The organism is Affinirhizobium capsici (assembly GCF_977018625.1).
On record NZ_CDRNXD010000005.1, the window covers coordinates 173014 to 229673 of the forward strand.

52 protein-coding genes and 2 pseudogenes (2 of these 54 only partly in view) are annotated in these 56660 nt (G+C 55.3%); 26 read left to right on the top strand and 28 right to left on the bottom strand.

What is annotated here, in order from left to right; all coding sequences use genetic code 11:
- The 7 genes in view from AC0JZ1_RS16930 to AC0JZ1_RS16960 are tightly spaced (at most 16 nt apart) and all read left to right on the top strand, a layout consistent with a single transcriptional unit that may run on beyond the window.
- Window positions 1-490, top strand: the final stretch of a protein-coding gene (locus AC0JZ1_RS16930; protein ID WP_471883622.1) for a CgeB family protein. Its footprint begins 641 nt before the window's first position; only the last 490 of its 1131 coding nucleotides appear in the window; its start codon lies off the left edge, out of view; the stop codon is at window positions 488-490.
- The gene (locus AC0JZ1_RS16935) at window positions 487-1575 is read left to right on the top strand and encodes a CgeB family protein (RefSeq protein ID WP_471883623.1); all 1089 of its coding nucleotides are present in this window, start codon (window positions 487-489) and stop codon (window positions 1573-1575) included. The genes AC0JZ1_RS16930 and AC0JZ1_RS16935 overlap by 4 nt, the downstream gene beginning before the upstream one ends.
- On the top strand, window positions 1575-2693 hold the full coding sequence (locus tag AC0JZ1_RS16940) for a CgeB family protein (protein ID WP_471883717.1): 1119 nt from the start codon (window positions 1575-1577) through the stop codon (window positions 2691-2693). Before AC0JZ1_RS16935 ends, AC0JZ1_RS16940 begins: the two co-directional genes overlap by 1 nt.
- A 16-nt stretch (window positions 2694-2709) precedes the next feature.
- A complete protein-coding gene (locus AC0JZ1_RS16945; protein WP_471883624.1) occupies window positions 2710-3756 on the top strand; it encodes a UDP-glucuronic acid decarboxylase family protein in 1047 nt (348 codons plus the stop codon).
- Complete coding sequence (locus AC0JZ1_RS16950; protein WP_471883625.1) at window positions 3756-4523, top strand: TIGR04290 family methyltransferase; 768 nt, start codon at window positions 3756-3758, stop codon at window positions 4521-4523. Before AC0JZ1_RS16945 ends, AC0JZ1_RS16950 begins: the two co-directional genes overlap by 1 nt.
- Window positions 4480-5370 carry a TIGR02587 family membrane protein gene (locus tag AC0JZ1_RS16955; protein WP_471883626.1) on the top strand — a complete coding sequence of 297 codons (891 nt, stop codon included), beginning with the start codon at window positions 4480-4482 and terminating at the stop codon, window positions 5368-5370. Before AC0JZ1_RS16950 ends, AC0JZ1_RS16955 begins: the two co-directional genes overlap by 44 nt.
- Window positions 5371-5379: 9 nt before the next feature.
- Window positions 5380-5796 (top strand): TIGR02588 family protein, encoded by a 417-nt coding sequence (locus AC0JZ1_RS16960; protein WP_471883627.1) that lies wholly within the window; start codon window positions 5380-5382, stop codon window positions 5794-5796.
- Here the strand turns inward: AC0JZ1_RS16960 and AC0JZ1_RS16965 are convergent.
- Window positions 5793-6569 (bottom strand): DUF1194 domain-containing protein, encoded by a 777-nt coding sequence (locus AC0JZ1_RS16965; RefSeq protein ID WP_471883628.1) that lies wholly within the window; start codon window positions 6567-6569, stop codon window positions 5793-5795. The two genes, AC0JZ1_RS16960 and AC0JZ1_RS16965, sit on opposite strands and share 4 nt — an antisense overlap.
- Before the next feature lie 98 nt (window positions 6570-6667).
- Window positions 6668-7147, bottom strand: coding sequence for an Lrp/AsnC family transcriptional regulator (locus AC0JZ1_RS16970; RefSeq protein WP_471883718.1), 480 nt, complete (start codon window positions 7145-7147; stop codon window positions 6668-6670).
- A gap of 100 nt (window positions 7148-7247) precedes the next feature.
- Here AC0JZ1_RS16970 and AC0JZ1_RS16975 point away from each other — a divergent pair, with 100 nt between their 5' ends.
- Window positions 7248-8699: an aminotransferase class V-fold PLP-dependent enzyme gene (locus AC0JZ1_RS16975; protein WP_471883629.1), complete on the top strand. Its 1452-nt coding sequence runs from the start codon at window positions 7248-7250 to the stop codon at window positions 8697-8699.
- 13 nt (window positions 8700-8712) lie between these two features.
- On the opposite strand, the gene AC0JZ1_RS16980 is transcribed toward AC0JZ1_RS16975, so the two are convergent.
- The 5 genes from AC0JZ1_RS16980 to AC0JZ1_RS17000 form a co-directional block, all read right to left on the bottom strand.
- The gene (locus AC0JZ1_RS16980) at window positions 8713-9249 is read right to left on the bottom strand and encodes a gluconokinase (RefSeq protein ID WP_471883630.1); all 537 of its coding nucleotides are present in this window, start codon (window positions 9247-9249) and stop codon (window positions 8713-8715) included.
- A complete protein-coding gene (locus AC0JZ1_RS16985) occupies window positions 9218-9973 on the bottom strand; it encodes an SDR family oxidoreductase (RefSeq protein ID WP_471883631.1) in 756 nt (251 codons plus the stop codon). The genes AC0JZ1_RS16980 and AC0JZ1_RS16985 overlap by 32 nt, the downstream gene beginning before the upstream one ends.
- Window positions 9974-10070: 97 nt before the next feature.
- On the bottom strand, window positions 10071-11129 hold the full coding sequence (locus AC0JZ1_RS16990) for an LLM class flavin-dependent oxidoreductase (RefSeq protein ID WP_471883632.1): 1059 nt from the start codon (window positions 11127-11129) through the stop codon (window positions 10071-10073).
- A 143-nt stretch (window positions 11130-11272) separates the two neighbouring features.
- Window positions 11273-11692 (bottom strand): RbsD/FucU family protein, encoded by a 420-nt coding sequence (locus AC0JZ1_RS16995; protein WP_471883633.1) that lies wholly within the window; start codon window positions 11690-11692, stop codon window positions 11273-11275.
- Window positions 11693-11770: 78 nt separating this feature from the next.
- Window positions 11771-12223, bottom strand: a complete 453-nt coding sequence (locus AC0JZ1_RS17000) for an Lrp/AsnC family transcriptional regulator (protein WP_471883634.1) — start codon at window positions 12221-12223, stop codon at window positions 11771-11773.
- Window positions 12224-12330: 107 nt separating this feature from the next.
- Between AC0JZ1_RS17000 and AC0JZ1_RS17005 the strand changes: the two genes are divergently transcribed.
- Window positions 12331-13401 (top strand): ornithine cyclodeaminase, encoded by a 1071-nt coding sequence (locus tag AC0JZ1_RS17005; RefSeq protein WP_471883635.1) that lies wholly within the window; start codon window positions 12331-12333, stop codon window positions 13399-13401.
- Between the two features lie 9 nt (window positions 13402-13410).
- Here AC0JZ1_RS17005 and AC0JZ1_RS17010 read toward each other — a convergent pair whose 3' ends face one another.
- From AC0JZ1_RS17010 to pcaD, 6 genes are all read right to left on the bottom strand, one after another.
- Window positions 13411-14481 carry a glycoside hydrolase family 25 protein gene (locus AC0JZ1_RS17010; protein WP_471883636.1) on the bottom strand — a complete coding sequence of 357 codons (1071 nt, stop codon included), beginning with the start codon at window positions 14479-14481 and terminating at the stop codon, window positions 13411-13413.
- A gap of 185 nt (window positions 14482-14666) precedes the next feature.
- On the bottom strand, window positions 14667-15731 hold the full coding sequence (locus AC0JZ1_RS17015; protein ID WP_471883637.1) for a 3-carboxy-cis,cis-muconate cycloisomerase: 1065 nt from the start codon (window positions 15729-15731) through the stop codon (window positions 14667-14669).
- Between the two features lie 6 nt (window positions 15732-15737).
- Complete coding sequence (gene pcaG, locus AC0JZ1_RS17020; protein ID WP_471883638.1) at window positions 15738-16355, bottom strand: protocatechuate 3,4-dioxygenase subunit alpha; 618 nt, start codon at window positions 16353-16355, stop codon at window positions 15738-15740.
- A 2-nt stretch (window positions 16356-16357) separates the two neighbouring features.
- The gene (gene pcaH, locus AC0JZ1_RS17025; RefSeq protein WP_471883639.1) at window positions 16358-17098 is read right to left on the bottom strand and encodes a protocatechuate 3,4-dioxygenase subunit beta; all 741 of its coding nucleotides are present in this window, start codon (window positions 17096-17098) and stop codon (window positions 16358-16360) included.
- Window positions 17095-17514, bottom strand: a complete 420-nt coding sequence (gene pcaC / locus AC0JZ1_RS17030; RefSeq protein ID WP_471883640.1) for a 4-carboxymuconolactone decarboxylase — start codon at window positions 17512-17514, stop codon at window positions 17095-17097. The genes pcaH and pcaC overlap by 4 nt, the downstream gene beginning before the upstream one ends.
- Window positions 17507-18313, bottom strand: a complete 807-nt coding sequence (pcaD, locus tag AC0JZ1_RS17035) for a 3-oxoadipate enol-lactonase (protein ID WP_471883641.1) — start codon at window positions 18311-18313, stop codon at window positions 17507-17509. Before pcaD ends, pcaC begins: the two co-directional genes overlap by 8 nt.
- A gap of 91 nt (window positions 18314-18404) precedes the next feature.
- Here pcaD and pcaQ point away from each other — a divergent pair, with 91 nt between their 5' ends.
- Window positions 18405-19328 carry a pca operon transcription factor PcaQ gene (pcaQ, locus tag AC0JZ1_RS17040; protein WP_471883642.1) on the top strand — a complete coding sequence of 308 codons (924 nt, stop codon included), beginning with the start codon at window positions 18405-18407 and terminating at the stop codon, window positions 19326-19328.
- A gap of 2 nt (window positions 19329-19330) precedes the next feature.
- Here the strand turns inward: pcaQ and AC0JZ1_RS17045 are convergent, their stop codons facing one another.
- From AC0JZ1_RS17045 to pobA, 3 genes are all read right to left on the bottom strand, one after another.
- Window positions 19331-20533 carry an MFS transporter gene (locus AC0JZ1_RS17045; RefSeq protein ID WP_471883643.1) on the bottom strand — a complete coding sequence of 401 codons (1203 nt, stop codon included), beginning with the start codon at window positions 20531-20533 and terminating at the stop codon, window positions 19331-19333.
- Between the two features lie 7 nt (window positions 20534-20540).
- On the bottom strand, window positions 20541-21590 hold the full coding sequence (locus AC0JZ1_RS17050; RefSeq protein ID WP_471883644.1) for an NAD(P)-dependent alcohol dehydrogenase: 1050 nt from the start codon (window positions 21588-21590) through the stop codon (window positions 20541-20543).
- 142 nt (window positions 21591-21732) lie between these two features.
- Window positions 21733-22902, bottom strand: coding sequence for a 4-hydroxybenzoate 3-monooxygenase (gene pobA / locus AC0JZ1_RS17055; protein ID WP_471883645.1), 1170 nt, complete (start codon window positions 22900-22902; stop codon window positions 21733-21735).
- A 116-nt stretch (window positions 22903-23018) separates the two neighbouring features.
- Between pobA and AC0JZ1_RS17060 the strand changes: the two genes are divergently transcribed.
- The gene (locus AC0JZ1_RS17060) at window positions 23019-23903 is read left to right on the top strand and encodes a helix-turn-helix domain-containing protein (protein ID WP_471883646.1); all 885 of its coding nucleotides are present in this window, start codon (window positions 23019-23021) and stop codon (window positions 23901-23903) included.
- Window positions 23904-23948: 45 nt separating this feature from the next.
- Window positions 23949-24287, top strand: a complete 339-nt coding sequence (locus tag AC0JZ1_RS17065) for a hypothetical protein (RefSeq protein ID WP_471883647.1) — start codon at window positions 23949-23951, stop codon at window positions 24285-24287.
- Window positions 24288-24301: 14 nt separating this feature from the next.
- On the opposite strand, the gene AC0JZ1_RS17070 is transcribed toward AC0JZ1_RS17065, so the two are convergent.
- Window positions 24302-25084, bottom strand: a complete 783-nt coding sequence (locus AC0JZ1_RS17070) for an SDR family oxidoreductase (protein WP_471883648.1) — start codon at window positions 25082-25084, stop codon at window positions 24302-24304.
- A gap of 252 nt (window positions 25085-25336) precedes the next feature.
- Window positions 25337-26266, bottom strand: a complete 930-nt coding sequence (locus tag AC0JZ1_RS17075) for a glutaminase (protein WP_471883649.1) — start codon at window positions 26264-26266, stop codon at window positions 25337-25339.
- A 184-nt stretch (window positions 26267-26450) separates the two neighbouring features.
- Here AC0JZ1_RS17075 and AC0JZ1_RS17080 point away from each other — a divergent pair, with 184 nt between their 5' ends.
- A complete protein-coding gene (locus AC0JZ1_RS17080; protein ID WP_471883650.1) occupies window positions 26451-27110 on the top strand; it encodes a peroxiredoxin in 660 nt (219 codons plus the stop codon).
- A 738-nt stretch (window positions 27111-27848) separates the two neighbouring features.
- Here the strand turns inward: AC0JZ1_RS17080 and rhaI are convergent.
- Both rhaI and AC0JZ1_RS17090 read right to left on the bottom strand, forming a co-directional pair.
- Window positions 27849-29141 carry an L-rhamnose catabolism isomerase gene (gene rhaI / locus AC0JZ1_RS17085; protein WP_471883651.1) on the bottom strand — a complete coding sequence of 431 codons (1293 nt, stop codon included), beginning with the start codon at window positions 29139-29141 and terminating at the stop codon, window positions 27849-27851.
- Between the two features lie 53 nt (window positions 29142-29194).
- On the bottom strand, window positions 29195-31291 hold the full coding sequence (locus AC0JZ1_RS17090; protein ID WP_471883652.1) for a bifunctional rhamnulose-1-phosphate aldolase/short-chain dehydrogenase: 2097 nt from the start codon (window positions 31289-31291) through the stop codon (window positions 29195-29197).
- A 202-nt stretch (window positions 31292-31493) separates the two neighbouring features.
- On the opposite strand from AC0JZ1_RS17090, the gene AC0JZ1_RS17095 reads away from it, so the two are divergent.
- The 8 genes from AC0JZ1_RS17095 to AC0JZ1_RS17130 all read left to right on the top strand — a co-directional run bounded on the left by AC0JZ1_RS17095 (window position 31494) and on the right by AC0JZ1_RS17130 (window position 39623).
- Window positions 31494-32306, top strand: a complete 813-nt coding sequence (locus AC0JZ1_RS17095; protein WP_471883653.1) for a DeoR/GlpR family DNA-binding transcription regulator — start codon at window positions 31494-31496, stop codon at window positions 32304-32306.
- 57 nt (window positions 32307-32363) lie between these two features.
- Complete coding sequence (rhaS, locus tag AC0JZ1_RS17100) at window positions 32364-33368, top strand: rhamnose ABC transporter substrate-binding protein (RefSeq protein ID WP_471883654.1); 1005 nt, start codon at window positions 32364-32366, stop codon at window positions 33366-33368.
- 164 nt (window positions 33369-33532) lie between these two features.
- Entirely contained in the window at window positions 33533-35065 is a 1533-nt protein-coding gene (locus AC0JZ1_RS17105; protein ID WP_471883655.1) for a sugar ABC transporter ATP-binding protein, read from the top strand.
- A gap of 9 nt (window positions 35066-35074) precedes the next feature.
- Complete coding sequence (locus tag AC0JZ1_RS17110; protein WP_471883656.1) at window positions 35075-36064, top strand: ABC transporter permease; 990 nt, start codon at window positions 35075-35077, stop codon at window positions 36062-36064.
- 5 nt (window positions 36065-36069) lie between these two features.
- A complete protein-coding gene (locus AC0JZ1_RS17115; RefSeq protein WP_471883719.1) occupies window positions 36070-37071 on the top strand; it encodes an ABC transporter permease in 1002 nt (333 codons plus the stop codon).
- On the top strand, window positions 37068-37388 hold the full coding sequence (gene rhaM, locus AC0JZ1_RS17120; protein WP_471883657.1) for an L-rhamnose mutarotase: 321 nt from the start codon (window positions 37068-37070) through the stop codon (window positions 37386-37388). The genes AC0JZ1_RS17115 and rhaM overlap by 4 nt, the downstream gene beginning before the upstream one ends.
- Window positions 37385-38776, top strand: a complete 1392-nt coding sequence (locus AC0JZ1_RS17125) for an FGGY-family carbohydrate kinase (protein ID WP_471883658.1) — start codon at window positions 37385-37387, stop codon at window positions 38774-38776. The genes rhaM and AC0JZ1_RS17125 overlap by 4 nt, the downstream gene beginning before the upstream one ends.
- A 643-nt stretch (window positions 38777-39419) precedes the next feature.
- Window positions 39420-39623, top strand: a complete 204-nt coding sequence (locus AC0JZ1_RS17130; RefSeq protein WP_471883659.1) for a DUF4172 domain-containing protein — start codon at window positions 39420-39422, stop codon at window positions 39621-39623.
- Between the two features lie 100 nt (window positions 39624-39723).
- Here AC0JZ1_RS17130 and AC0JZ1_RS17135 read toward each other — a convergent pair whose 3' ends face one another.
- Window positions 39724-40512, bottom strand: coding sequence for a DUF4394 domain-containing protein (locus tag AC0JZ1_RS17135; RefSeq protein WP_471883660.1), 789 nt, complete (start codon window positions 40510-40512; stop codon window positions 39724-39726).
- A 203-nt stretch (window positions 40513-40715) separates the two neighbouring features.
- On the opposite strand from AC0JZ1_RS17135, the gene AC0JZ1_RS17140 reads away from it, so the two are divergent.
- Window positions 40716-41261 carry a sigma-70 family RNA polymerase sigma factor gene (locus AC0JZ1_RS17140; protein WP_471883661.1) on the top strand — a complete coding sequence of 182 codons (546 nt, stop codon included), beginning with the start codon at window positions 40716-40718 and terminating at the stop codon, window positions 41259-41261.
- Entirely contained in the window at window positions 41258-41962 is a 705-nt protein-coding gene (locus tag AC0JZ1_RS17145) for an anti-sigma factor (protein ID WP_471883662.1), read from the top strand. Before AC0JZ1_RS17140 ends, AC0JZ1_RS17145 begins: the two co-directional genes overlap by 4 nt.
- A gap of 67 nt (window positions 41963-42029) precedes the next feature.
- Here the strand turns inward: AC0JZ1_RS17145 and AC0JZ1_RS17150 are convergent, their stop codons facing one another.
- Together AC0JZ1_RS17150 and AC0JZ1_RS17155 are read right to left on the bottom strand one after the other, a co-directional pair.
- A complete protein-coding gene (locus tag AC0JZ1_RS17150; RefSeq protein ID WP_471883663.1) occupies window positions 42030-42848 on the bottom strand; it encodes an alpha/beta fold hydrolase in 819 nt (272 codons plus the stop codon).
- 291 nt (window positions 42849-43139) lie between these two features.
- Window positions 43140-44246 carry a Fic family protein gene (locus AC0JZ1_RS17155; protein WP_471883664.1) on the bottom strand — a complete coding sequence of 369 codons (1107 nt, stop codon included), beginning with the start codon at window positions 44244-44246 and terminating at the stop codon, window positions 43140-43142.
- A gap of 208 nt (window positions 44247-44454) precedes the next feature.
- On the opposite strand from AC0JZ1_RS17155, the pseudogene AC0JZ1_RS17160 reads away from it, so the two are divergent.
- Together AC0JZ1_RS17160 and AC0JZ1_RS17165 are read left to right on the top strand one after the other, a co-directional pair.
- Window positions 44455-46810, top strand: a pseudogene (locus AC0JZ1_RS17160) (hypothetical protein).
- A gap of 232 nt (window positions 46811-47042) precedes the next feature.
- Window positions 47043-47156, top strand: a pseudogene (locus tag AC0JZ1_RS17165) (bile acid:sodium symporter family protein); the annotation flags it as partial.
- A 60-nt stretch (window positions 47157-47216) separates the two neighbouring features.
- On the opposite strand, the gene AC0JZ1_RS17170 reads toward AC0JZ1_RS17165, so the two are convergent.
- Both AC0JZ1_RS17170 and AC0JZ1_RS17175 read right to left on the bottom strand, forming a co-directional pair.
- Window positions 47217-48476: a DUF2254 domain-containing protein gene (locus AC0JZ1_RS17170; protein ID WP_471883665.1), complete on the bottom strand. Its 1260-nt coding sequence runs from the start codon at window positions 48474-48476 to the stop codon at window positions 47217-47219.
- A 78-nt stretch (window positions 48477-48554) separates the two neighbouring features.
- On the bottom strand, window positions 48555-50537 hold the full coding sequence (locus AC0JZ1_RS17175) for a BCCT family transporter (RefSeq protein ID WP_471883666.1): 1983 nt from the start codon (window positions 50535-50537) through the stop codon (window positions 48555-48557).
- A gap of 707 nt (window positions 50538-51244) precedes the next feature.
- On the opposite strand from AC0JZ1_RS17175, the gene AC0JZ1_RS17180 reads away from it, so the two are divergent.
- Window positions 51245-51586: a DDE-type integrase/transposase/recombinase gene (locus tag AC0JZ1_RS17180; protein ID WP_471883720.1), complete on the top strand. Its 342-nt coding sequence runs from the start codon at window positions 51245-51247 to the stop codon at window positions 51584-51586.
- A gap of 275 nt (window positions 51587-51861) precedes the next feature.
- Here the strand turns inward: AC0JZ1_RS17180 and AC0JZ1_RS17185 are convergent, their stop codons facing one another.
- The 3 genes in view from AC0JZ1_RS17185 to AC0JZ1_RS17195 are tightly spaced (at most 36 nt apart) and all read right to left on the bottom strand, a layout consistent with a single transcriptional unit that may run on beyond the window.
- Window positions 51862-54996: a multidrug efflux RND transporter permease subunit gene (locus AC0JZ1_RS17185; RefSeq protein WP_471883667.1), complete on the bottom strand. Its 3135-nt coding sequence runs from the start codon at window positions 54994-54996 to the stop codon at window positions 51862-51864.
- Between the two features lie 5 nt (window positions 54997-55001).
- Window positions 55002-56207 (bottom strand): efflux RND transporter periplasmic adaptor subunit, encoded by a 1206-nt coding sequence (locus AC0JZ1_RS17190; protein ID WP_471883668.1) that lies wholly within the window; start codon window positions 56205-56207, stop codon window positions 55002-55004.
- A gap of 36 nt (window positions 56208-56243) precedes the next feature.
- Window positions 56244-56660, bottom strand: partial view of a TetR/AcrR family transcriptional regulator gene (locus AC0JZ1_RS17195; RefSeq protein WP_471883669.1) — the 3' portion only. Its footprint extends 141 nt past the window's final position; the window shows 417 of its 558 coding nt (coding positions 142-558); its start codon lies off the right edge, out of view; it ends in the stop codon at window positions 56244-56246.

Here is a 56660-nt window from a genome sequence, read left to right on the forward strand (position 1 = left end):
ACTAGAAGCCACTGTGCGCGGGGTTCGTTACCCGGAGACCGCCCTTCAAAGATTGCAGGACGCCGGAATCAATTATGGAGGTTGGATCGCTAATGCCGAGGCGCCAAAAGCCTTCGCGCAGCACAAGATGACCGTACACATTCCCCGCCGTCCTTACATCGAGCATCTACCCGGTATTCCGACCATACGCGTGTTTGAAGCCCTTGCCTGCGGAATTACATTGATTTCGGCTCCATGGAGAGATGTGGAACAACTTTTCCGGCCGGGGCGAGATTTCCTCATGGTGAATACTGGCGATGCCATGAAGACAGCAATGACGAAGCTGCTGTCCGAGCCCGAGCACGCAAAGGAACTGGCTGCATCCGGTCTGGAGACGATCAGGGCACGCCATACCTGCCGTCACCGCGTCGACGAGCTTTTGTCGATCCTATCAACACATGCCTCGCTTCCTGTTCGTAACGCCCTCAAGCCTGCGGAGGCCGCGGAATGAAAATTGCATTTTACGGTTCAAGCCTCGTATCAGCCTATTGGAACGGTGCCGCCACCTATTATCGGGGCCTTCTTCGGGCGCTGAGCGCCAAAGGCTACGACATCACCTTCTACGAGCCGGATGTGTATGACCGGCAGAAGAACCGCGACATCGATCCGCCGGACTGGTGCAAGGTCGTGGTCTATGACGGTACGGTAGAAGCGCTGGAAAGCGTGACACGGCAGGCAGCCGAGGCTGACATTGTTGTCAAAGCAAGCGGTGTCGGCTTTGAAGACAACCTGCTGTTGTCCAGGCTTCTGCACTATGCCCGGTCGGACGCACTGAAGATCTTCTGGGATGTCGATGCTCCCGCAACACTTGCGGAAATCCGCTCCGCGCCTGAACATCATCTCCGCCAGGCATTGCCTGCGCTCAACCTCGTGTTGACTTATGGCGGTGGCGATCCTGTGATCAATGCCTATCGCTCGCTCGGCGCACGCGATTGCATCCCGGTTTACAATGCTCTCGATCCGCAAACGCATCATCCCGTGCCCGCCAATCCGGCATTTCAAGCCGATCTCGGCTTTCTGGGTAATCGCCTGCCAGACCGCGAGTCTCGTGTCGAACATTTCTTCCTCCAGCCTGCGGCGCAAGCGGGAAGCCAGCAGTTCATGCTGGGGGGATCTGGCTGGGAAGATAAGGCCATGGCCGCCAACATCCGGCGGATCGGGCATGTGTCGACCCGCGACCACAATGCCTTCAACTGCACGCCAAAGGCCGTCTTGAACATCTCTCGTGAAAGCATGGCTTCCAACGGCTTTTCGCCGGCCACACGCGTCTTCGAAGCCGCAGGCGCGGGCGCATGCCTGATCACCGATTTCTGGGAAGGGATCGACCTCTTCCTAAAGCCGGATGAGGAAGTGCTCGTCGCGCGGGACGGACAAGATGTTGCGGACATTATGAATACTCTGACGCGAGCGCGTGCACGCGAGATCGGCCAGCGAGCGCTAGCCCGCGTGCTGGCAGAACATACCTATGATCACCGCGCGGCAGAGGCCGACCTCATTTTTCGCAACCATGCCGAAAAGCGGGAGGCGGCAGAATGATGCAGCGACCACTCAATATCGTCATCCTGGGCCTTACGCTCTCCTCATCCTGGGGTAATGGCCATGCAACGACATTCCGTGCCTTGCTTCGCGGGCTCAAAGCCGAGGGGCATCATGTACTCTTTCTGGAACGGGATGTGCCTTGGTACGCAAACAGCCGCGATCTTCAAAACCCCGATTTTTGCGAACTCGCCTACTACAATAGCATTGACGATGTGCTGACCCAGTACCAAGACCGGCTCACCCAGGCGGATGCCGTCATTGTCGGCTCCTATGTACCGGAGGGCGTCAAACTCATAGACGCTTTGAATAAAGTCGCATTGAAGAGGCTCTGCTTCTACGACATCGACACCCCAGTCACGCTTGCCAAGCTGAAACGGGGGGATGAGGAATATCTCGCTGCTCGGCAGATCCGCAGTTTCGATGCCTACTTCTCCTTCACCGGGGGACCCACGCTTGAACATCTGAGGCAGGAATATGGGGTCCCTCTGAGTTTTCCGCTTTTTTGCTCCGTCGATGCCAATCGGTATCAGCCGACAGGAGAAGCGAAACAGTGGGATCTTGGCTATCTCGGCACCTATAGCGACGACAGGCAACCGACACTGGAACGCCTGCTACTCGAACCGGCGAGAAGGCTGCCGCATTTGCGGTTCGTGGTTGCTGGACCGCAATATCCCGACACGATTGACTGGCCCGCGAATGTCGAGCGGCTTGAACATGTCGGACCGGCAGAACATCCAAGCTTTTACAGCCGGCAACGCTTCACACTCAATGTAACGCGCGCCGATATGATCGCCGCCGGCTGGTCTCCGAGCGTACGGCTGTTTGAGGCGGCAGCGTGTGGAACTCCCATCATCAGCGATGCCTGGGATGGCTTGAGCGATCTGCTGCCGGACGGTGAAGCTATAACGATTGCCCGCACGACCGAAGATGTCGTCTCGGCACTGACCGATCTCACAGATATGCAGCGGGCAGCTATGGCCACAGTAGCAAGGTCCATTGTGCTTCAGCATCACACGGGCGACGCCCGCGCCAGGGAACTGGTTACCGACAATGCCAAAATCGATCAACGCCAGGCCGAAGGGGCACGGGCAGATCGCCACAGAATTTCAGCATGAGGAAGAGGAGCCAACAATGCTGCAGCAGATAGAACGCGGAACGAAGAAGACTGTTCTGGTGGCGGGAGGAGCTGGCTTTGTCGGCTCGCATCTTTGCGATGCCCTGCTCGGCAGGGGTCATCGCGTCATCTGCGTCGACAACTACCTGACGGGCTCTGAGCACAATATCCGCCCTCTGATGAACCATCCGCTTTTCCGAATGGTGGAGCGCGATATCTGCTCGGTTGAGGATCTCGGCGAGAAGATCGACGAAATCTACAATCTGGCATGTGCCGCCTCCCCTCCCCAATACCAAGCCGATCCGGTTCACACCATGATGACCTGTGTAGTCGGCACCGGCAATCTTCTCGCGATGGCGGAGCGAAACGATGCATCCTTCCTCCAGGCTTCGACAAGCGAAGTCTATGGTGATCCGGAGGTTCATCCCCAGCAGGAAGATTATCGCGGCAGCGTCAATTGCACCGGACCTCGTGCCTGCTACGACGAAGGCAAGCGTGCGGCGGAGGCTCTGTGCTTCGATATGCTGCGAGCGGAACGTGTCGATGCGCGCGTCGTGCGCATCTTCAACACCTATGGCCCTCGGATGCAGCCAGATGATGGCCGCATCGTTTCGAATCTGATCGTTCAGGCCCTCAGCGGTGCACCTCTTACAATCTACGGCACGGGCGAGCAAACGCGCTCGTTCTGCTTTGTCAGCGATCTGGTCTCAGGCCTCATCAAGCTGATGGAGGTCACTCCCAATCCTGGCGTACCGGTCAATATCGGCAATCCGGGCGAGTTCACCATCAACGAGCTCGCTGAAATGGTTCTGGCCATGGTGCCGACGCGGTCGGAACTCGTTTACAAGCCACTGCCGAAGGATGACCCACAACGTCGCAGACCAGACATCTCTCGTGCACAGGCGGTTCTGGGCTGGGAGCCAAAGGTTCCACTGGCGGAGGGATTGCGTCAGACCATCGATTTTTTTGCCAGCACGATTGCGCCACATAAACCTCAGCGCACCAAGCCAACCCCACAGACGGCTAAAAGAGGCATGAATGGCGTGGCAGCCGGAGCATCCTGATGGACCAAGGGCATCGTGATTCAGCAGGAATTAGAGGCCGCATAGCGGAACTTGGCCCGTGGTTTCAAAACATGGTCATCGGTGGCGTCGAAACGGCACCGGACCACTTTCTGGGTGATTATCCCGCCTTCAAGTGGAAGGGATTTGCCCATGTGATTCCAGAGGATTTGCAAGGAAAGAGCGTTCTGGACGTGGGGTGCAATGCGGGTTTCTATTCCTTCGAAATGAAAAGGCGCAATGCTGGGCGGGTACTTGGTATCGATACCGATGATCGGTATCTGTCCCAAGCCCGGTTCGCGGCAGAGCAGAACGGCCTGGATGTCGAGTTCAGGAAAATGTCGGTTTACGAGATGCCCGCATTGAAAGAGCGGTTCGACCTCGTGATCTTCATGGGCGTGCTCTATCATCTACGCCATCCTCTTCTGGCTCTCGATCTCCTTTGGGAACATGTCGTAGGCGAACGAATGCTGTTCCAATGTCTTCAACGAGGAGACGAACGGACGCCTCAGCTTGCGGAGAACTACGATTTTTCCGAGTGGGCTCTTTTCGATCGACCAGACTACCCTAAACTTTTCTTCGTAGAGGAAAGATATGCCTCTGACCCCACCAATTGGTTCATACCCAATACCGCTGCCATGGAGGCAATGTTGCGAACATCCGGCTTCAAAATAGTCGAACATCCCGAACGGGAAGTCTACCTCTTGGAGCGGTGCAGCAGACATTATGCAGTGGAACCCGCCCCGCTGGGATATCATGGTCACGATTGAAGCCAGCGCTGATCAACAGCAGAAGCAAAATCGAGAATTTGTGGTTGGGCTTCTGCGCGGTTCTGCTGGAGCGCTTATTTTCGGCATACCGATGCTGATGACCATGGAGCTTTGGTTCCTGGGGTTCTACATGGAGCGGGGACGGCTCTTGCTTCTCATGCTTCTTAATCTGCCTATGCTGATAGTTGTGGCCCATCGAATTGGGTTTGAACACACTTCGACATGGAAGGAGGCTGTGCGGGATGCCTTCATTGCCTATGCGCTGGGGATTTTAACGAGCGCTATCATTCTTCTTGTCCTTGGCGTACTGGCGGTTGACCAGTCTCCACGTGAATTGCTGGGAAAAATTGCGATTCAAGCTGTGCCTGCAAGCCTGGGGGCCATGTTGGGTCGCAGCCAGTTAGGCGGCCAGCAGGAAGACGATGATGACGACGACGCGTCCGAAGAACTTTCGACGGGTTATGGAGGGGAGCTTTTCCTCATGGCTGTCGGCGCTCTCTTTCTCAACCTGAACATCGCGCCGACGGAAGAGATTATCGCAATCTCCTTCAAGATGAGCTTTTGGCACAGCCTTACCGTGGTCGTGCTTTCCATCATGCTCATGCATGCCTTCGTTTATGCGGTGGCCTTTCGCGGCACACATCAGCTCACACCCAACATGCCAATGTGGCACGCGCTGGTTCGCTTCACTCTGCCAGGTTACGTGGTCACCTCCATCATCAGCCTCTATGTATTGTGGACCTTTGGGCGGCTGGATGATGTCTCCTTTACTCAGGCTATGATGTTCATGATCGTGCTAAATTTTCCCGGCGCCATCGGTGCCGCCGCGGCGCGTTTGATATTGTAAGGTGGTGGAATGACGATCACGAACCGCCGAGACAAGACGCATACCGAAAGCCGAGATCCAGCATGGATCGAGTGGACCACAGGGCTTGTCTCTGCCATTCTCGTTATTGCGCTGATCGGCTGGCTTGCAACCGAGGCTGTCACTGAGGATGATGCTCCACCAAAGCTGTCCGTCACCGTCAATCACATCGAAAGGACTGGTGAACTTTATAGAGCCGATTTCTCGCTGGTAAATGAGGGGCCAACGACGGCCGCTGCAGTTCGCGTTGTTGGCACGGTGTCACAGCCGGGAACGGAGCCTGAAGAGGCAGAGGTAACGTTCGATTACGCTCCAGGCCAATCGAAAAGTGACGGTACGCTTTATTTCCGCAACGATCCCGCCGCCGGGACGCTCACTATTGCGCCATCTGGCTATACAGAGCCCTAACGATCGAAGAATTCACGCCATTGGTTTTCACCAATCAAGCAATCCGACTTAGGCTCTGACGCTACTTTCTCGATCGTCGGAGACGGCTTCACCCCGCTGACTTCCATGATAAGCTTGCGGCGAACCGCAACCTCGAAATCCTCTATTTGGCGGACGGGCAAAACGAATGAGCCCGGGCCTCCGCTCACGCAGTCCTTATAGTATTTATCCAACCCGCCACTCGTGCCAGACGGACGGATGGTCAAAGCCAAGCCATTAATGATGATGCCGGATGCAACCGCCATGTCTCGCGCTGGCTCCACAGGCGTACCAAGATTGTTCGGTCCATCGCCTGACACATCGATGACTTTACGAAGACCCTCGAAGCTATTGTGCAAAATACTGTCGGTGCCAAACAGGATCGCAGCGGAGATCGAGGTTCGGCGTTGGGTTATGATAGGGCGTGCCGCAAGCTTGGCAGCAAATGCCTTGGCATCCGCCTCGTTTTCAACAATCTGCCAATCGAGAAAAGAGGCAGGGTCGACCTCGCCTGCCCATTCGTAATAGCTGATGGCAATGCGGCCTATCAGGCCAGAGCGCACTGCATTGAGAAAATCGGGATGTTGGAGAGCGGCAACATAACCCTGCCGCTGTATGAGCATCTCCTCGTAATCCATGGAGCGCGAGGTATCCACGGCAAGCGCAAGCTCAACGTCCACCTCGTTGCCCGCCTTGGTTGAGGCAAGCGCTTGAAGAGTGGAAAGACCTATTAGAACTGCAAGTGTGGCAAGCATGGCGATCCTCACAAGCATTCAGTCTTCGAACTGTAACACAGGGCAATTGCCGCGCGACCTGCCTCTTGCGCTCCGATTTCACATTTCGGTGAACTCTGTCAGAGCTTCGTTAAATCTGTTGGCCGGTTCTGCAAAATGGCTTCCATCGAGAAAAAGCCCGTCACGGTCGAGAAGTCAAAGTCGGTGATCAGCTTTTGGTAAAAAGCATCGTAGCCCCGCATACCTCGGGTGACGACCTTGAGGAGATAATCCCAATCACCGCCAATCCGGTAAAAATCCACCACCTCAGGCAATTTCTCGACATGCTTGCGAAAGTCCTCGGACCATTCCTTTGAATGATGCCGCGTCCTGATCATCACGAATACGGTGAGATCCAACCCGACGGCTGGTAGATCCACCGCCGCTTGTGAGCCAGTGATAATACCGCTTTCCTGCAATCGCTGCAGCCGTCGCCAACAAGCATTTTGTGAAAGCCCTACCTGCTCTGCAAGCTCTCTTTGCGAAAGACTACCGTTGATTTGCAGGCAAGTGAGAATGCGTCGATCAATTGTGTCGATTTTTACAGAATCTTGGGTCATTTGACACACACTTTGAGAAATTTCCCACCATTTAGGTAAGGAAACCTCACCATGGCAACATCTATCATCTGCTCAAGCAAAAAAATCATAAGGGAACAACATGAACGAGCAGCAGAGTTCGAAACCCACCGGCCTTTTAGCCGCTTTCGAGCAGACACTGGCAACTGCCAACATTAGGGCAGAACTTGCAGAAGGCTTGGTAGGCCGACATGCCGAGATCGACGGGCCTTTCGGGAAGAAGCCGCTGGTCTATGCCGATTATGTGGCTTCAGGCCGCGCGCTGATGCAGATTGAACAATTCATTCTGGAAGAGGTGCTGCCCTTTTATGCAAACAGCCACACGGAAGCCTCTTACTGCGGTGGCATGATGACCCGCCTTCGTCGTGAAGCGCGCGCAAGGATTGGCAAGATATGCGGAGCCGATTCGCGCCATGCGGTGATCTTCGCTGGTTCGGGCGCAACGGCTGGCATCAATCGTCTGGTTCGCCTCTTCGGCGCTGAGAAAAAGCGGACGCTCGTGATCCTTGGCCCTTATGAACATCACTCCAACATTCTGCCTTGGCGCGAATGCGGTGCAGACATTATCGAATTGCCAGAAGGGCCAAATGGTGGACCCGATCCTCAGCACCTGAATGATCATTTGGAGCAGGCAAACGGATATGAGAAAATTATCTGCAGCTTCTCTGCTGCATCCAATGTCACAGGCATTGTTGCGGATATAGCAGGGCTCACACGGATTGTGAAAGACGCAGGCGCGCTGATGATCTGGGATTATGCTGGCGCGGGGCCCTATCTGCCCATCTCAATGGTGCCGCAGCAGGATGCAGAAATCGACGCGATCATCGTCTCGCCGCACAAGTTTATTGGAGGACCGGGAGCTTCGGGCATTCTCGTCGTCCGGCGCGATGCCGCTGAGAGTAACCTGCCCACTTGGCCAGGCGGCGGCACCGTTCGTTTCGTTTCCTCGCAAGGACATGACTACGCAGAAAGCCTGGAGGCAAGAGAGGAAGCCGGAACGCCGAACGTGGTGGGGGATATCCGTGCCGCACTTGCCTTTATCGTCAAGGAAGCGATCGGTTCAGAGCAAATGGCGGCTCGCAATGCGGAGTTGGTTCAACGCGCATATGCTGCGTGGAAGAACGATCCGATGATCGAGCTTCTTGGCAATCTGGATATGCCGCGCCTACCGATCTTCTCTTTCCGTGTGCGGGACGGCCACGGAGGCTATGTGCATCAGCAGCTTGCAACACGCATGTTGAGCGATCGCTTCGGCATTCAGGCGCGGGGCGGATGTGCTTGTGCTGGCCCCTACGTTCATCGCCTGCTGAACATAAGCGAGGAGCAATCCGCCCGGCTTCGCGCGGCTATTTTGGCCGGCGAAGAGATGGAAAAACCCGGCTTCGTGCGGCTCAATCTTTCCGTGCTGCTGAGCGACGAAAAGGTCGATTTCATTCTGCGCAGCGTTTCGCAGCTGGCAAGGGACGCCGATGAATATTCGCCGTTCTATGGCTTCGATCCAAGCCGTGCCATTTTTTTCCCGAAAGCCGCGTGAGCTCTCGTCACGATCAAACGTGGTAGACCTTGAGCTTTTCGACGATGTCAGTCACGACATCGTCGAGCGGCTGGTCGATATCAACAGTCACAGCGTGTTCATCGGCGCTCGGCACCTCCAAGGTGGCGAACTGGCTGTCGAGCAGCGATGTCGGCATGAAGTGACCAGTGCGAGCACCCATGCGGCCTTCAATCACCGCGCGGCTTCCAGCAAGATGAATGAAGATAACGGTTGCTCCAGCCTTCTCACGAATATGATCCCGGTAGACGCGCTTTAGCGCAGAGCAGCCGATGATCAGCGTACCATCAGCTTCACCGAGACGCTCCCCTACCTTGGTCAGCCATGGCCAGCGATCCTCATCCGTCAGAGGCTCGCCGCGGCTCATCTTTTCGATATTGGCCTGCGGGTGCAGATCGTCGCCGTCATAATATGTGGCATCCAGACGCTCCGCCAGCGCTTCGCCCACCGTGGACTTCCCAGAGCCTGCCACGCCCATGAGAACCATGCGCCGAGGCGCTTTAGAGAGAGACTGTGATTCCGCCATCGACATAAAGTACGTGTCCATTCACAAATGAGGATGCGTTGGAAGCCAGGAAAATGCAGGCTCCCACGAGTTCGTCCACCTTGCCCCAGCGACCGGCAGGCGTGCGCTTTTCGAGCCAGGCTGAAAATTGCGGATCAGCCATCAAGGCGGCATTCAGTGGGGTCTCGAAGTAGCCAGGCGCGATGGCATTGCATTGCAGTCCATATTTGGCCCAGTCGGTCGCCATGCCCTTGGTAAGGTTTGCAACTGCGCCCTTTGTCGCTGTGTAGGGCGCGATGCCGGGTCTGGCGAGCGAGGTTTGAACGCTGGCAATGTTGACGATCTTACCTCGCCCACGCTTGATCATGTGCCGCGCCACAGCCTGTCCAACATTGAAAACGGATGAGATATTGGTCCTCATCAACCGCTCGAAAGCATCTGCAGGAAACTCTTCCAACGGCCCACGGTGCTGCATTCCGGCGTTATTGACCAGAATATCCAGCGCACCTGTCTGCGCTTCGAATGCGTCAATGGCATCGCGAGCAGCCTGATGATCTGTCACATCGAATGGAAGGATTGCGACGCCGCCCAATTCAGCAGCGGCTGCCTTTAATTTCGCTTCATCTCGTCCGTTAAGAACGATGTCCGCACCGGCATCCTTCAAACCTTTGGCAAGGGCAAAACCAATACCTTGGGATGAGCCGGTGATGAGGGCGCGTTTCCCACTCAATTCGAAAAGCTGGATGCTCACACTATGTCCCATCGATTGTTTAAGTTCAAACTAGTGAGCATCCGCAATTATTCCAGCCTATCCATTGTTGAAAATGCAGAGGCTTGATTGAACCGCCCTAGAGAGGTCCGTGATCGATGTGGGGCAGCACATACCGCGAGAATAGGTCTGCCTCGCTTGCATGCGGATAGCCAGAGAGGATAAAAGCCTCAATACCCTCGGCCTGATAGGCCTTCAGCTTGGCCAGAACCTGATCAGGATTGCCAACGATGGCGGCACCGCAGCCTGAGCGGGCGCGACCAATGCCTGTCCAGAGATTTTCCTCAGCATAGCCATCATGGGCGGCCTGTTCCCGCAGTTCTGCCTGACGCCGAACGCCTGCCGATTGACTATCGAGCGACTTTGCGCGGATTGCCGCGCCTGTCGCATCGTCCAGCTTCGAGAGCAGCCGGTCCGCCGCTGCACGTGCCTCTTCTTCCGTTTCGCGCACAACCACATGCACGCGATAGCCGAAGCGGAGTTTGCGGCCAAGCTTGTCTGCGCGGCTGCTCAGATCCGAGATAATTTCGCGGACTGCTTCCATACGGTCGGGCCACATCAGGTAAACATCGGCACCGTGGGCGGCTGCATTTCGCGCATCTTCCGACAAGCCGCCGAAGTAGAATTGAGGGCACTGGCCGCTCAAAGTGGTGATGCGGGGCGCATCGACCTTGAGTTTCCAGAAATCACCGTCATGATCCACAGGCTGGCCATTGAGGAGCGTGCGCAGGATGGACATGGCTTCAATGGTCCGTTGATAACGCGGGCCGCTTGCCAGCACTTCGCCTGGAAGGTCGCTTGAGATGATGTTGACCGCAAGCCTCCCACCTGCCATCCGATCAATGGTGGCGATCTGCCTTGCCAGTTGTGCGGGCCACGCCTCGCCCATCCGGAGTGCCATCAATAGCTTGATGCGCCGGGTCAACACGGCCATGGCCGATGCAAAGGCTGTTGTATCAATGCCAAGCGCGTAGCCGGAGGGCAGCAGGATATTGTCAAAGCCACCGCTTTCAGCCTGCAGCACGATATCGCGACAGTGTTCGAAGCTTGATTGCAGTCGAGTATCGGGTACGCCCAGGAACTCATAGTCGTCGTCGCAAAGCGCGGAAAACCACGCGATTTCACAGCCGGATGTCATGCTAGCCTGGCCCTCCTTGGCATCAGCCTGGCTTGAATAACAGCCGCGGTGACGCCCCGTAAGAAATGCACATCTTCAAAGCAGGAGCTTTGGAGATTTTTCTTCGAAAAGAAGATGCGGAAACGAGACGCGCCAATCACGCCTTAAAGGCGGACAACGCCCTTCTTGAGAATGACGTTGCCATACAGGCGAGTTTCTCCCGTTTGCACGATGGCGAAACATTCCTTTGCACGGGCATAGAACGCAAATCGTTCGACCGTGCCGCATTTTGCGCGCTCGCCCACGATTGCACGAAGCTCTGCCACGGCTGGCGGCACTTCGGTGGGATTGCCCACCACTTCCATTGTATGCACCGGAATATCGACAAATTCATCGAGCGGCAGAACCGAGAGAATGGCTTTCGTTGCATCCGTTACGCTGATGCCATCGAGCCGAATGAGGCGTTGCGCATTCGTGGTGCCGGGAAAATTGGCATCGACCACAGCAATCTCGTCCCCATGACCCATAGCCCGAAGCGTATGAAGAAGATCGGGGGAAAGAAGTGGGTCAATATTGATCAGCATCAGCGAAGATCCTCCAGTGCATAACACATGCGGTTCGGGACGTTATGGTGAGGCCTCGGCGAGGTCAAGCGGAGCGATTTACAGGCTGCTGAGAAGCAGGCTCGTCTCGCTGTTGGTCACGCCATCGATCATACGCACCTCACGCAAAACACGGTCGAATTCCGCCAGATTTGCGGCGCGGATCTGGGCAATCAGATCCCAGTTGCCGTTGGTGCTATGCAGGCTGTGGATCTCGGTGATCCCGCGCAGTTTGCGAATAACTTGATTGGTTGTTTTGCCGGTAACTTCAATCATCATGATTGCGTGGATGGATTGTGCATCGAACTCCTCTCGCACCCTAACAGTGAAGCCGAGAAGAATGCCGGTCTCCTGTAATCGCTCAAGTCTGTTTTGTACCGTGCCACGCGCTACGCCCAGCACATCTGAAAGTTTGGATAAGGATGCACGGCCATCAATACGCAACTGGGCAATCAATTGTCGGTCGAGATCATCAGGCACATAGTGGTGGCGGGGGCCGCTGGTTATGGACATATTGCTTGGTTCCACTTCTCACTTTGCTCAGAGAGCTAACATATTTCACACAGCTTTGCCCTGTTTTGTGACCCGTGCCTGACTTTATCCTGTTTCGGGAAGAGGTCATGAAGGAGGAACTCATGCAGATTGCGCCGTCAAAGCTCGCCATGGTGCCGTTCGTCAGCGTCGAGAATATGATGCGCCTTGTCCACCATATCGGTATCGAAACTGTGTTGCGCGAATTGGCGGATGAGATTGAAGCAGACTTCCTGCGCTGGGGCTCGTTCGACAAAACACCGCGCGTGGGCTCGCATTCTGAAGATGGCGTTATCGAACTAATGCCCACCTCCGACGGCCAAATCTACAGCTTCAAATATGTGAATGGCCACCCACAGAACATGAAGCGCGGATTGCAGACCGTAACGGCTTTCGGTCTGCTGGCCGATGTGCCGACTGGCTATCCTCTCCTTCTGACCGAAATGACGATGCTGACGGCGCTTAGAACTGCGGCAACATCTGCCATGGCCGCCCGACACCTTGCGCCAGCAGGCTCCAAGACGATGGCAATCATCGGCAACGGTGCGCAATGCGAATTCCAGGCTTTGGCCATGCGTGCGGTTCTTGGCATAGAGCATGTAAAGCTTTTCGACATAGACCCGAAGGCGACCAAAAAGGCCGAAGCGAATTTGCGCGCGTCCAGCCTGAAGGTCACGGCCTGCACCTCCTCGCAGGAGGCAATTGAGGGTGCCGAGATCATAACCACATGCACTGCCGACAAAGCTTACGCGACCATTCTAACCGACAATATGATTGGCGCTGGCATTCACATCAACGCCATTGGCGGCGACTGCCCGGGCAAGACGGAGCTGCATCCCGACATCCTTAAGAGGGCAGACACGTTCGTTGAATATCCGCCCCAGACCTGGGTGGAGGGTGAAATTCAGCAAATGCCGAAAGATTATCCCATCACCGAACTTTGGCGCGTCATCGCAGGGGAAGCGATAGGCCGCAAAGAGGCAGGACAGATCACGCTGTTCGATAGCGTCGGCTTTGCCATCGAGGATTTCTCAGCGATCAGATATGTTCGCGAAAAAATTCGTGGGACCGATTTTTATCAGGACCTTGACATGATCGCCGACCCCGACGATCCGCGCGATCTTTTCGGCATGCTGCTTCGGGCGGGAGAGGAAGCATAAATTTCTGACTCAACCGCGACCGGAGGACCAGCGATGCCAGTCGGCCTCGCTACCGTAAAAGACGTTCAGATCGATCTTTCCGCTCACACCTTGGGAAAGCCCTGAGCCGGAATATTGCCAGAACATCCAGCGGCGGCCAGGATAAACCTGCGAAGGATGCTGGGCCACAGCACGCAGCCAGAAGGGATGGTTGGGGAAGGCACCGCGCAGGTTATCCGCATAGAAGTCTGGCGCCGTGTATATGATGGGGCGCTTGCCGTAATGCCGCTCCAGCATATCCATGAAGACCTGCATTTTCTCACGGATCTTTTCAGCGGACAAACGGCGCTTGCAATCCGAAAGATGGTTGTACTCCACATCGATGACGGGCGGCAACGCATCCGGGTCTTTCGGCACGTTGCGGATAAACCACTCAGCCTGCTCGCCAGCCGTTCGGCACCAATAGAAGAAGTGGTAGGCGCCCCGCTTGATGCCAGCATCTTTTGCGCCGCGCCAGTTGGTGCGGAACATGGGGTCGAGATGGTCGCCGCCATCGGTGGCCTTGATGAAAGCGAAATTGGCACCCTGCGTGCGCAGTGTTGCCCAATCTATATCGCCCTGCCAGCGCGATACATCAACACCATGAACAGCGTGATGACGAGGCGAAACCTTGCCGAAATTGATCGGCTTTGCATCCCGGAAGCGCTGGTTGTAGATGCGTGACCGCTTGGTAGACGGCGAGAGTGTCGGCTCCTGCGGCATCATCATCGCCACGGGACGAGCGCTTGGCACCGGCATTCCCACCTGGATGGGTTGCGCCTGTAAAGCTTGCGGCTGCGGCACATTGCCAGCCCATGCAAGTTCATGCGGCGCAGGCGTTTGCGCGGGTTCGCGCAGTGGCTGGGTCTGCGCCAGCTGTGCTTCGGGAACACGGGTTGCGGGCAGCGACTGACCCACAGCAGCGGGTGGGGTGATGCTTGATACCGCGCCAGTCGTCTCGCGTGATGGCGTCAGCGTCAACACCTCTTCGGTTCCGCTGGAACGGCAACCGGTCATGAGCACACAACCGAGAAGTATGGCAGTCAGAACCTTAGAACGCATCAACTCAACACTCTGTACGCGCAGGCTCCGTGACAAATGGATCACAGAGACCGTTACCAACGGGGAATGGCTAACAGAGCATTACCAGCAAATTCTAAATGCAAACTTTACCGATGGAACTGGCGGCGCGGCTCAAGAGCAGGTGGAACCCTCAAAACGCGAATATCAAGATAACTTCTACTTGATCAGGCTGGCTTATCAGTTCCAAGCGAGAGGATTTGTCCCAGCAGCCTATGGCTTAGCAGAAGCGACGAGCCGGTTGCCATCAGCATATCTGGCAGCAGCAACCATTCCAGCGTCCAGGCGGCTCCCGACCGTTCCTGTTCATGCACCAGAGCTTGATGAATACCAGAAAGTTGTACAGCGTTAAAGCGGGCAAGAGAAACCAGCGCTTCGGCAGCGACCGGGTTCTGCTTGTGGGCCATGGCGGAAGAGCCACCGCCGCCTGACATTTGAATCTCATCGCCCATTTGCGCCATGAGCGCAACATCCTGACCCAGTTTGCCGAGGCCGCCGGTAACCAGCGACAAAAGATTGGCAAGGTCGGCAATAATATCGCGCTGGCTCTGCCATTGAGGCTGATCTTTCAGGCCAAGTTCCGCTGCCAGCAATTGCCGAACTTCTCCTGCTTTTTCACCAAGCTGATCGAGGTTGCCTGCTGCACCGCCGAATTGAAGTGGCAGGCCACGCTCGATCATGTGGCCCAACCGCTCAAGATCACGCTGCAGAGGCGCTCGCCAAGAGGCAATGCGATCTTTGACCGTGATTGGAATGGCGGCTTGCATACGGGTAAAACCCATGACCTTGCGCGGACCAAATCGGTCACCCAGAGCATCCAAGTGCTCCAGAATGCCGGTTAATCTTGTCTTGAAGAGTGGCAGGATGACACTTAGACGCAGCATCAGGCTGCTATCGGTGACATCCTGACTGGTTGCACCAAAATGGACAAAGGCAGCAGCCTCGCCGCCCACGGCGGACTTAAGTTGCTTGACCAGCGTTGGGACGACGACGCCATCTTTTGCCACGCCATCCATTAGCGCCTGCATGGCAGGTTGGAATGTCCTGCAAGTGTTGACGATCTGGTGGCCCATATCGTCCGGCACAAGTCCAGCCTTCATTTCAGCAGTGGTCAATGTCTTTTCGAAGTGAAGCATGGCAGCAATATCCGCCTCCGCAGCAAGATGCCGTGCCGTTTCCTCATCTCCCAGAAGGCCAGAGAGGAAAGGATGTGTGAAGGCGGAAATGCTCATGGCGCCTCAGATGTCAAAGAAAATGGTTTCGTGTTCACCTTGCAGGTGAATATCGAAGGTCACCGTGTCGCCATCGCGCTTCCCAATCAAGGTGGGTACACGAACTCTATGTTCGATGCGCGCCAGCACCGGATCTTCCACGTTCGCGGCGTCTTCATCCGAAAAATACATGCGTGTGTGCAGGCCAATATTGATGCCGCGTGCCACGATCCACAACGTCACATGCGGAGCCATGAGCCTGCCATCGCGGAAAGGAACACGTCCGGGCTTGATTGTCTCAAATATAAACTCACCCGTGGTCATGTCGGCCGGACAACGCCCCCAGCCGAAGAAGTTTGGATCTGCTGTTCCTCGGGTTTCGCTCGGGCTGTTGTAGAAGCCGTCAGCGTCGGCCTGCCAAATCTCCACTAAGGCATCCTTCAACGGCGTGCCGGAGCCATCAATTACTCGACCGCGAATGATGATACGTTCGCCGCGCGTCTTTTCGTTGACCATTGGCCCAGAGCCGAGATCCGTTTCATAGACACCATGAATGCCTGTGAAGTTGGGCGTGCAGCCAATATGGACATAGGGTCCGGCTGTCTGGGAAGGAGACTCTTTCAAGTAGTTGAGGGGCTGCACCATGATCAGTTCCCTTCCTTCCGATTTTCGAAGAAGGTTGAGCGACGCCCGCGCAAAACGATATCGAACTTGTAGGCTCGCATGTCCATAGGAATCGTATTGTTCATGTCGAGCGGCGCAATAAGCCGTTTGATGGCCTCTTCATCCGGAATCGTCTTAACGATGGGACAAATCCAGATCAGCGGATCGCCTTCAAAATACATCTGAGTAATCAGCCGCTGGGCAAAGCCATGGCCAAATACGGAGAAGTGGATGTGCGCCGGCCGCCAGTCATTGACACCATTGGGCCAGGGATAGGGGCCAGGCTTGATCGTGCGGAACGAGTAATTGCCGTTTTCATCGGTTATGCAACGACCAAAGCCGCCGAAATTTGGGTCTAGCGGCGCAAGATAGGTTTCTTTCTTGTGGCGATATCGGCCACCGGCATTAGCCTGCCAGAATTCCACCAGTGCTCCGGCAACGCCGAGGCCTCGCTCATCGAGCACGCGACCATGCACCAGAATGCGCTGGCCGATCGCCATTTCGCCGGGCTTTGCATAGTTGACGATCAGATCATTATCGAACTCATTGATGATGCCGTGACCGAAGACAGGTCCGGTGATTTCACTTTTCGTGCCTTCAAGAGAAATCAAAGCGCGCTGGGGCGAGCGCAGCACTGATGTTTTGTAAGTCGGAGTATAGGCTGGCGGATGCATCTCGCGGTCCCTTGCGAAAAAGGGACTTGTTTCGGGCCTTGCGTTTTTCATGTGGTGATCTCCTCGGCATCCATGGATGCCCCCATTTCGGCGTAAACGGATTTTGCAATCTTGAACGCATGGTTCGCCGCCGGAACCCCGGCATAGATTGCTACATGAAGAAGCGCTTCACAAATATCCTCTTGTGTCGCTCCTGTATTCGCCGTGGCACGAATATGCATCGCCAGTTCCTCGTCCTGTCCGAGGGCGGCAAGAAGCGCGATGGTCACAACAGACCTTTCGCGTTTGGAAAAATGAGGGCGGGACCAGACAGTTCCCCATGCACCTTCCGTGATCATCTCCTGAAAGGCGCGGTCAAAATGGGTTTCATTTTGCACGGCCCGATCAACATGTGCGTTACCCAGAACCTGACGACGGGTCGCCATGCCCTGGCGGTATCGATCTGACTTCGCGGATTGGTCAACCATTGGAAACTCCTGGAACGGTCGAAAGGAAACGGCGCAGCAGACGCAAGAATTCTGCAGGCGCTTCTATGCAAGGCAGATGAGCCGCTTTCGGAATGATCTCGAACTGCGAATTGGGTATAAGTTCCGCTAATGAGCGCACAAGGTCTGGCGGGGTAGAGCCATCCTCCGCACCCACGACACACAAGGTAGGCACATTGATCCGACGCGCCGTTTCCGTGAAATTCGCATCGCGAATGGCAGCACAAGTTCCGGCGTAGCCCTCGGCGCTCTGCCTTACCAGCATTGTGCAGTAACCTTGGTAATCGGCATTTTCTGGCTGCCTATAGGGGGCTGTAAACCAGCGTGACATAATGGGTTCAAGGATGGAGCCAATGCCATTGTCCAGAACTGCGCGAATCCTGGTTTCCCAAAATTCGGGCGTCCCAATCTTGTGCGCCGTATCTGCGAAAAATATGCCCCGTACTAGATCGGGGCGTTTGTAAAAGATGCTGAGTGAAATCAATCCGCCGACGGAGAGGCCACATAGCACCACATCAGAAAGCCCATAATGGTCGAGCAGGCCAATGGCGTCATCGGCAAAATCGTCAATGCTATACGGCGGCTTGCCGAGATCGCTCAAGCCATGTCCACGCTTGTCAAAGAGAACGAGCGTGAAATCAGAGGCGAGTTCTGCTACCACCTGGTCCCAGATCCTGAAGTCTGTGCCGAGCGAGTTGATAAACAGGATGACCGGTTTCTTCGAGCCCAATCCATGGACGCGGTGATTGATCACCGTATCGCGTATGCGAACGAACTGCATGTCTTGATCCTCCATAATTGTTTATGACACTTCAGAAAAGGTTAGGTAAAATGAGTTTTTTCGGCTCTTGGCTTAACTGGGAGGTTATGTTTTGATTGGCTCGAGAATAAAGTATCGCCATTTGCAAACCTTCGTGGAGGTGGCAAGGCAGGGCAGCGTTGTCAAAGCCGCCGATCATCTCCACGTCAGCCAACCCGCAGTGACCAAAACGATCCGCGAGCTTGAGGAGGCGCTCGGTGTTGTGCTGTTTGAGCGCGATGGACGCGGTATCCGCATTACCAAACCCGGAGAGGTTTTTCTGCGCCATGCCACGGCGTCATTAACGGCTTTGCGCCAGGGGATCGATTCAGTTTCGCAGGACGACCTCGACAACGTGCCGCCTGTGCGCATTGGAGCGCTTCCTACCGTATCTACCCGTATCATGCCGCGCGCCATGTCGCTGTTTCTCGCAGAAGAAACCCGAAGCCGCATTAAGATCGTGACTGGAGAAAACGCGGTCCTGCTGGAGCAACTGCGGGTCGGTGAGTTGGATCTCGTGGTCGGAAGGCTGGCCGCCCCGGAGCAGATGGCAGGCTTCTCATTCGAACATCTCTATTCCGAACAAGTTTTATTCGTGACGCGGTCTGGTCACCCGCTGAAATCACACGGTTCGGTGTTTGATACGCTGGGAGAATATCCTGTGCTGATGCCTACCCGCGGCTCCATCATTCGGCCCTTCGTTGAACGCTTTCTCATCGCCAATGGAGTTGGCCCCCTGCCCATGCAATTGGAAACCGTATCCGACTCCTTTGGCCGCGCCTTCGTGCGCTCCAGTGATGCCGTCTGGATTATATCAAGTGGTGTGGTGGCGGGTGATATTGCCGATGGCGTATTCGAAGCGCTTCCGATCGATACAAGCGAAACCAAAGGCCCCGTCGGACTGACGCTAAGGGCTGATGCCGTTCCTTCGCTGCCTATGTCCATTCTAATGCAGACGGTTCGGGTAGCAGCGAAAGAAATCAATGGGTCATTATGAGGTTAGCGGCGTAGCCCCTTTTGCTCCACTGCAAAGAGGATAATGCCGAGGAGGCCGAGCAACGTTCCGAGAGTTGCGGTGCCGGTCCATCCGCCTGCGTGGTAGGTGATCGTGCCAAGCGTCGAACCAATAGCCCCGCCGATGAAGGCAGATGTCATATAGATCGCGTTAATCCGCCCCCGCTTTTCAGGTGCAATGGCAAAGATAATGCGTTGCGACACGATTTGATTGCCTTGGATGGCAGCGTCAATGAGAACGGCACATGCGGCAAGAAGAATAAGCGCGCCTGAAAGCACCGCAAAGCCTGAAATGGCGAAAAAGAGACTGAGCGTGACCATGGCACAGGCGGATACGGTAAGGCCAACGCCCCTATCCGCGAGGCGCCCAACAAGCGGTGCCGCAAGGGCCCCACCCGCACCGGCGAGCGCAAAAAGGCCGATCTGATGCTGGCTGAGCCTGAAATGCTCAGACAAGGCAAACGGCACAGCTGTCCAGAACAGGTTAAAGGCGCAAAACATGATGGCTTGATAAGCCGATCGCCAACGCAAGACCGGGATGTCTTTCAACAAGGTTGTCATGGAGCGAAGGATTGCGCCGTAGGAGGGCGCATTTTGTGGCTTTTGCTTGGGCATGATGAGCAAAAGCGACAAACCAATGATGGCCATCAATCCTGCGGACAGGAAAAAGATAGATCTCCACCCGAATGCCGCGGAAACGAAAAGCGAAATCGGGCGAGAGAGCATAATGCCTGTAAGGAGCGCCGCCATGACATTGCCGACCACACGGCCACGCCGTTCAATTGGAACGAGATGCGCGATGAAGGGCAGGAGAACCTGAGCGGCTGTTGAGGAAACACCAATCAGGAACGAGAAGACCAAGAAGGGAATGGGTGATGTCGCCATGCCCATGCCAATGAGACCCAGCATCGTCAGCGCGATATTGATCAGCACCAGCCGCTTGTTTTCAGCTCGATCTGCAAGGGAAACCAAAAAGAATAAGCCGATGCCATACCCAATCTGGGTGGTGCTGACCAAGGCACCGCCAAAATCCGAATTGATTCCGAGATCCGGTGCGATCTGGCTCACCAGAGGCTGTGCGTAATAAATGTTGGCGACGAGACCACCCACCGCCAACCCGACGACCGTGATCAACGCCGTCGACGGGGTGGCAGTTGTTGCCACTGATTGTTTCAGGCGTTGATCCATGGTCGTATCAAGCCTTCGGAAGTGTCGCCATGTCGATCACGAAGCGATAACGAACATCGCTCTTGATGACACGTTCATAGGCTTCGTTGACATCCTTAATATCAATAACTTCGATTTCGGCTGTGATGTTATGTTTGCCGCAGAAATCCAGCATGTCCTGCGTTTCCTTGATCGACCCAATCATGGAGCCGGCAAGGCTGCGACGACCTGGGATGAGAGCGAAGGCATGAACCGGCACCGGATGTTCCGGCGCACCGACGAGAACCATTGTTCCATCCACCTTCAAGAGGTTAAGGTAGGCGTTCCAATCGATACCAGCGCTGACGGTGCAGATGATAAGGTCGAAGGTGTTGGCAAGCTTCGTGAAGGTTTCTGCGTCGGATGTTGCGTAGTAATCCTTCGCACCGAACTTGAGGCCATCGTCCTTTTTGGACAGCGACTGGCTAAGCACGGTGATTTCCGCGCCCATGGCCGCACCAATCTGTACGCCCATATGACCGAGACCACCCATGCCGACGATGGCAACCTTCTTGCCGGGGCCAGCCTTCCAGTGGCTCAGGGGTGAGTAGAGCGTGATACCAGCGCAAAGCAGTGGAGCAGCTTTATCGAGCGGGAGATTATCCGGGATCGAAAGAACATAGCCTTCTTTCACGACGATATGGTCGGAATAGCCGCCATAAGTCGGGGTCGTGCCATCGCCTTCCACATCGTTATAGGTCTGAACGAGGCCCGGCAAATATTGCTCGTTGTCCAGATCGCGTGTCTGGCAATGGACGCAGGAATCGACAAAGCAGCCGACACCGACGTGATCGCCAACCTTGAACTTGGTCACATTTGAACCGACAGCGGTGACAACACCAGCAATCTCGTGGCCGGGCACCATGGGGAAGCGAGAATTGCCCCATTCGTTGCGGGCCTGGTGGATATCCGAGTGGCAGATACCTGAATATTTGATATCGATTACGACATCGTCCTCGCGCGGCTCGCGGCGCTCGAAGGTGAAGAATTCCAGCGGCTTGGACGCATCCGTTGCCGCATAGCCTCGTGCAATAGCCATGTCTGAACCTTTTGAGTGGGGTTGATCAAACGAAACTGCCCCTCTTCATGGGGCAGGCGATTTAGATAACGCGCCAATGTGGCAAACGGTTTGTTCGATCAGCCGGATTTATTGCACGATCCTCCAGAGCTTACGTGATCGCTTAATAAGGAAGGCCGACGTAATTTTCTGCCATGGCGGTAGAGGCTGCCGTGGAGTGGATGAGGTAATCGAGTTCAGCCTCCTGGATCTTCTGACCAAAATCACCCGTATCAGGGAAGCGGTGCAACAGTGTCGTCATTTGCCAGGAAAAGCGGACAGACTTCCAAACACGCTTTAGCGCGCGTTCCGAATAGGCATCGATGCCTGCTTCTGATGTCTCCTCGTAAAACTCGCGCAAGCCCTCAAAGAGATAATGCACGTCGCTGGCCGCAAGGTTAAGACCTTTGGCACCTGTTGGCGGCACGATATGGGCTGCATCGCCTACGAGGAAAAGGCGACCGAAACGCATGGGTTCGGCCACGAAAGATCTTAGGGGCGCTATGGACTTTTCAAAAGACGGGCCAGTAACAAGCGCCTCCGCATGGTGCGGTGGCAGGCGGCGGCGTAGCTCATCGAAAAAGCGGTCATCGCTCCAATTCTCAACCTTGTCGTCCAGCTCACATTGAACGTAATAACGGCTGCGTGTGTTGGAGCGCATGGAACAAAGCGCAAAACCTCGCGGATGATTGGCGTAGATCAACTCGTGGCTGACGGGCGGAATATCCGCCAAAATGCCTAGCCAGCCGAAAGGGTAGATCTTTTCATAGGTCTTGATTGCCGTTTCGGGAACAGACTTGCGGCTAACGCCATGAAAACCATCGCAGCCCGCTATGAAATCGCAATCGATCCGATGAGACACCCCGTCCTTCTCGTAGGTCACGTAAGGGGCGTTACCTGAAAAATCGTGCGGTTGTACATCGATGGCATCGTAGATCGTGAGCGCATTGGAGGCTTCCCGCGCTTCCATGAGATCGCGCGTCACTTCCGTTTGCCCGTAGACCATGACCTGTTTGCCGGTCAGGCTGTGAAGATCGATGCGATGGTCACGACCATCGAAGGCCAGAGAATAACCATCATGAGGAAGGCCCTCGGCGTGCATGCGCTCGCTGACGCACGCCTTTTCCAACATGCCAACTGTACCCCACTCCAAGACACCAGCCCGCACGCGTCCGAGGATATACTCCCTATTGACTCGATCGATGATGACGTTGGCGATACCGGCATTGGTCAGCAATTGACCCAGGAGCAATCCGGATGGACCTGACCCGATGATAACGACTTGTGTTCGCAATGAAGCCTCCCAACTTGCAAATGTCAGGAAAACTTGCCGCTGAGCTTCGCGGTAAACAATGGACAAATCATCCATGTTTCAGCACAAATCGAACATTGTCATTGGAGATCCCGTCTGTGGCGAACGTGCCCACCTACGCACTTTATGGAGAGAAATCACTCCTAGAACAGGGTTTCTGGTTGCATTGCGAGACAATTCTGTCTCGAAGCAGGGCCTACCGCTTCGAGATCAGCCTGCATCGCCACGAGCATTTCTTGCAATTCTTGTACATTCGCACTGGATCTGGTGATGCGTTGTTTGGTCAAACGGCAATCTCCCTCAAACCACCCTGTGTGATTGCCGTTCCAGCCGGCCTTGAGCATGGTTTCCGGTTTTCCAAGGACATTGATGGTTTCGTGGTGACGCTTCTGCCGGAACGGCTTAACCGAATAGACGAGGCTGCACTTACAAACTGGCTGCGGCAGCCGCTCGTTCTTCCCGTTGATCTCGGTGCGGCAGACATGGCCTATCTAGATGCGACATTTCTGCGGATTGCCGCAGAATATGACGATCAACTTCCCGGCCGCGACGATGTTCTCGGCGCACTTGTGGCAAGTGTGGTTGCCATTCTTTCGCAGCGCATTGCCCCACGAAAAAACAGCGTGACCGAAGATGCTGGCTCCAAACGGTTCAGGATGCTTCAGCAACTGATTGCTCGTCATTATCGTCAGCATCTCTCCGTCGAGCAGTATGCGCAGATGATGGGCATGTCTGCCACGCATTTGAATCGCATCGTTCGCAAGACAATGGGTCAGAGCACCCATGATCTGCTCACGGAGCGGCTCATGGAAGAGGCATGCAAGGAGCTTCTTTTCACCGGCTATAGTGTACAGCAGATTTCTGATAATCTGGGCTTCACCGATCCTGCCTATTTTGCTCGTGTCTTTCGTCAGCGCATGGGCATGACGCCACGGCAATTTCGCGAAACGGAAACACAGCGTATACGGAACAAAGAGGCGTAAACTCCGGTTACACAGCCAGATAACCCATAACCGGAGTGTCACAATATGGCGGAACACCTGCACGAAGCTTCTAGCAACGGACATTTGGATGTTGGCGGTCAACAGTCGGCAGTCGGCTATAAGCTGGTCGCAAAACAGCAGGAACACGGCGATGTCCAAATTGCCATCAGCGTCATGGCACCGCGAGATTGGCTGCTGAAACAGGGCTTTAAGCGGGACGCCACTCTCATACGCAAAGACGGCTCCAGACTGCCCGTTTCGTTTGACGGTGAATTGGATGTATCGGACAGCATTTCAGTGTCCCTGCGCGCCAGCGATCAATCTTTCCCCACGCTTGATGCGGCAGAAGCGGAATATCCAGAGCTTTCCGCTGCCGCCCAATAAGCGATGAGCCTCACCTAGCGCAGCAGTCCCTGACCACCATCGACGTAGACGTCTGTGCCTGTCACATGCCGTGCGGCATCGGAAACGAGAAAAGTGATAACTTCGGCAACGTCTCGTGCTTTGCCTGCTTCGCCATCCGTAATTGGAATATCTCCTTGCGGCCACTCGACAGCGATCTCGGTTTCCTCAACATCGCGCCGATTGGTGTTATCTTCAATCTCGGTTTCGATCTTGCCCGGGCATACAGCGTTGATGCGGATATGATGCTTGCCGAGCTCAAGTGCCAGTTGCTTGACCATGGCAACCTGTGCGGCCTTGGTGGCGGAGTAAGCTGTCGCACCCGGGGAGGTAAAGGTGCGGTTCCCGTTGATGGATGACACAATGACAATGGCGCCACTTGATTGACGCTTCAGATGCGGCACGACTTTGTGCAGAGTGAGATAGGTGCCACGCAAATTAACAGAGATGGTTTTGTCCCATTCTTCCGGCTTCAAATCGTCAATAGGTGCCCAGACACCGTTAATACCGGCATTAGCAACGAGGATATCAAGCCCTCCGAAATGGTCGACTAGCGCCTGCACCGCTTTACCGATCTCATCTTCTTTCGAAACATCGGCTTCGAAAGCTGCAGCTTGGCCGCCAGCGACACGAATTTCATCCACCACTTCTTCAATTTCGCTGCGGGTTCGGCTGACTAAACCGACTTTTACACCAGCCTTGGCCAATTCAACTGCCGCGGCGCGACCAATGCCGGAACCTGCTCCGGTAACGAGAGCGATTTTCGCTTTTAACGCCATGCCTAAACCTCTTTCTGACTGCGAGAGACTGAACGGGTTTGGAGGGGCGTAGTTCCTTAACCGGCTTCCGATGGCAAACAGTATCGATGTCGAGAGAGGAGCGTTATATCAACACTCCTCTCTCTGCCGCATCTCCCAGAAGGGAAGAATTTGTCTTGGAGGGATGCCGCAAACATGGGCCGGCTCGACGCAAAGGCAACGGTTAAATTTGACAAAAATAGCGCTGTTGCAAATTTGTCAGTAAGCGAGGTTTTAGCCGCCGAAAACAGACCATCCGGTTCGAGCGGCCAACGCTTCAAGCGCCAGTGACCCGACGAGCGAATTGCCATTGTGATTGAGCCCCGGAGACCACACGGCCATGGCAGCCTTTCCCGGCGCGACGGCCATAATACCGCCGCCGACGCCACTCTTTCCGGGCAGTCCGACATGATAAGCAAAGTCGCCTGATCCATCATAATGCCCGCAGGTCAACATCAGTGCGTTGATACGGCGCGCACGCTGGCTGGAAACAACGGTATGTCCCGTGAGGGGGTTTTTGCCATTGGCTGCCAGAAAAAGGCCTGCCCGTGCCAGCTGCGTGCAACTCATCGCAAGCGCGCATTGGTGGAAATAAACTCCAAGCACATGATCAACCGGATGGTGTAGCTTGCCGAATGATTTCATGAAATTGGCAAGCGCCAGATTTCGAAAGCCTGTTGCTGCCTCGGACTTTGCAACTTCGGGGTCTATGGCAATGCTTGGATCATCAGCCAAGTATTGAACAAAACGCACGATTTCCCCAATGGCTTCGCGCGGAGTATGACCCGCCAGAACAAGATCGCTAACGACAATCGCACCGGCATTAATGAACGGGTTGCGTGGCTTGCCGCCTTCATGTTCCAATTGAACAATTGAATTGAAGGCCGATCCGGAAGGTTCTCGCCCTACCCTGTTCCAGGTTGCTTCACCCCATTTTCCAAGCGCCAGAGTAAGTGTAAAAACCTTAGAAACGCTTTGGATCGAGAATGCCTCGTCGCAATCACCTGCTTTGAATATATTGCCTTCAAGATCAATCACGGCAATGCCGAACTTATCTTGATCCACGCGTGCGAGAGAGGGGATGTAATCCGCCACCTTTCCCTCGCCCGTGCGCGGCTTCAACGTATGATGAATGTCTTCCACAAGAGCCTGAAGATCAGTCATGAAAGGGCGAACTCCGCTTCGAACCTGGTTTGCCTCTATGACCTATAGCCACCCTTTCCTGCAAGCCGGAAACCGGGGATGAAAATTTTCGCAAATCAGCAGTTAAAGCAATCGTCTCTCTCGAAACATCCTGCCCTTGGCTTATCCTGCCCATACTGCAATCAAAACCTATGGAGCACGCCCCGTGTCGCTGCGCATCAACGATATCGCCCCGGACTTTACGGCAGAAACCACCGCCGGCCAGATCAACTTTCATGAATGGATCGGCGATGGTTGGGCGGTTCTTTTCTCTCATCCGAAAAATTTCACGCCGGTATGCACCACTGAGCTTGGTACCATGGCGGGGTTGGAAGGTGAGTTCGCCCAGCGTGGCGTCAAAATCATCGGCATTTCCGTTGATCCTGTCGAGAGTCATGGGAAATGGAAAGACGATATTCGCACGGCGACCGGCTTCGACGTCAACTACCCATTGATCGGCGACAAGGATCTGAAAGTCGCCAAGCTTTACGACATGCTACCCGCCGGTGCCGGTGATAGCTCTGAAGGCCGAACACCGGCTGACAATGCCACCGTTCGTTCGGTTTACGTCATTGGACCCGACAAGAAGATCAAGCTGATCCTGACTTATCCGATGACGACTGGCCGCAATTTCAATGAAATCCTGCGCGCTATTGATTCCATTCAATTGACAGCCAAGCATCAAGTCGCCACTCCGGCGAACTGGCAGCAAGGGGACGATGTCATCATCACAGCCGCGGTTTCCAACGAAGATGCCATTGCGCGCTTCGGTTCGTTCGATACCGTCCTGCCCTATCTACGCAAGACAAAGCAGCCTGCGGGCTGATAAGTTGTTGGAATATCCCTCTTTAGCCACGAACTTGACCGCCGTGTGTGACGGTTAAGTTTGTGCATCTATCCCAAACTCTCTGCCGAGCATAACTTTCGTCAATACGCCTGATCGGCAGGCATTTGTGCCAAAAGATATTGCAAGGCTTCTATCCTGCAAGTCGATGGCTAGGTCGGATACAACAGACTGATCGGAAGCTATTCCTGACCGAAGACCGCATTGAGATCGACACTAACAGCGTTGGGCGGACCATCCGGTCGATTGCGCTCAATCGCAGGAAGGCACAGTTGGATCGATGAGCGTTTACCCTGGAATTTCCCGTTGCACGATCGTCAAGTTGTTTGCAACGCGACATTCAGACCGAGGCCAAGAAGGATGGTACTACCGAGTAGCTGGACCAGCTCTTGTGTTCGGCTAGACTGCCTAACCTTCTCGATGATCAGCCCAGCGAGGAACACTTAAAAAACGTCAGCGACCATCAATACATTGTTCACGATTGCTCCCAAGCTGCAAGCTGTGTTCACAGCAGCAGGCCTGCGATAGCATCATGCGATGCCGCACTGTGGTGAACGCAAATGATCAAGACGTCAATCGGAGCCAAGGTAGGGCGTCCCTTTGCGGTTTGACAGCACTTCACGAAGCATCATTCTCTCTAAAGAGATGTTTGATGCGGGGCAGGGATACCGCTAACCGTACTTCCTCATTCTTGCATCTCTGCCCGGCTTGCGCAGTTGATCAAACAATGCCCCCCGACCCGCCCTTCACTGCCGGGCGCTCTGCTGCAACGCGTGCGCGATAGCCGCTGGTCCGATAGGTAGCGACGGGATCGATCGCACCGCCTGCACGCCGACGCGCTTCGGCCAAAATTGGCTCTACGTCTGTGCGATAGGCCCGCTTCAAGGTTTCCGTTGCCATGAGGGCATCGTTTTCATTCTGGAAGCCTTCGAGGCTCAGGCGATCCACCAGCAACGCCTGTGCATAGGCGCGGCGAATTTCGTTGGCCGAGGAAATCAGGCTTTCGATCGGATCGGTGACGTTGTGGCTCTGGTCGATCATATGGGCAGGATGGAAACCCTTCACTCCCCGATGTTCGGCGTCTACCAGCTCGTTGAACACGAGGAACAGCCGGTAAGGTTCGATTGAACCTGCATCAAGATCGTCGTCACCGTACTTTGAATCGTTGAAGTGGAAGCCACCCAACTTTCCGAACTGAATGAGGCGAGCCACGATCATTTCGATATTGGTATTCGGCGCATGGTGGCCGAGATCGACAAGGCAAAAGGCCTTTTCACCGAGCGTCTGCGCGATCAGGTAATTTGTTCCCCAATCCTGCACCACCGTCGAATAAAAGGCGGGCTCATACATCTTGTGTTCGGAGAACAGCCGCCAATCATCCGGCAGTGCCGTGTAGATGGCGCGCATGGACTCCAGATAGCGCTCGAACTGACCAGTGAAATTAGACTGCCCGGGGAAGTTGGAGCCATCGCCGATCCAGACAGTCAATGCCTTCGAACCAATTGCATCACCGATTTCGATACATTCCAGATTGTGCTCGACAGCTTGTGTGCGCGTACCTGCATCTACGTGGCTGAGCGAGCCGTATTTGTAGGAATGCGCTTGGTCAGGCGCGTCCGAGAAGGTGTTCGAGTTCATGGCATCGAAGCCAAGGCCGAGAGCCTCGCCTTTCGCCTTCAGGTCTTTCGGGTCTGCCTGATCCCATGGAATATGCAGGGAGACCGTCGGTGTTGCCCGTGTCAACTGCTGAATAACACTGCAGTCTTCAAGCTTGTCGAAGATATTGCGAGGTTCACCGAGACCGGGAAAACGGGCAAAACGTGTGCCGCCCGTGCCGACGCCCCAGGAGGGGACAGCAACGTAAAATTCTCTGACCTTTTGGGTGATGGCATCGATATCGATATTGCCGCGCGCGAGCCTTTCGCCGAGCGCAGTATAGTCCGAATGATGTGCCGCGGCGCGCTTATCATTCTCAGCAGCGATCACATCGCCGGAAATTTTCAAGTCTGTCATTGGTTCCTCCCGTCAAAAGCCCCTGCCCGCCTCAGCGGGCAGGTCGTTGGGTTTCAGCGTGTGAAGCTCTGGGCGTTGCCGGCATCCACATTGATGATGTTGCCGGTGGATTTGGCTGAGAGGTCTGAAGCCAGGAAATAAATGGCTTCGGCAATATCTTCCGGGAAAACGTTCAGCTTCAGCATGGAGCGCTTGCGATAATGCTCCTCAAGATCAGTAACTTCGATCTTGGAGGAAGCCGCACGCTGCTCACGCCACTCGCCGTTCCAGATTTTTGAGCCGCGCAGCACAGCATCCGGGTTCACTGTGTTTACGCGGATACCGGCATCTGCACCTTCCAGCGCCAGGCAGCGGGCCAGATGAATTTCCGCAGCTTTTGCAGTGCAATAGGCTGAAGCATTCGGTGACGAAGCCAGACCGTTCTTAGAGGCAACGAAGACGATGTTGCCGCCGAGGTTCTGCCGACGGAACAGTCGGAAGGCTTCGCGAGAAACCAGGAAATAGCCGGTCGCGAGGATGTTGATATTCTTGTCCCACATCGCAAGCGTCGTCTCTTCCACCGGAGCGGACGACGCAATGCCAGCATTCGACACAAGAATGTCTACGCCGCCGAATTCAACGCAGGCTTCCGAAAAAGCCGCATTCACAGCATCTTCCTTGGTGACATCAAGTTCCACGGAACGCACCGAATCCGCGCTGTACCGCTTGGTGAAATCGCCCTTCGCTTCACGCAGCGCCTCGGCATCGATATCCGCCAGAACCACACATGCGCCTTCCGCCATCAATCGTTCTGCGGTTGCGCGACCAATACCACCTGCACCGCCAGTTACCAAAGCAACGCGGCCTGCAAGGCTCTTCGGCTTCGGCATCCGTTGAAGCTTTGCTTCTTCCAATAGCCAGTATTCAATGTCGAAAGCCTCTTGCTCAGGAAGCCCCTGATACTCCGATACCGTGGACGCACCGCGCATGACATTGATAGCGTTGACGTAGAACTCGCCTGCGATCCGCGCTGTTGCCTTATCCTTGGCGAAGGAAAGCATACCCACGCCCGGAACCAGGAAAATAACCGGGTTCGGGTCTCGCATTTTCGGTGAATTGGCGTGCTTGCAGGTTTCATAATAGCGCGTGTAATCGGCGCGATACTCTTCCAGAGCCTTGTCGAGCCCGGCGATTACGGCATCAACATCCGGCTTTGTCGGATCGAAATCCAAAATCAGAGGGCGAATCTTGGTGCGCAGGAAATGGTCCGGGCAGGAAGTGCCGAGCGCACCCAGTGGTTTCAGTTGCTTGGAGTTGACGAATTCCAGAACCGCATTCTGATCATCGAAATCGCCGAGCTTGCGCTCCGCTTTGCCGATACGGCCACGAATTTCCGGCATTAGCTTGGCGGCAATCGCGCGGCGCTGGGCAGCAGGCAGGCTTTCTGTAACCGGGCCGCCGAAAACGACCTTGCCTTCGGTTTGCTTGGCAAACCACTGGATAGCTTTGTTGATGATAGCAAGCGTCAGTTCGTAGCAGTCCTTGGCGTCGTTCGCCCACGTAAAAAGGCCGTGGCTTTCCAGCACAACGCCTTTGGCAGTCGGATTTGCCTTGACGAAGGCTTCAAGGTCCAGACCCAGTTGGAAGCCAGGACGCCGCCAAGGCAGCCAGCCGATGTCAGCGCCAAATATTTGTTGTGTCAGTTCCTTCGAATTCTTCGAGGCTGCAATGGCAATAATCGCATCTGGGTGCATGTGGTCCACGTGCGTGAAAGGCACGAAACCATGTAGCGGCGTATCAATGGAGGCAGCACGCGGGTTCAGGTTGAACGTGCAGTGGGGCAGAAAGCCGACCATGCGGTCTTCATCATGAACGCCCTGATATATACCTTTGAGCGCATCCAGCTTTTCCTGGTAGAGGGTAGCAAAGCCGTCGAGCTTGATGGTGCCGACATCGCCGCCAGAGCCTTTGACCCGCAGCACCTGCACCTTTTGGCCGGTGAGCGGATCGGCTTCCATCACCTTGGCGGATGTGTTGCCACCGCCGTAATTGGTGATGCGCTTGTCGGCTCCCAGCAAGTTGGAACGATAGAGCAGCTTCCCAGGCTCATCGAGTTTCGCAGCGTAAGCGTCATCCCACCTGTTTTCGAGAAGGCTGGTGTGGCTCGACATGGCATATCCTCCCAAGATTTCGTAGTGCTTGGCTCGAAAGGGGCAAGCATCTCCTGGACGCAGGATATCGCGCATGCTTCGCGCCGTTGTCAATCACAAACGATCATAAAAAATCATTGTGCGCTGCAATATAATCTTTTTTGATCGTTTGTGATTGACATTAGCAATGTTGTTAAGAATAAATCAGTGCACGGAGGAAGCTATGCACGAACGCGAACGCCATCGCATCATCTTGAGCGCCATACAGGAGAAGCCTGTGGTGACCGTACAGGATATTGCCGAGCTGACCGAGGCTTCAGAAGCGACAATCAGGCGCGATATCGCGGCTTTGCACGTGCAGGGCAAACTGCGCCGTGTGCGTGGCGGCGCAGAAGCCGTGCACCCACCGCAGCAGGGTAATCTGGCGGCGCGCCCTTTCCGGGTTTCCGAATCCGTCAACATCGATAAAAAACGCGCAATTGCGCGCGCCGCTGTTGAACTATGCGCGGAGGGAGATTCCGTCATCATCAATGGGGGTACGACGACTTTCCAGATGGTGCATTTTATGTCTGCGCGCCGTCTGCAAGTCATGACGAATTCCTTCGCCATTGCCGAGCATCTTGTCAAACATTCGAAGTGTACGGTGTCAGTGCCAGGCGGCGCGATTTATCGCGACCAGAGCCTGATCCTTTCACCATTCGAAAACGACGCGATCCGGAATTTCTATGCACGGCGCATGTTTATCGGTGCACAGGGCATATCCGCGCACGGCGTGATGGAACCGGATGCTCTGGTGATCCAAAGCGAACAGCGTTTGATGCGTCAGGCCGACGAGCTGATCGTGATGGTCGATTCGACCAAATTCGATCGCCGTTCCAGTATGATCCTGTGCCCGCTCGATAACGTTTCGACCATCATCACGGATGATGGCATTTCGGAAGAGGCGGTCGTCATGCTGGAAAATGCAGGCGCCAAGGTTTTGACGGTGAAGCCCATGGCCTCACCGGTCAAGGAGGATGCTTCCTCAGTCGCGTGAAAGAAGGCGCGGCCTGGGAAGGGGAAACATGATCACATACTTTGGGAGGAGTGAAACATGAAACTGACAAGACGTCATCTCGGTGCAGCAGCAATGGCGCTGGCCGCATCGGTTTCCATGGCAAGCATAGCGTCCGCCGCGGATGTCAAAATCGCGCTGGTGGTCAAGTCGCTCGGCAACGGCTTCTTCGAAGCCGCTAATAAGGGCGCAGAAGAAGCCGCCAAGGAACTTGGGGGCGTAAAAATCATCTATACCGGCCCGACGACAACGACGGCCGAAGGCCAGATCGAGGTTATCAACTCACTGATCGCTCAGGGCGTCGACGCGATTGCGATTTCGGCAAATGATCCGGATGCAGTCGTTCCAGCCCTGAAGAAGGCTGCGCAGCGTGGCATCAAGGTTATTTCCTGGGATTCCGGTGTCGCTCCTGCAGGCCGGATCATGCATCTCAATCCGTCTTCAAACGAACTGATCGGCAAGATGTGTCTGACACTGGCCAAGAACCATCTGCCGGATGGCAAGGGTGATTTCGCCATACTGTCGGCAACGTCGACTTCAACCAACCAGAATATCTGGATTGGTGAAATGAAGAAGCAGCTGAAGGACTTCCCAGGCCTTAACCTTAGCACAACAGTCTATGGCGACGATCTTGCCGATAAGAGCTATCGTGAGGCTCAAGGCCTGCTGAAGTCGCAACCCAACGTTAAGGTGATCGTTGCTCCGACCACGGTTGGGGTTCTGGCCGCTTCGCAGGCTGTCAAGGATGCTGGCAAGATTGGCCAGGTCTATGTCACGGGCCTTGGCCTCCCGTCTGAAATGGCAGGCGCCATCAAGTCCGGTGCGACCAAGGAATTCGCTATCTGGAATCCGATCGATCTTGGATATTCTGCAACGCAGATCGCCTATCACCTCGTGAAGGGTGATGCGACCGGCAAGCCGGGCACAGAGATCAAGGCTGGCCGCATGGGTTCGATCAATATCGGCGAAAATGGTGAAGCTGCCATGGCTGATCCCTTCGTTTACGATGCGAAGAATATCGATCAGTTCTCAAAAATCTTCTGATCCACACGTTGTGAATTTCCCTCTCTGGCTTGTCGACAATCTCCCCCATCAATGGGGGAGATCCCTCACGGCATCGTTCAGCGATGTGACGCGAGGGTGCGGCAGGTTCAGCCGCCTCCCCTTGTGAGAGAGGGTTAGGGAGGGGTTTTTGGATGTAATCAACAATGAATGCTGTCGCACCCATGATGATGACGACCCCTTTGGCCTCTCAGGCTCCCATTTTGGAGATGCGCGGCATCAGCCAGATTTTCCCGGGCGTGAAGGCACTGGATCAAGTCTCGATTGCGCTTTATCCGGGGCAGGTCACCGCACTGATCGGTGAGAACGGTGCGGGAAAATCCACGCTCGTTAAGATTCTGACTGGCATTTACCGCCCGACCGAAGGTGAAATTCTTCTGGATGGACAGCCAGTACAGTTCCCCAGCGCGCAGGCCGCCATCGATGCCGGGGTCACTGCCATTCATCAGGAAACTGTCCTGTTCGACGAACTTACGGTGGGAGAAAACATCTTCCTCGGCCATGCGCCGCGCACGAGGATCGGCACCATAGACTGGCGCACCATTCATGCGCGTTCGCGCGAATTGCTGCGTCAGCTGGAAAGCGATATCGACCCAACGATCCGATTGAAGGACCTGTCCATTGCCCAGCGGCATCTCGTGGCGATCGCCCGGGCTCTATCGGTCGAAGCACGCATTGTCATTATGGATGAACCCACAGCCGCACTCTCCCGCAAGGAGATCGACGATCTCTTCCGTATCGTGGAAGGGCTAAAAAGGCAGGGCAAAGCGATCTTGTTCATCAGCCACAAGTTTGATGAACTTTACGAAATTGCAGAGAATTTTGCGGTGTTTCGAGACGGAAAAGCGGTTGGTCACGGCCGTTTGAAGCAAACGCCGCAAGCTGAGATCGTGCGCCTCATGGTTGGCCGCGATGTGCATGATGTCTTCCCGAAGATGGAAGCCCAGATTGGCCCTATGGTTTTGTCAGTTTGCGGTTATAGCCACCCCACGGAGTTCAAAGATATTTCGTTCGAGCTGAAGCGAGGGGAAATTCTGGGCGTTTACGGCCTGATCGGTGCTGGTCGTTCCGAGCTTTGCCAATCGCTTTTTGGTATTACCCGTCCGTCATCCGGCAGCCTCAACCTTGAAGGTAGAGAGGTTAACATCCGATCGCCGCAAGATGCGATCAAGGCTGGCATTGTCTATGTGCCGGAAGAGCGTGGTCGCCATGGTCTGGCCTTGCCTATGCCAATCTACCAGAACATGTCGCTTCCCTCCCTAGCCAAGACCTCTCGGTCCGGTTTCCTGAAAGCGGCCAATGAATTGAAATTGGCGCGGCAGTATGCAGAGCGCCTGGATCTTCGTGCAGCCGCCCTCTCCGTTCCCGTTGGAACACTGTCCGGCGGCAATCAGCAGAAGGTCGTCATCGGCAAATGGCTGGCAACGCAGCCCAAGGTAATCATTCTGGATGAACCAACCAAGGGCATCGATATCGGCTCCAAGGCTGCCGTGCATGGCTTCATATCCGAACTTGCCTCCCAAGGCCTGTCTATCATCATGGTCTCATCCGAACTGCCGGAAATTCTCGGTATGTCAGACCGGATCATGGTGATGCGCGAAGGTTTGATGGCGGGGCTTTATGACCGGTCGGAGGCCACAGCGGAAGTGCTGGTTCGCGCCGCCACTGGCAATGCGTGAGTGTGCTTCATGAAGAAACTACTTAAAAGCCGCGAATTGCTTCTCTCCGGCATTATCGTCCTCATGATCGCATTTTTCGCGACGCGAGCACCGGGTTTTGCTGAAATCGGCAACTTGGTGAACATCTTCAACGATACGTCCATCCTCATTATTCTGGCGCTTGCCCAGATGACGGTTATCCTGACCAAATCGATCGATCTGTCTGTCGCCGCCAATCTAGCGTTCACCGGCATGGCAGTAGGCATGACCAATGCCGCCTATCCGGATATACCGCTGGCTCTGCTCGTTGTCATGGCAATTGGGATCGGAGCATTACTCGGCTGCATCAACGGCTTTCTTGTTTGGATACTTCAGATACCACCGATTGTCGTGACGCTTGGCACGTTGACGATTTATCGCGGAATGGCCTTTGTCCTCTCCGGAGGTGCGTGGGTCAATGCCCACCAGATGACGCCGACCTTCCTCAACGTGCCTCGCACACCAATCCTCGGCCTTCCTATCCTGTCTTGGGTTGCCATCGTGGTCGTGCTTGCCATGGGTTTTCTTTTGACCCGCACTCCATTTGGCCGTTCCGCTTACGCGTCTGGCGGCAATCCGGTCGCCGCCGTTTATGCTGGGATCGATATTGGACGCACCCGCTTTTTCGCCTTCGTCCTCTCCGGAGCTATGGCGGGGCTATGCAGCTATCTCTGGGTATCGCGCTATGCGGTAGCCTATGTCGATATCGCCAATGGTTTTGAACTAGACAGCGTTGCAGCTTGTGTCATCGGCGGCATCTCCATTGCGGGCGGTATAGGCTCCGTGGCTGGCGCTGTTCTTGGCTCGCTCTTCCTGGGGATTATCAAAAATGCGTTGCCGGTAATTGGCATTTCGCCCTTCGCGCAGATGGCAATCTCCGGGATCGTCATCATTCTGGCTGTCGTCTTCAATGCTCGTGCGGAAGCAAAGAAGGGCCGCATCATCCTGCGCAACCGGGCCACGACTGAGGTGTCTGCATGATTGATATGAACGCCAACTCCCCCCGTCGCATCATCCCAGATCGCCTTGGAACGCCTGTCAGTCGCGTCTTAGCCAGTTGGGAAGTATTGTTGTTCGGCGTGGCGGTGCTGATCTTCATCGCCAATTCGCTGGCCTCGCCCTACTTCCTTGATGCCTGGAACCTGTCTGACGCGACCTTCAACTTTACAGAAAAAGCCATAATCGCTTTTGCCATGGCTTTATTGATCATTGCCGGTGAGATTGACCTCTCTGTGGCGGCCATCATCGCATTGGCCTCAACGGCGATGGGGGCTGCAGCTCAAGCCGGTGTCGGAACGCCGGGGCTTGTGACCATCGGCATCGGTGTTGGCGTTCTCTGCGGAGCCTTCAATGGCATTTTGGTGTCGATGTTGAAGCTGCCCTCTATCGTCGTCACCATCGGCACAATGAGCCTGTTTCGCGGGATTTCCTATATCGTGCTGGGCGACAAGGCCTTTGGCTCCTACCCCGAAAGTTTTGCCTATTTCGGACAAGGCTATCTGTTTTGGGTTTTCTCCTTTGAATTCGGTCTCTTCCTGCTTTGCGCGGCCATGTTTGGTGTGATTTTACACGCTACAAATTTTGGTCGGCAGGTCTATGTCATCGGCAATAATGACTTCGCTGCGCGGTTCTCTGGTGTGCCGGTAGAGCGGGTGAAGTTCATTCTCTTTCTCCTGACTGGCTTGATGAGCGGCATCGCCGCTGTATGCCTTACCTCGCGTCTCGGCTCCACGCGCCCATCCATTGCACAAGGCTGGGAGTTGGAAATCGTCACCATGGTCGTGCTGGGCGGCGTATCCATTCTGGGCGGCGCAGGCACTATCGCGGGCGTTCTCATCGCCGCCTTCGTCATGGGCCTTGTTACTTTCGGGTTAGGGCTTTTGAATGTACCCGGCATCGTCATGTCGATCTTTGTCGGCCTGCTTCTCATCGTGACCATCGCGCTACCCATTCTGGCGCGGCGCATCAAACAGGCTTCCAAATCATGACACTCGAGAAATATGCATTCAAGATGAAGCTGAACCCCGGCATGCAGGCCGAATACAAGAAGCGGCATGACGAGATCTGGCCGGATCTGGTGAAGCTGCTGCATGAGGCCGGTGTCAGCGATTATTCCATCCATCTCGATCCAGAAACCAGCATTCTGTTTGGGATTCTGACCCGATCGAAAGATCACGGCATGGCAAGGCTGCCTGATCATCCTGTCATGAAGCGCTGGTGGGCGCATATGGCCGATATTATGGAAACCAACCCAGACAACTCGCCAGTCCTAACAGACCTTATTCCGGTATTTCATCTCGCATGAAACAACAGTATAAGCGCATTGCCATCATCGATATTGGCAAAACCAACGCAAAAGTGCTGGTCCTGGATAGTTCGTCCGGCGTAGAATTGGAGGTTCGGCGCCAGCCGAACAAGGTTTTGCACGCCTCCCCATACCCGCATTATGATATCGATAGACTTTGGGCCTTTTTTTGCGATGCCTTGCGCGACCTCTACGCCGACCCAGGCTTTGATGCCATTTCCATCACCACGCACGGCGCTGCCTGTGCGCTGCTGGACATTACAGGTCACCTGGCCCTTCCGGTCTTGGATTACGAATTCGAGTATCCCGAGGCTATTCGGGCAGCCTACGCGGATATGAGACCAGCTTTTGCGGAAACGCTCTCCCCTGCTCTACCATGCGGCCTCAATCTCGGCGCGCAAATCCATTTCTTGAAGAGCCAGTTCCCGAACGAATTCGAGAAGGTGGCGAGCCTGCTCACCTATGCACAATACTGGGCGTTTCGCTTAACGGGCGTCGCGGCAAACGAGGTTACGTCCTTCGGATGCCATACGGATCTATGGCGACCGGCTGAACAATCCTTTTCATCCCTCGTGGATGAACTTGAGCTTGGTGATAAGCTGGCACCTGTTCGGTCAGCCTTCGATGTTCTCGGTCCTGTAAAGCCTGAGCTTGCAAGTAATCTAGGACTGCAAAATTCAGTGCCCGTGTATTGCGGCATCCACGATTCCAATGCATCGCTCTTGCCGCATCTCATGAGTCGAAAAGCTCCTTTTTCCGTCGTTTCAACGGGTACCTGGGCTATCCACTTCGCTGTCGACGGTGACCTAGAACATCTCGATCCCGCACGCGATACTCTTGCAAATGTCGATGCCTATGGGCGCGCCGTCCCCTCCTCGCGCTTCATGGGTGGGCGAGAATTTGAACTTCTGGTGGGTGAACTGGGGCCATTTGATCCTCTGGCCGCCGAGCAAGCTGTTTCCAAGGTGCTTCGTCAAGGTATTATGCTGATGCCTAATCTTGTGCCGGGCTCGGGCCCCTATCCACAGGAGCGCGCGCGTTGGCTGCATTCGCAAGATGCTTCTTTGCAAGAGAAATGGTCAGCAGCTTGTCTTTACCTCGCCTTGATGACGCAGACCTGTCTCGATCTGATCGGGGCGAAAGGTCCGATTGTGGTAGAAGGGCCATTTTCAGCTAATCCGGTGTATCTCAAGGCGCTTGGGGCCTTTACGAGCAGACCCGTCTACGCCGTGTCCGGTTCAACAGGCACGAGCCAAGGTGCAAGCCTATTGGCAGGGGGCATCTCACCCGAAGCTTCGGTTAGGGTCGAGAGCGATTATGATCCAGACCTCATGCAACTCTACGCACAATCATGGAAATCCGAATTACGGCTGGTGCTTAAGACCTAGCTAGTCTTCCAGCAATTGAACATGCGGCTGGTCTTTATGTTTGGTGAGACTGCAGTTTCGAGCTTTCGTCGTGGGCGAGGGTTTAGGGTCTGATGCTGTGTTTGGCACTGCGATGCGTTTTGGATCGTGTTGCGTGCTGGTTTTTCTGTTTTTTCTTGCTTCACGGTTGCTATTTCTTGTTGCGGCTTATGTTGCGGGTTTTGTGTTTGAGGGTCTGAGTTTGTTGGGCGCATGAGGGTGGAAGGTATTGCGGGCTGACGTCGGGCACGGCTGTTTCGCGCACCCCTAGTCCTCCGCTACGGGCGTAAAGACAACGACCGGAAGCTGCGGAGCGAAGCCGGAACTGAATAAGGTTTTGGGCAAGGTCAATAGGGCTTGAGCCTCTGGTTTATGAGAGGCTTCGATGAGGCCTTGTGGGGAAGGCTTTTTGTATTGGTGTGGGGATTTTGGTTGGTTGCGGGGGCCTGACTGCATGGAGACTTGTAAATTTATCCGCCCTGAAGAGATATAAAACAGCGCGCCTGCAAATCGATCTCCCCGGTTGAGAAATTGTCTCACCAAAACAGTTCCTTGGTGCGACGTGCATAGGATCGATCAGCCTCTTTGTCCCATGGCACCAGCTAGCATCACTAATTGAAGCGACGTGCGGAGATTAGACTTTCTATTCTCCGCATCCGGGGCGTATATCTTGAAATCCTCTCAATGGCCGAAGTTTCGCTGGAAGCTAAAGCACTTGGCATCAAGACTTGCAGCTGTACGGCTCGATCAGGGACGCTTCATCGGCCGCGTTGAGACTCTCGGTTTCGTACACGCAAGGCAAGCGCCTTTGCCGCGGGAAAAGCAATGATAATCAGACATCTGGATCGCTCTTGCAAACGTTCGGCCTCCAAAACGGAAACGCGGACGGCGGCAAATTGCTGCTACATGCCTCCGTCCGTATTCCTGTTTCACATGGCCGGAAGAACAGCGATGTCGCGAACTTCATTCTCCACCCCGGTGATCGCACCGACTTCCGTCGCGGCACCCGTTTCGAGATTGACGGTGTACAGCATCTTGTTTGCCGCGAGATAGGCAGTGTTCTTGCCGCCTTCCATGCCCTGAATGTCGAAGGCATAGGTGGCTGGCTTGTCTTTGAGCCCAAGCTTGCCGATTGCCTTCAGAGTTCCGTCATTCGGCTTGGTCTGCTGGATCAGAGCACCGATGGTCGCGTCGATGTTGTACATCGCGGTCTTTTCCGGCTTGCCGATGGAGTTGGTATAGGCGGCAGCGACAATGTTCGGGGTTTCGCCCTTGTGCATGTCACCATCTTCGAAGGCCAGCACGCCATCTACCGTGACTGCACCGGTATCGGGATGGACGCGGTGGTTGGTGGTGCCAGTCATGAAACGAAGACGGTCTGCCATCGGGTTGAAGTCGACGACGACTGGAGCCTCGGTCATCGTCAGCATCTTGTCCATTTTCGCGAGATCGGTGGCTGCACCGCTTTCGAGATTGATGGTGACGATGCGATGATCCGGGGTAACACCGATTACCGTCTTGTTGCCGGGGCGGTAGTCGATGCCGACGAGCTTGTCGACGCCGGTTACTTCCATGGTCTTTGTCACCGCGGGCTTTTCGGTATCGAACATGACGAGTGTCTTGTCGCCCGTCAGCCCGAGAACGGGTGCCGAAAAGGCTGTCGATGCCGTGGCGGCAAAGGCAGCGGAGGCGATCAGTGCGAAACGAATGGTCTTCATGTCTTTCTCCCGTGCGTTCAACATTCAAGAAGGCATCAGGCACTCGGCTCTTGACCCTTCTTTATTAAAGACACCGCAGAGGATGCGTTTGGATGCACGCCATAAAAATAATTTTGAGACTGCATCCATTCGATGGCTGGTTGGGTATAGTCACTGAAAGATGACGCTCTTCAGCGTGGCTTCACGGGAAGGTAAGGATATTGATGGGCTCTGGGCCGGATGATCTGGATAAGGCGCTTGCCGCCTGCGCCAAGGGTGACCGATTGGCACTGCGACGCATTTTCGATCAGGAGGCCGGGCGGCTGGTCGCTGTGGCGCAACGTATCGTCAGGCGCCGCGAACTCGCCGAAGAGGTGGTGCAGGAAGCCTTCATCCGAATATGGACCCACGCTCATCAATACAGTGCCGACCGTGGTTCCGCGCGTGCATGGATTTATGCGATCGTCCGGAACAGAGCGCTCAATCTCCTGCGGGATGGCAGGCGTGAACATTCGGTCGAAGAGGTCGAAACCCTTCAGGAAGCCGAGCAGGCAGACGCGATTATGGCGGCGTGGCACCGGCTGGATCGACAATCCCGGCTACACGAATGCCTTGGATCGCTCGATGAGACGAAGCGGCACGGGATTCTGATGGCCTATGTTGGAGGATATTCTCACGGAGAGATCGCCGGAAGACTGCGCATTCCGCTTGGGACCGCAAAATCCTGGATCAGGCGCGGGCTTCTGACGCTTCGGGAGTGCATGGCATGACATATGACCGCAAGGACATAGCGAACCTCGCCGATGAATATGTGCTGGGATTGACCGAGAGCGCCACTGCCGCGGAAATCGAGGAAGCCATGGAGCGCGATCCCGAACTGAAGGCCGCGATTGCCGCAAGCCGCGAGCGTTTTCTGCCGCTGGACACCGCTGTTACACCGGCAACCGTCAACGAGGCTCTGTGGCATCGCATTGAATCGGCGCTGCCTGCGCAGCGTGGGACAAACGATACGCCTGTTTCCACGGTTGCGAATGACAACAGCAGCAAAGGCTGGAAGATCGCGGCGCTTTCATCGATTGCCGCTGCGTTGTTACTTGCGATCGGTCTTGGATACAGCCTCACTCGCACAGCGGAGCCGCTTGTTGTCGCCGTTTTGATCAATGAGGCCGGAGAGGTTCAGGCTGTTGTCGAGGACTTTGGAAATGAGAAAGCGACGATACGTATGCTGGCTGACTTTGCTGTGCCAAACGATAAAGCGATAGAGGTCTGGACGCTTCCGTCCCGGGAAATGGGGCCAGTTTCGTTAGGATTGTTGGAGGGCGTTCGCTCCGCTCGTCTTGATGGGCCCGCATTGCCTAGCCCGCGTGACAACCAGCTATACGAGATCACGCTCGAACAGGCGGGTGGATCGCCAACCGGTCGTCCGACCGGGCCTATACTGGCCAAAGGACTGGCGAGATTTCCGCGCTGACATATTTTGAAATGAGGTCTGATTATTGAGACAGTGGGCGCATGCTGGGATGCGCCCACCCTTCAAATCAGGCAAGAAACTCAATCAGGTCCTGGTTCAGGCGATCAGGTACGGTCGCAAACAGGCCGTGAGGTTCTCCGTCATACTCGATGAGCTTTGCTCCCGCGATACCGTTCGCAGCCGCTCGGCCTGTCGGATCGATTGGCACCGTCTTGTCGCCCGTGCCGTGGATGACAAGCGTTGGAACTGTAAACGCCGCGAAATCAGGCCGGAAGTCCGTCTTGCCGAATGCGTCAACGCAATCGATTGTAGCCTTCGGGCTTGCCATGACACCGAGAACAAATGACCAATCCAGCACACCTTGGCTAACCGGGCTGGTCACGAAGCCTACGCCGTAGAATGCCTTGGCAAAGCTTTGCAGGAAGTCGAAACGATCCTTGCGAATATCCTTCTTCATGCCTTCGAAGACGCTGACATCAACACCATCAGGGTTGCTCTCGTCCTTGAGAAGATAGCCGGCAACCGACGCGACGAGAACTGCTTTCGATACCTTCGATGCGCCATGGCGTGAAAGATAACGAGCAATCTCGCCGCCGCCCATAGAAAATCCGACAAGCGAGACACTCTGGAGTTCAAGGCCATCAATGACTGCTGCCAGATCGTCCGCGAAGGTATCATAGTTGTAGCCACTTGCTGGATGTCCAGACTGGCCAAAACCACGACGGTCATATGTGATGACCCGGAAGCCTGCTTCCAAAAGAGCCACTGTCTGATATTCAAACATATCGCCGGTCAGCGGCCAGCCGTGGATAAGGATGACCGGGCGACCCTCGCCCATATCCTTGACGTGCAATTTCGTGCCATCTTTTGCTTCGATGAATGCCATCTGGTGACTCCTTTGATGATGCCACCGGTAAAGCGTGCAACACACATAGAGTTCCTTCGAAACTTTGCCTTGGGTCCCGTCACGACGCTTGTTGCATTGCGAGCCCTCACAGCAAGACGGAATCTGCGGAGGCGGCTAAAACCCGCCCTTATCGTCAAGACCACTCTTGCCACGAAGCAGAACTGGACACTGTGAATTGCGCCTCCAATCACGGTCTAAGCTCTTGAAGGGACTCGAACAGCCGTTCACCTAGATAATGACTTCGGTGGTGTTCATTGGAGTGGTAGTGAATTATTTCTGCAAGGACAGTGAGTACCGAGTATGCCGACGTTCACCCGTACGCGTCAGTGCACCGATCTCCACGAGTTGCTGAAGGTCGCGTGTTGCTGTAGCGCGGGATGTATCTGTGATCGAGATATAGTTTTCAGCACTTAGACCTCCCTTGAAACCAGCCGTGCCTTCCTTGAAGATGCGCGCGACTACCTTTTCTTGCCGCTCGTTCAGCTTGTCCCGAAAACGATCATAGAACTTTGCTTTCTGGATGAAGAAATCTACGCGCTCAAGCGTCGCCTGTTGAGCATCCAGAATAGTTTCTGAAAAGAAAATGACCCAGTCGGTGATATCAAGCGTGCGCTGGTGTCGCTCAAGCTCTGAGTAATAGGCCTTCCGGCGCTTCTCGATTGTGAAAGCGAGTGAAATGAGACTTGGCTGCCCTATGTTTTGCGCCAGGGACTTCTCGGCAAGCGCGCGTCCAATTCGGCCGTTGCCATCCTCAAATGGATGTATGCTTTCAAAGTAAAGGTGTCCTACTGCGGCGCGCGTCAGAGCTTGAAGCGACGTTTGATCATCTGGCCCGGATTGATTGAACCATGTGATGAAGGTTTCCATCTCAGCGGCAACCTGGCGAGATGGGGGCGCCTCGAAATGGATGGTAGGTTTGTCCAATCGACCTGATACGATCTGCATGGCGTCTTCATGCGTGCGGTAAGCACCAACCGTTTCAATATATCGGTTTCCGGCCATCAGCATTGAATGCCAACGGAACAGTCCCTCATGGCCCAACGGCCTATGCCAGCTTCTATAGACATCCGCCATCATCTCGGCGATCCCCCGCTCTTGGGGGCGGATCTGTCTATCATCAGTGTTTAGCCCGAACTGCCAGCGGAGTGATGACTGGACACTCACGCGGTCCAGAAATTCCCCCTCAATCTCTGAGGTCTTGACCGCTTCGTCGCTCAGCAACTCAATGCGAAGTTGGTTGCTGTCGTCATCGTTGAAATGTCTAACAGCACCTATAACCTCGCCGGCGGACTGCAGGAATTTCTGCTCCAACGGTACCAGGCTTGCGGTGTCGTATTTGAAGTTTGGCCAGTCAGTGTTTTGCCAGTTCCATGTCATGAGTTATAGAACCCCTCTCTATAACTCATGAATATTTGCCATGAATGAGCTATGGCAAGCCCTTCTATCGCTCAGCACCGAAATCTGCAGCTCTCGATTCAAGAGGCAGCGATCGACATCTAACCACTTGCCCTAAACATATTTTGTTAATGGGCGCCCCCTATTTCCGCTCGCCCTCGGCACTGGTGCCGAGCAAAAAGGAATAGGCATGACCAAACACGACCTTTCATCCCGACATTTTCAGCGAAAAATTTCGGAATTCTGCGAGCTTCGTATCGCTCCAGTCGCATCCAGGCGGGTGTTCGAAAATATACGGCCCTACCTGATCAGCTTAATTATCTATCGGAAACGGCCACCGCTTCGGAGTGGCCAATTCGACTGGACGGCGATAGGCCAAGCCTGTGGTGTCGAAGCTGAGCTGACAGTAGAACTGAAAAAACAGCTCCGGCCGGGCTTGGATGCAATCATCCGGTGGCTAGACGGACCGCCAGCAGTCGAAGAACAACGGCCACCAAAGCGGACGGCTCGCCCGAAGAAAATGGCGTCCGCCAGAAACGCAACCTGCGCCCCTTCAACCAGAAAGCCTCAACGTGCGACGGCCGATGGCATTGTTGCCCCGTATGAATCGTTGCCACGTGGGCCGACTCCAAAACCGATCAGCCCTTTCCCAACCACTGTTCGACGCGACCGAGGACCCGGCGAACTTTCAGGATGCACTGGTCTATCATATGCGTCGGTTCGGCGACACCTATTGGCAGCTTTACCGCGCCGTTGTTCATCTGAATGAGACCTTCGACAATAAGACGCTGCTATCCTGGATCAAGGGGGAGCGTGTGCCTCGATCTATTGCCAGTTTCAATATCCTCCGCCGCATCGAGAGACGCTATCGACTCTCAGAGGGATATTTCAAAGAGAAACTGCCGCATCAGGCGCGCTCACTTTATGGTCACGATCTCGGTGATATCAGCCCAGCCGAGCGTCGACGGATTTCATTGCACTTGCCGGAGGACTTCAACAGCCTGCCCTTCACCAAGCGCGAGGAGATCCTCGATTGGGTGCGCCGGGTGATCATTTCCGGCTCTACAGAATATCGCCGCTATCAGGCGGCGGCCAGCAAGCAGCGATATGCCATCCGCTTTCCCAGCGTCACCTATGGCAGCAGCTTTCTTTCCTCTCGATCGTTGGCCTCGGCGGCCGGCGCCAATCAGAACGTTGCCGTAGAACTTGATGATCCTGATCTGCTTTCTGGCGTTATCGACGCACCGCCGAGACTTGCCATGGAAATGGCTGATCTCATCCGCTTCAAGACTTCGACGCTGACGGCGATTGGGTTCCAACGGAACGGCGTCTGGGGTGAAGAAACGGCCTCCCAGAAGATTGAGCACCTCGGTTTGATGTTTGGTGCGCTTGCTGCCTCGCCAAACGGTCTCGTGAAGGGTTTCGGCGTGCCAGTCAGCCAGTTAAGCTTCGGCCTTCTCGTTTTCCCCGGCGTTTGGGACTGGTATCTGCAGTGGCGGGAACAGCGACGTGGCTTCTACACCAAGTGGGAAGAAGACATGCTGATGGTCGCCCAAGCCCTATCTCGCGCGGAAGTCGGTTGGATCCGGCAGCATCCGGAGCTGCTTCGGAATGTCAGGCCCATTGCGGGCTTGATTGAGCAGGAAGAAATCGATTTCGCGGCTCGCGATTGGCATGGCGCCTGCGATGCCTTTCACCGACATGCCGCTAACCGTTCCAAGGAGATCCAGCGCGTGATGCGCGTGCATCGCGATCCATTTGAACCGATCATGTGTGTACTCGAAGCGGACAGCCCGTTGGCGGAATATCGCAAGATCACAGACGAGATTGTGAAACGTATGCCGGATGAGAACAGATATCCACGACCGGCCGCCGAAGCCGTTAGATCATTCCTATTACTTCGCCTGGGCCTGCACCTTGGGCTCAGGCAAAAGAACCTTCGCCAACTTCGTGTCTGCCCCCGTGGACACTATCCGACGTCAGAACGCCGGCTGGAGGATCTAAAATGCGGTGAGCTGCGCTGGAGTGATCGCGACCAGGGGTGGGAGGTCCTTATCCCGTCGGTCGCATTCAAAAACTCCGGTTCATCCTTCTTCGGACAGAAGCCGTTCCGGTTGATTTTGCCCGACCTTCTCGATCTCTACAAATACCTTGATGCTTACATCGACAGGCATCGTGGAGTTCTGCTTGGCGGTGCGAAAGATCCCCAAACGCTTTTCGTCAAGACGGTGAAGACGACCAGTATTGATGCTGCTTACAATTCGACCACATTCTACGAGGCTTGGCGGACTGTCATCCAACGTTACGGCATCTATAATCCCTATACCGGACGGGGTGCGATCAAGGGCCTCCTGCCGCATGGACCGCATAACCTGCGGGACATTCTCGCAACGCATATTCTGAAGCAGACCGGATCCTACGAGCAGGCTAGCTATGCCATTCAAGATACGCCCGATGTCGTGCAGCAGCACTACGGCCGCTTCCTTCCGCAAGACAAGGCCGCACTGGCCGCCAAGATCCTCAATCAGGTTTGGGAAGCTGCGTAAGATCGAATGAGATGCTCGGCTCGGACACTCAGAACATGTTGCATCTGGGCCGAGCATCCTCGTCTCGCCTTGATAGGATCAGAACCGTAAACCTACGTAAGGTTTTCGCTAAGTAATTGAAAGATACGCAAAATTCATATTAATTCAATCGACCAATTTAATCACGAATTGAAACGCCGTCTTTTTGTTGTTCGCGTAAGGCTTTCCAATGTTCAATTCTCTTCGTATCAACGCCTACTTCTCTCCGCTTGCTGCTTTGCCCAGCGCGATCTTTAGCGTCTGGCACAACATTTCTGGAGCGCTGCTTGCCAACTGGTTCGCGGGACGTGAGCAAAAGGTGCGGTAGCTTGTGACTTCCAACTGAACATCCGCAACCGCATGACGCAGGCAATGTGGCAACCAGGCATCAATTCGCTTCCCGGATGAGGTCTGCGACTTTACGAACCTTCGCTATGTCATCTTCGATCATGGCGGAGGCTTCGCATCGCTTAAGAGCGACAGCAGAATGCTCGAGCGCCGCATTCTTAAATTCGGGGTTGTTGAACGGCGCAAGTATTGCGAATGTTTTCTGTAGCCGCAATGAAACCTCAACGAGGGCGGCACCATCTCGGGCAATCGGGAGGAACAGGTCGTCGAATAGATCTCCGACCGTTACAGGCGCAACGAACAGCTTTGGATATTTTACGTCCGTTGTTTCCGATTTTCCATCCAGCACTGCCAGTACACGTGCGGCTCTGGAGATGACATCTATCGCAGTTCCTGGATCGTTGACGGCTGGCGACAAGGCTCTGGAGGCGATCTCCGACAACACCGCTGCACCGAAGCGAGGATCCTGATCGAACGACCTCACATCTCCAACCGTAAAGGCTGCCGCAAGCTTCTCGCGAGCCTCTTCGGGAACCGTCTCCGTAATCCATGCCAGTGGCGTTTTGGGCGCAACCAACTTGCCAGCGATTGCGACAACGGCAATCTCTACGTCAAATTCCTCCGCTATTGCAGAGAGAACCCCGGCGTCGACATGCTGAACATATCCTACGTTTTTCTGATAGATCGGAATATTGGGCTCGCGCATTCTCGTGTCGTGTTCGCCTAATCTGTTACCGCCAAGATGCGGCGTCTCGATCCATGCCCTTAGCGCTTCGACTGTCGCTCTCTCAACGCGTTCCGTCGTTTCCGTGACGCGGCCCAATCGAGAAAGATGGTCAATCCATCGCAGCAAGGTGACGATGATGAGAACGATGACGCCGAGGGTCACGACAAACAGGATGACGCGTCCCTTGTCCCCATAGGCTCCCGTTGTAAGCGCAATGATACCAACCAGACTGAAGAGGAATGAGCCTACAAAGGTCGCCAGCACGTTCTGTGTCGTGCTGTCTTCCATAACCAGCGTTGTGGCTCTCGGCGTTACGTTTGAGGTTGCGGCGGAATAAGCCGATACCATCGTGCTCAGGGAAAAAGTCGTGACCGTCAACATGCTCGAAGCGATGATACCGAGTATTTTATCAACCGCATCGGCACCAATTTTCGTTGGCAACTCCTCGGAAATGTATGGGGAAAGTGCGACCGCAAGCAGCGCGGTCAAAACGCCCGCAATAGAAAATAGAGTGGCCCTGAACCACATTCGCCGAACCAAACGTCCAAGCCACCATCGCCACTTTGATTTCATTTCAGCAAAGCTCCAAGCAGGTGATCACCCACGCGGACGTAGCGCCGCGTGGGTGATGATTATCGTAAGGCTGAACCCTTAGGCAGTGTGCTCCGGAGCCCCGTGCACAAGCTGGAATTCCGGCGAATGCACAAGATGCAGGTAACGTTCAAACTGAATGAGGACGTCGCTGATGATCTGATCTTGCGTCATACCCATCAGATCGTAGCCGCTATTGCCGCTCGAGAAGAACGTGCGTGCTTCATAGCGATATTCCGCTTTTCCTGCCCGGATCGTTGTGAAGCTCGCGACGCGATGTTTCTGCACCGAAACACCGTAGATGAAGTCACGAACGTCCGAGGCGGGGCATCGAAGCGTAACAAGGCCGGAAGCTTCACGCTCCACCTCCGTCGGACGCCCTCTTGATTGCAGCTCTGCCGCCACCTTGTCCAAGGCGGGCGCCACCTTCTCATCGATGAAACGAACAACTTCCTTTTCTGTAATCGTTGTAAGCATCAGTGCAAGGCGCCGCTGCCATGTTTGTCCTGACGCTGGCTCTGCCGGTACGGCATTGCGGGCGCTGTGAACCTCCAACTGCGCAAGATCTTGTCGCATCCCGAGATAAAGAGAAACGACAAGAGCCAACATCACAAAAGTGAACGGCAGAGCACTGGCAACGGTCGCGGATTGAAGTGCACTCAGTCCACCTGCCATGAGCAGGCAGGCTGCAACAACGCCCTCCATGGAGCACCAGAAAACGCGCTGTCCGGTGGTTGTTTCGGTTTCTCCGCCGGCCGCAATTGAATCTACGACAAGCGCACCGGAGTCAGCCGACGTGATGAAGAAGATGGAAACCAGCAAAACAGCCAGTGTTGAGGTAATGCCGGAAAGAGGCAGATACTCGAAGAAGCGGAAAAGACCCACCGATACGTCATCTGAGATCGCGGCACCTAATGCGCCCGACGCCGCACCCGTGTCGATGAACATTGCAGTATTTCCGAACACCGTCATCCAGAAGAAGGTGAAGCCTGCCGGGATGAATAGCACGGCGGCGATAAATTCGCGAACCGTTCTGCCGCGTGAGATGCGTGCAATAAACATGCCGACGAACGGTGACCAGGATATCCACCAGGCCCAATAGAACAGCGTCCATGAATCGATCCAGGGCGTCGGCTCATAGGCGTAGATGTTGAACGTCCTCAAGACAATCGTGTCGAAATACAAACCGAGGTTCTGCACGAAATCCCGAAAAAGTTGCGTCGTCGGTCCCGTGGCGAGGACAAAAAGCATCAGAAGGACCGCGACGACAAGGTTTGTCTCCGACAGGATGCGCACACCCTTGTCCAGGCCTGTGACCACGGAGACGGTTGCCATCGCAGTGACGAGTACGATCAGAACGAGCTGGACAGTCGTACTGATTGGAAGGCCTAGCAGGTGATTGAGACCTGCGTTGATCTGCGCGACGCCAAGTCCAAGCGACGTCGCAATACCGAACATCGTGCCGACGATGGCAAAAATATCGACCGCGTGTCCAATCGGACCGTTGATCTTGTTCTTGAGCAGTGGGTAGAGGCCAGAGCGAACTGTGAGTGGAAGATTGTAGCGATAACCGAAATAGGCGAGAGACAGGCCAACGACGGCATAAATGGCCCAGGCATGAATGCCCCAGTGAAAGAAGGTCACCGTCATAGCTTCGCGCATCGCTGCCACGGTTTTCGGTTCGGCGGTCGGTGGTGCCATGTAGTGCGTCATGGGCTCGCCGACGGCGTAGAACATCAGTCCAATACCCATGCCTGCGGCAAACAGCATCGCAATCCATGACAAGAATCTGAACTCGGGAACAGAATCGTCCGGTCCCAGTTTGAGATTGCCAAACCTACCAAAACACAGGAGTAGCATCGCGGCGAGAAATATACCAACGGAAAGCAAATAGAACCATCCGAAGGTACCAAGTATCGAGCCTTGAATGGCGCTGAAAAGAGCCTCTGCTTGGCCGGGGAGTACGATCCCAACTGCCACGAACAGGGCGATGATGATGACTGATCCGTAAAATACGGGCGGGTTGATGATGAACGATTTCATGCGTTTGAACTTGCCCCCTCATGCGCACTGCTCAAATCGATTTTCAAATATCCTCTTTGAGTCCATTACGAGTTTGACAAAGATTGCCACAGGTTGGACATCTTTCGGTAAGGGAAATGCATAAGAACGGAATTCGCTCCATCTTGTTATTCCACGCTTGGCCTACCGTTTTCGAGAAGTGTAACCGCCGTGATGTTGACCAAACTGGGGCTCGCGCCGATCCAATTCGAATAACATTTGAGACACGAACTAAGAGATAGGTCCCGTCCGCCTCGAAATTTTGCAATTGAAGTTGCGGCGCATCGAGCGATGGGCGCGACGTCTGGGCGCTAAGTTGGCAAGCCATGTTGGCCGTCATCGATGTCAGCATCATTTCATTCTTCATAGTTGGCCCGTTTACGCGGTGGTCCGTCGTACCTGATCATTGACTACAGGATGCAGTCTGGATAACCGCCGATTTGCTTGTACGGGCGTTTGCGACGGGCTTACTCAGTGTGTTTCTTAGGAAGCCGATGACCTGGATCAAGCTTGCTTTTTTCGCGACATTACTGTTTCCGAACGCCCTGTTCAATTTCGCGTCCCTGAGAGCGATGCGGCTTTAGGCTCTCGGCGAAAGTCCGCTCTTTGCCGTCATTCTGAAGAGGCTCGGTTGTCACCATTACAAGGATGTGGCCCGCGCATCGCTGAACTTCCTCGTTTTCCTCTTGATGGTGACAGGCTTTGTCTACACGACGTTCTTTTATTATCAGAGCGGCCTAATCGGTTTCGTTGACGCGCTCTATTTTACTGACAAGGCGCCAACCTACAGGATCGCGATCAATCAAAAGCCGAAGGCAAGTGTCCAGACGAGCTTGTGCATCGGTGAGGTCAAATACCTGAATAATGTCGTTGAAGCCGATCACGACGAACTGAAACAGCTCATCAAATCGCTGAGAGGATTCAAATCTTTGAAAAATGCGGATACGACTATCAAGGGATTTGAAGTGATGCGGGCTTTGCGCAAGGGACAGGATGCGATTTTCAACCTGACCGGCAACCTCCGCGTCTAAGCCCGCAGCGTCAAACGAGCCTTCGGTATTCGGCCCAGCGCGCTCACCGAAGTTATGACACTGCTCGAGCTGAATCTCCACGCAAAGGTTGCTTGACCGAGGCGAAGGAGGGCTTCTTCCTCGCAACTCGAAATTTTTGCAACAGAGCCGCCAAGGGTCCTACGTGCAAGAGTCAACTTTGCTAGGTGCATTTTGTCTTGGGAGTAGATCGCTCCTTGTTCGTTCCTACTCATGATATCGTGGTCCGGCGGCTCCGCAGCCGAACCACGATATCGTCAAACTGCGGACTTGAGCGGTTCCGCTTCCTCGTCCTCCACCGGTCGTTTCGTTCGCAGCAGGCCGAGCACGAACACGAAGAATGCGGGGACGAAGAAGACCGCGAGGATTGTGGCCGAGATCATGCCGCCGAGAACACCAGTACCGATTGCGTTCTGGCTTGCAGCACTTGGGCCCGTCGCAATCGCCAGCGGCACGACACCGAGGGTGAAAGCGAGCGAAGTCATGATAATGGGCCTGAACCTCAACCTCGCGGCTTCAATTCCAGCATCAAGTAATGACTTGCCTTCGGCGTAACCGTCCTTGGCAAATTCGATGATAAGGATCGCGTTTTTGGCCGAGAGCCCGATGATCGCGATAAGCCCCACCTTGAAGTAAAGGTCGTTTGCCATACCAGCCATCATCACTGCGCCAACTGATCCGATCACACCAAGCGGGACGACGAGCATGACCGACAGGGGAATCGACCAACTCTCATAGAGGCCCGCAAGCAGCAGGAAGACGAACAGAATGCTCAGTCCGAAGAGGAGAGGCGCGGTGCTACCCGATGCAATCTCCTCAAGAGACTGGCCCGACCACTCGAAACCGAATCCTGTAGGTAATTCGGATACCAGTCGCTCCATCTCTGCGATTGCCGCTCCGGAGGACGCGCCGGGGACAGGCGACCCGGAGATGCGAACCGTGGGGTAGCCGTTATATCCCACGATCTGTGGAGCGCCTTTCTGCCACTGCGCGATTGCGAAGGAAGAGAGGGGCACCATGCCCCCGCTGGCGTTTCGAACGTTGATCTTGAGCACGTCCTCAATCTGCATTCGGGCGCGACCGTCGGCCTGCACGATGACGCGCTGCATGCGGCCCATGTTCGGATAATCGTTGATGTAGGACGAGCCGAGGTTCGCGGTGATGGCATTGTTGATGTCCGAGAAGCTGACACCAAACGTGTTCGCCTTCTCGCGATCGATGACGAACAGGACTTGGGCTGCATCCGGCATGCCCTCGATGCGAACACCTGTCACGATCTGGCTCTGGGACGCCTTGGCCATCAGTTCGGCTGCGGCCTGGCTCAGCGCAGCCTGTCCCTTGCCGCTGCGATCCTGCAGGCGGAAAGAGAAACCGCCCGTGGTACCGAAGCCTTCAATCGGAGGCGGCGAGAGTGCGAAGGTCGTTGCGTCCTTGAGGCCGAAGAGCTGCATGTTGACGCGTTCGGCCAATTCCGGGACCGAGTTGCCTTCGCCGCGTTCCGACCAGTCTTTCAGGGTGACGAAGGCAAGGCCCGCATTTGCCCCGTTACCGGAGAAGCTGAAGCCCTGTAGCGCGACGATGTTGGCGACTGCAGGTTCCGTTCCAAAGATGGCTTCGATCTGCTTGATCGACTCGACGGTACGGTTGGCACTTGCTTCCGGCGGTCCCTGGATATCAACGATCAAGTAACCCTGATCTTCATCGGGAACGAAGGCTGTGGGCAGGTTGATAAACAAGTATCCAAGGCCGACCAGCAGGGCGAGGTAGACGATCATCATACGGCCTGCACGGCGTGCCATCCCCGTGACGGTTCTGGAGTAGCCAGAGGTGAGGCGGTCGAACTTGCGATTGAACCAACCTCCAAGACCCTTCTTCTCGTGATGGCCCTGCTTAATGGGCTTCAGGAAGGTCGCGCAGAGCGCGGGCGTGAGCGATAGCGCAAGGAACGCCGAGAAGAGGATTGAGACAACCATAGTCAAGGAAAACTGACGGTAGATGATGCCCGTCGACCCAGGGAAGAAGGCCATCGGGATAAAGACGCAGGCCAGCACCAGGGTGATGCCGAGGATCGCACCAGTGATCTGTCCCATCGCCTTCTTCGTCGCCGCTTTGGGCGACAGGCCTTCCTCCGCCATGATGCGCTCGACGTTCTCGACGACGACGATTGCATCGTCGACGAGGATGCCGATAGCGAGCACCATCGCAAACATGGTTAGTACGTTGATGGAGAACCCGGTGGCGTACATAACGGCGCAGGTGCCGAGGAGCGCGACCGGGACGACAATGGTCGGAATAAGAGTATAGCGGATGTTCTGGAGGAAGACGAACATCACCACAAAGACGAGAACGACCGCCTCGATCAGCGTGTGGATCACCTTCTCGATTGAGGCGGAGACAAAGGGGCTTGTGTCGTAGGGGACGGAGTATTCGATTCCTTTCGGAAAGAACGAGCTTAGCTGCTCCATCTTGTCCTTGACAGCGGTGGAGACCGCTACGGCGTTACCAGTCGAGGAAAGCTGAACTGCCAGAGCTGCCGATGGCTGGCCGTTCAGTCGGCTTGTGAAGTTATAGGATTCCGCTCCCTGCTCGACGCGCGCGACGTCCTTCAGCCGGACCTTCGAACCGTCAGGATTGGCTCTCAGGATTATATCGCTGAACTGCTCGGGCGTGTTGAGCTGACCTTGGACAATGACTGTGGCGGTCAGGTCCTGGGTTACAGGATTCGGCTGTGCGCCAATCTGCCCGGCCGCGACCTGCGCATTCTGTGCTGTAATTGCCGAGTTGATATCGTCCGCCGTGATGTTCAGGCCGACCATTTTGTCGGGATCGATCCATACTCGCAGCGCACGCTGCGCAGCAAAGAGCTGGACACGGCCGACACCGTCGAGACGCCGTAGCTCGCCGATGATGTTGCGGTTGATATAGTCGCCGAGCGCAACATCATCGCGGCTGCCGTCGCTCGAGGTCAGCGACACGATCATCAGGAAGCCGGAACTTGCTTCCTCGACCGTGACACCTTGAGTTCGCACCGCCGAAGGCAGGCGTGCCTCGACGCGCCGGATGGCGTTCTGCACATCGACAGATGCCTGGTCGATATTGGTGCCCGCCGCAAAGGTCGCGTTGATACTGGCAGCGCCGGAATTGTCAGACGTGGATTCGAAGTACATCAGTCCTTCGACGCCATTTAGCTCCTCCTCGATCTGACGCGTCACTCCCTGGTAAATTTCCTGAGGAGACGCGCCGGGATAGGCCGTCGAGATGGTGAGCTGCGGAGGTGCAACCTTGGGGTACTGCGCAATCGGTAGAAAGGGAATGGCGAGGATGCCGGCAATGGAGATGAAGAGGGCGAACACCCATGCGAGGATGGGCCGGTTGATGAATAGCTTTGCCATCGGTACTACTCCCCGGCCTGCGTCTGCTGGGTCTGATTGCTACCGCCACTTTCGCCAGCGCCAGCCGGCTGCCACGGTTCCGGTGCGACGGCCGCATCAGGCTGGACCTTCTGCGCTCCATCGACGATGACGGTCTCTCCTTGCTTGAGACCATCTTCAACGACCCACTCGGACCCGAGGGACTGTCCGAGCTTCACCTGACGGGCTTCCGCCTTGTTCTCGGCGCCCACGACGTAGACAATCGCGTTGCCGCTCTCGTCCCGGATCACCGCTCGCTGGGGGATAGTGAATGCGTTCTGGCGTAGGGCCTGCTCGATCCGCACCCGCACATACATGCCGGGCAGCAGGTCCCGCTGCGGGTTTGGAAACTCCGCGCGCAATGTCACCTGACCGGTATTGGAATCCACGCTGGCGTTGGCGAACAGGAGCTTCCCAGGCTGTTCATAGGTTGCTCCGTTGTCCAGGATCAGCTTGACGTTAGCCTGACCGGGAGCGGTGCTCGCAAGCCTGCCTTCAGCGACTGCCCTTTTGAGGTCCAGCAGTGCCTGGGCGGATTGCGTGAAGTCGGCGTAGACAGGATCCACCTGCTGAATGAGGGCGAGACTGGACGATCCTTCGGCCGTCACCAGCGCGCCTTCCGTTACGAGCGCTCCACCGATGATACCCGAAATCGGTGCACGCACTTCGGTGTAATCAAGGTTGATCTTGGCTTCTTCAAGTCCGGCTTCGGCTGCTGCGACGTCCGCGTCGGCTTGGGCGAGATTGACCGAGGCCGTATCTAGGTCGATACCTGTGCCAAGGCTTTTCTCCCTAAGCGCGCGTTGTCGCTCTAGTTGCTGGCGGGCGTTCGCCTGAACGGCCTTCGCGCGTTGGAGCGCGGCTTCAGCGCTCGCTACCCTGACCCGGAACAGGCGCGGGTCGATCCTGTACAGCACGTCCCCAGCTTTGACAGCCGCACCCTGCTCGAATACACGCTCCTGAAGGATGCCGGAAACCCGCGCCCTGACTTCCGACACCCGTGTCGCCGCGACACGGCCCGGAAGCTCGTTGACCACGGGTACGTCATGCGCCTTCATCTCCAAAACGCCAACCGCCGGCGGCGGAAGTTCGCCATACCCCTCCTGGGCGAGCGATGTGGTGGAGAGGGCGATGACGATGACGGTGCTCAGGAGACACGTCTTCAGGCGCGGCAATAGGCTGCTGCTTTGCATTCTGGTTGTCCTTGGGAGGGTGTGGACGGCTAGCCGTCAGGAATTGCGATGGAATGAGGTGTAGACGGAGCGGATATCGTCAAGAATTTCCCGACGCTCTGTCTCGGGCCAAGTCCGGAAGCCGAACAACTCCGTCGCGTAGAAGCCCATGAGCGCGAAGTAGGCCATCAGCGCTGCCTCGGGACGGGGTCCTGAAGCCATCGCTTCCAGGTCTTTTTCCGTCCATTCTCGCATAAGGTCCTGAAGGCTCTCCTCGTTCGAGACAGAAGCGCTGATCGCGATGGCAACGGCGCGGTCCGCGTCCTCGATCTGCGCCTCACATGCAGCGATCCGACCGAAGAGTTCGGGATGTGGCTTGTCTTGGCTGGCGGCGATGCAATCGTCGATGTGCTTCATGTCGCTCTTGACCTGGCGGTCGACCAAAGCTTCTAGCAGCGCGCTCTTCGTCTTATG

What these genes read in the sequence shown, in the direction of transcription:
- AC0JZ1_RS17110 (WP_471883656.1), top strand. Translation starts at nt 35,075, where the DNA reads ATGAAGAAACTACTTAAAAGCCGCGAATTGCTTCTCTCCGGCATTATC.
- AC0JZ1_RS17190 (WP_471883668.1), bottom strand. Translation starts at nt 56,207, where the DNA reads ATGCAAAGCAGCAGCCTATTGCCGCGCCTGAAGACGTGTCTCCTGAGC.
- AC0JZ1_RS17125 (WP_471883658.1), top strand. Translation starts at nt 37,385, where the DNA reads ATGAAACAACAGTATAAGCGCATTGCCATCATCGATATTGGCAAAACC.
- AC0JZ1_RS16975 (WP_471883629.1), top strand. Translation starts at nt 7,248, where the DNA reads ATGAACGAGCAGCAGAGTTCGAAACCCACCGGCCTTTTAGCCGCTTTC.
- AC0JZ1_RS16990 (WP_471883632.1), bottom strand. Translation starts at nt 11,129, where the DNA reads ATGACATCCGGCTGTGAAATCGCGTGGTTTTCCGCGCTTTGCGACGAC.
- AC0JZ1_RS16935 (WP_471883623.1), top strand. Translation starts at nt 487, where the DNA reads ATGAAAATTGCATTTTACGGTTCAAGCCTCGTATCAGCCTATTGGAAC.
- AC0JZ1_RS16945 (WP_471883624.1), top strand. Translation starts at nt 2,710, where the DNA reads ATGCTGCAGCAGATAGAACGCGGAACGAAGAAGACTGTTCTGGTGGCG.
- rhaS (WP_471883654.1), top strand. Translation starts at nt 32,364, where the DNA reads ATGAAACTGACAAGACGTCATCTCGGTGCAGCAGCAATGGCGCTGGCC.
- AC0JZ1_RS17050 (WP_471883644.1), bottom strand. Translation starts at nt 21,590, where the DNA reads ATGGCTATTGCACGAGGCTATGCGGCAACGGATGCGTCCAAGCCGCTG.
- AC0JZ1_RS17000 (WP_471883634.1), bottom strand. Translation starts at nt 12,223, where the DNA reads ATGTCCATAACCAGCGGCCCCCGCCACCACTATGTGCCTGATGATCTC.
- AC0JZ1_RS16995 (WP_471883633.1), bottom strand. Translation starts at nt 11,692, where the DNA reads ATGCTGATCAATATTGACCCACTTCTTTCCCCCGATCTTCTTCATACG.
- pcaC (WP_471883640.1), bottom strand. Translation starts at nt 17,514, where the DNA reads ATGGTTGACCAATCCGCGAAGTCAGATCGATACCGCCAGGGCATGGCG.
- AC0JZ1_RS16950 (WP_471883625.1), top strand. Translation starts at nt 3,756, where the DNA reads ATGGACCAAGGGCATCGTGATTCAGCAGGAATTAGAGGCCGCATAGCG.
- rhaM (WP_471883657.1), top strand. Translation starts at nt 37,068, where the DNA reads ATGACACTCGAGAAATATGCATTCAAGATGAAGCTGAACCCCGGCATG.
- AC0JZ1_RS16980 (WP_471883630.1), bottom strand. Translation starts at nt 9,249, where the DNA reads ATGTCGATGGCGGAATCACAGTCTCTCTCTAAAGCGCCTCGGCGCATG.
- AC0JZ1_RS17045 (WP_471883643.1), bottom strand. Translation starts at nt 20,533, where the DNA reads ATGGATCAACGCCTGAAACAATCAGTGGCAACAACTGCCACCCCGTCG.
- AC0JZ1_RS17185 (WP_471883667.1), bottom strand. Translation starts at nt 54,996, where the DNA reads ATGGCAAAGCTATTCATCAACCGGCCCATCCTCGCATGGGTGTTCGCC.
- AC0JZ1_RS17150 (WP_471883663.1), bottom strand. Translation starts at nt 42,848, where the DNA reads ATGGCATTCATCGAAGCAAAAGATGGCACGAAATTGCACGTCAAGGAT.
- AC0JZ1_RS17155 (WP_471883664.1), bottom strand. Translation starts at nt 44,246, where the DNA reads ATGACATGGAACTGGCAAAACACTGACTGGCCAAACTTCAAATACGAC.
- pcaG (WP_471883638.1), bottom strand. Translation starts at nt 16,355, where the DNA reads ATGGTGCAGCCCCTCAACTACTTGAAAGAGTCTCCTTCCCAGACAGCC.
- pcaD (WP_471883641.1), bottom strand. Translation starts at nt 18,313, where the DNA reads ATGCAGTTCGTTCGCATACGCGATACGGTGATCAATCACCGCGTCCAT.
- AC0JZ1_RS17140 (WP_471883661.1), top strand. Translation starts at nt 40,716, where the DNA reads ATGGGCTCTGGGCCGGATGATCTGGATAAGGCGCTTGCCGCCTGCGCC.
- AC0JZ1_RS17115 (WP_471883719.1), top strand. Translation starts at nt 36,070, where the DNA reads ATGAACGCCAACTCCCCCCGTCGCATCATCCCAGATCGCCTTGGAACG.
- AC0JZ1_RS17105 (WP_471883655.1), top strand. Translation starts at nt 33,533, where the DNA reads ATGAATGCTGTCGCACCCATGATGATGACGACCCCTTTGGCCTCTCAG.
- AC0JZ1_RS16965 (WP_471883628.1), bottom strand. Translation starts at nt 6,569, where the DNA reads ATGCTTGCCACACTTGCAGTTCTAATAGGTCTTTCCACTCTTCAAGCG.
- AC0JZ1_RS17145 (WP_471883662.1), top strand. Translation starts at nt 41,258, where the DNA reads ATGACATATGACCGCAAGGACATAGCGAACCTCGCCGATGAATATGTG.
- AC0JZ1_RS16955 (WP_471883626.1), top strand. Translation starts at nt 4,480, where the DNA reads ATGCAGTGGAACCCGCCCCGCTGGGATATCATGGTCACGATTGAAGCC.
- AC0JZ1_RS17070 (WP_471883648.1), bottom strand. Translation starts at nt 25,084, where the DNA reads ATGGCGTTAAAAGCGAAAATCGCTCTCGTTACCGGAGCAGGTTCCGGC.
- pcaH (WP_471883639.1), bottom strand. Translation starts at nt 17,098, where the DNA reads ATGAAAAACGCAAGGCCCGAAACAAGTCCCTTTTTCGCAAGGGACCGC.
- AC0JZ1_RS16960 (WP_471883627.1), top strand. Translation starts at nt 5,380, where the DNA reads ATGACGATCACGAACCGCCGAGACAAGACGCATACCGAAAGCCGAGAT.
- AC0JZ1_RS17175 (WP_471883666.1), bottom strand. Translation starts at nt 50,537, where the DNA reads ATGAAATCGTTCATCATCAACCCGCCCGTATTTTACGGATCAGTCATC.
- AC0JZ1_RS16970 (WP_471883718.1), bottom strand. Translation starts at nt 7,147, where the DNA reads ATGACCCAAGATTCTGTAAAAATCGACACAATTGATCGACGCATTCTC.
- AC0JZ1_RS17180 (WP_471883720.1), top strand. Translation starts at nt 51,245, where the DNA reads ATGGTGACAGGCTTTGTCTACACGACGTTCTTTTATTATCAGAGCGGC.
- AC0JZ1_RS17090 (WP_471883652.1), bottom strand. Translation starts at nt 31,291, where the DNA reads ATGTCGAGCCACACCAGCCTTCTCGAAAACAGGTGGGATGACGCTTAC.
- AC0JZ1_RS17010 (WP_471883636.1), bottom strand. Translation starts at nt 14,481, where the DNA reads ATGCGTTCTAAGGTTCTGACTGCCATACTTCTCGGTTGTGTGCTCATG.
- AC0JZ1_RS17075 (WP_471883649.1), bottom strand. Translation starts at nt 26,266, where the DNA reads ATGACTGATCTTCAGGCTCTTGTGGAAGACATTCATCATACGTTGAAG.
- AC0JZ1_RS17065 (WP_471883647.1), top strand. Translation starts at nt 23,949, where the DNA reads ATGGCGGAACACCTGCACGAAGCTTCTAGCAACGGACATTTGGATGTT.
- AC0JZ1_RS17005 (WP_471883635.1), top strand. Translation starts at nt 12,331, where the DNA reads ATGAAGGAGGAACTCATGCAGATTGCGCCGTCAAAGCTCGCCATGGTG.
- AC0JZ1_RS17170 (WP_471883665.1), bottom strand. Translation starts at nt 48,476, where the DNA reads ATGAAATCAAAGTGGCGATGGTGGCTTGGACGTTTGGTTCGGCGAATG.
- rhaI (WP_471883651.1), bottom strand. Translation starts at nt 29,141, where the DNA reads ATGACAGACTTGAAAATTTCCGGCGATGTGATCGCTGCTGAGAATGAT.
- AC0JZ1_RS17095 (WP_471883653.1), top strand. Translation starts at nt 31,494, where the DNA reads ATGCACGAACGCGAACGCCATCGCATCATCTTGAGCGCCATACAGGAG.
- AC0JZ1_RS16940 (WP_471883717.1), top strand. Translation starts at nt 1,575, where the DNA reads ATGCAGCGACCACTCAATATCGTCATCCTGGGCCTTACGCTCTCCTCA.
- AC0JZ1_RS17015 (WP_471883637.1), bottom strand. Translation starts at nt 15,731, where the DNA reads ATGAGCATTTCCGCCTTCACACATCCTTTCCTCTCTGGCCTTCTGGGA.
- AC0JZ1_RS17135 (WP_471883660.1), bottom strand. Translation starts at nt 40,512, where the DNA reads ATGAAGACCATTCGTTTCGCACTGATCGCCTCCGCTGCCTTTGCCGCC.